Annotated in this window: 57 protein-coding genes and 1 pseudogene (1 of these 58 cut by a window edge); 19 read left to right on the plus strand and 39 right to left on the minus strand. The window is 62.6% G+C overall.

The genetic code is table 11. From position 1 onward, the window contains the following. The 3 genes from K419_RS0100005 to pstS (K419_RS0100015) all read left to right on the plus strand — a co-directional run. The coding region (locus tag K419_RS0100005) for a phosphate ABC transporter ATP-binding protein (protein ID WP_026839746.1) at positions 1-630 on the plus strand (630 nt) is incomplete at its 5' end. Between the two features lie 185 nt (positions 631-815). After that, complete coding sequence (phoU, locus tag K419_RS0100010; RefSeq protein ID WP_026839747.1) at positions 816-1,487, plus strand: phosphate signaling complex protein PhoU; 672 nt, start codon at positions 816-818, stop codon at positions 1,485-1,487. A 225-nt stretch (positions 1,488-1,712) separates the two neighbouring features. Continuing rightward, positions 1,713-2,765 carry a phosphate ABC transporter substrate-binding protein PstS gene (gene pstS, locus K419_RS0100015; protein WP_026839748.1) on the plus strand — a complete coding sequence of 351 codons (1,053 nt, stop codon included), beginning with the start codon at positions 1,713-1,715 and terminating at the stop codon, positions 2,763-2,765. 63 nt (positions 2,766-2,828) lie between these two features. On the opposite strand, the gene K419_RS0100020 is transcribed toward pstS (K419_RS0100015), so the two are convergent. The 5 genes from K419_RS0100020 to pstS (K419_RS0100040) all read right to left on the minus strand — a co-directional run bounded on the left by K419_RS0100020 (position 2,829) and on the right by pstS (K419_RS0100040) (position 7,321). Continuing rightward, positions 2,829-3,134: a DUF167 domain-containing protein gene (locus tag K419_RS0100020; protein WP_012530147.1), complete on the minus strand. Its 306-nt coding sequence runs from the start codon at positions 3,132-3,134 to the stop codon at positions 2,829-2,831. Positions 3,135-3,216: 82 nt separating this feature from the next. Then, on the minus strand, positions 3,217-3,708 hold the full coding sequence (locus tag K419_RS0100025) for a GDYXXLXY domain-containing protein (protein WP_026839749.1): 492 nt from the start codon (positions 3,706-3,708) through the stop codon (positions 3,217-3,219). Further along, positions 3,701-4,774, minus strand: coding sequence for a DUF4401 domain-containing protein (locus K419_RS0100030; RefSeq protein ID WP_026839750.1), 1,074 nt, complete (start codon positions 4,772-4,774; stop codon positions 3,701-3,703). Before K419_RS0100030 ends, K419_RS0100025 begins: the two co-directional genes overlap by 8 nt. Further along, positions 4,771-6,111 carry a DUF2157 domain-containing protein gene (locus K419_RS0100035; RefSeq protein WP_026839751.1) on the minus strand — a complete coding sequence of 447 codons (1,341 nt, stop codon included), beginning with the start codon at positions 6,109-6,111 and terminating at the stop codon, positions 4,771-4,773. Before K419_RS0100035 ends, K419_RS0100030 begins: the two co-directional genes overlap by 4 nt. A gap of 178 nt (positions 6,112-6,289) precedes the next feature. Next, on the minus strand, positions 6,290-7,321 hold the full coding sequence (gene pstS, locus K419_RS0100040; RefSeq protein ID WP_026839752.1) for a phosphate ABC transporter substrate-binding protein PstS: 1,032 nt from the start codon (positions 7,319-7,321) through the stop codon (positions 6,290-6,292). A gap of 262 nt (positions 7,322-7,583) precedes the next feature. Between pstS (K419_RS0100040) and K419_RS0100045 the strand changes: the two genes are divergently transcribed. Beyond that, entirely contained in the window at positions 7,584-8,261 is a 678-nt protein-coding gene (locus K419_RS0100045) for a response regulator (RefSeq protein WP_026839753.1), read from the plus strand. Positions 8,262-8,414: 153 nt separating this feature from the next. Continuing rightward, positions 8,415-11,024: an EAL domain-containing protein gene (locus K419_RS0100050; protein ID WP_026839754.1), complete on the plus strand. Its 2,610-nt coding sequence runs from the start codon at positions 8,415-8,417 to the stop codon at positions 11,022-11,024. 11 nt (positions 11,025-11,035) lie between these two features. Here K419_RS0100050 and K419_RS0100055 read toward each other — a convergent pair whose 3' ends face one another. Next, entirely contained in the window at positions 11,036-12,655 is a 1,620-nt protein-coding gene (locus K419_RS0100055; RefSeq protein WP_012530140.1) for an NADP-dependent glyceraldehyde-3-phosphate dehydrogenase, read from the minus strand. 535 nt (positions 12,656-13,190) lie between these two features. On the opposite strand from K419_RS0100055, the gene K419_RS0100060 reads away from it, so the two are divergent. Continuing rightward, complete coding sequence (locus K419_RS0100060; RefSeq protein WP_012530139.1) at positions 13,191-13,694, plus strand: ferritin-like domain-containing protein; 504 nt, start codon at positions 13,191-13,193, stop codon at positions 13,692-13,694. A gap of 165 nt (positions 13,695-13,859) precedes the next feature. After that, positions 13,860-14,462: a helix-turn-helix domain-containing protein gene (locus K419_RS0100065; RefSeq protein ID WP_026839755.1), complete on the plus strand. Its 603-nt coding sequence runs from the start codon at positions 13,860-13,862 to the stop codon at positions 14,460-14,462. 106 nt (positions 14,463-14,568) lie between these two features. Here K419_RS0100065 and K419_RS0100070 read toward each other — a convergent pair whose 3' ends face one another. The 17 genes and pseudogenes from K419_RS0100070 to K419_RS0100145 form a co-directional block, all read right to left on the minus strand. After that, entirely contained in the window at positions 14,569-15,135 is a 567-nt protein-coding gene (locus tag K419_RS0100070) for a manganese efflux pump MntP (protein ID WP_026839756.1), read from the minus strand. A gap of 89 nt (positions 15,136-15,224) precedes the next feature. Next, complete coding sequence (locus K419_RS0100075) at positions 15,225-16,499, minus strand: B12-binding domain-containing radical SAM protein (RefSeq protein WP_026839757.1); 1,275 nt, start codon at positions 16,497-16,499, stop codon at positions 15,225-15,227. 36 nt (positions 16,500-16,535) lie between these two features. Next, complete coding sequence (locus K419_RS0100080; RefSeq protein ID WP_026839758.1) at positions 16,536-16,874, minus strand: zinc ribbon domain-containing protein YjdM; 339 nt, start codon at positions 16,872-16,874, stop codon at positions 16,536-16,538. Between the two features lie 240 nt (positions 16,875-17,114). Continuing rightward, entirely contained in the window at positions 17,115-18,128 is a 1,014-nt protein-coding gene (locus K419_RS0100085) for an ABC transporter ATP-binding protein (RefSeq protein ID WP_264175555.1), read from the minus strand. A gap of 83 nt (positions 18,129-18,211) precedes the next feature. Next, entirely contained in the window at positions 18,212-18,910 is a 699-nt protein-coding gene (locus K419_RS0100090) for an ABC transporter permease (RefSeq protein ID WP_026839760.1), read from the minus strand. A gap of 3 nt (positions 18,911-18,913) precedes the next feature. Next, positions 18,914-19,762 (minus strand): substrate-binding domain-containing protein, encoded by an 849-nt coding sequence (locus K419_RS0100095; protein WP_026839761.1) that lies wholly within the window; start codon positions 19,760-19,762, stop codon positions 18,914-18,916. Positions 19,763-19,881: 119 nt separating this feature from the next. Next, positions 19,882-20,697 (minus strand): TOBE domain-containing protein, encoded by an 816-nt coding sequence (locus K419_RS0100100; RefSeq protein ID WP_026839762.1) that lies wholly within the window; start codon positions 20,695-20,697, stop codon positions 19,882-19,884. 237 nt (positions 20,698-20,934) lie between these two features. Further along, positions 20,935-21,708, minus strand: a complete 774-nt coding sequence (locus tag K419_RS0100105; RefSeq protein ID WP_226377598.1) for a TIGR04290 family methyltransferase — start codon at positions 21,706-21,708, stop codon at positions 20,935-20,937. Between the two features lie 115 nt (positions 21,709-21,823). Further along, entirely contained in the window at positions 21,824-22,879 is a 1,056-nt protein-coding gene (locus K419_RS0100110) for a CgeB family protein (RefSeq protein ID WP_026839764.1), read from the minus strand. Beyond that, positions 22,876-23,976: a CgeB family protein gene (locus tag K419_RS24235; protein ID WP_026839765.1), complete on the minus strand. Its 1,101-nt coding sequence runs from the start codon at positions 23,974-23,976 to the stop codon at positions 22,876-22,878. The genes K419_RS0100110 and K419_RS24235 overlap by 4 nt, the downstream gene beginning before the upstream one ends. 18 nt (positions 23,977-23,994) lie before the next feature. Next, positions 23,995-25,101, minus strand: a complete 1,107-nt coding sequence (locus K419_RS0100120; RefSeq protein ID WP_026839766.1) for a CgeB family protein — start codon at positions 25,099-25,101, stop codon at positions 23,995-23,997. Between the two features lie 26 nt (positions 25,102-25,127). Then, complete coding sequence (locus K419_RS0100125) at positions 25,128-26,255, minus strand: glycosyltransferase family 4 protein (RefSeq protein ID WP_026839767.1); 1,128 nt, start codon at positions 26,253-26,255, stop codon at positions 25,128-25,130. Positions 26,256-26,313: 58 nt separating this feature from the next. Next, on the minus strand, positions 26,314-27,315 hold the full coding sequence (locus K419_RS0100130; protein WP_026839768.1) for a Gfo/Idh/MocA family protein: 1,002 nt from the start codon (positions 27,313-27,315) through the stop codon (positions 26,314-26,316). A gap of 12 nt (positions 27,316-27,327) precedes the next feature. After that, positions 27,328-27,921, minus strand: a complete 594-nt coding sequence (locus K419_RS21385) for a zinc-binding dehydrogenase (protein ID WP_226377599.1) — start codon at positions 27,919-27,921, stop codon at positions 27,328-27,330. Positions 27,922-27,976: 55 nt separating this feature from the next. Beyond that, positions 27,977-28,147 (minus strand): annotated as a pseudogene (locus K419_RS24485) (L-iditol 2-dehydrogenase); the annotation flags it as partial. After that, complete coding sequence (locus tag K419_RS0100140; protein WP_026839769.1) at positions 28,147-30,201, minus strand: NAD-dependent epimerase/dehydratase family protein; 2,055 nt, start codon at positions 30,199-30,201, stop codon at positions 28,147-28,149. The gene K419_RS0100140 and the pseudogene K419_RS24485, both read right to left, overlap by 1 nt. Beyond that, the gene (locus tag K419_RS0100145) at positions 30,198-31,319 is read right to left on the minus strand and encodes an NAD-dependent epimerase/dehydratase family protein (protein ID WP_026839770.1); all 1,122 of its coding nucleotides are present in this window, start codon (positions 31,317-31,319) and stop codon (positions 30,198-30,200) included. The genes K419_RS0100140 and K419_RS0100145 overlap by 4 nt, the downstream gene beginning before the upstream one ends. Positions 31,320-31,643: 324 nt before the next feature. Here K419_RS0100145 and treZ point away from each other — a divergent pair, with 324 nt between their 5' ends. The 10 genes from treZ to K419_RS0100195 all read left to right on the plus strand — a co-directional run bounded on the left by treZ (position 31,644) and on the right by K419_RS0100195 (position 40,273). Next, entirely contained in the window at positions 31,644-33,524 is a 1,881-nt protein-coding gene (treZ, locus tag K419_RS0100150) for a malto-oligosyltrehalose trehalohydrolase (protein ID WP_026839771.1), read from the plus strand. Continuing rightward, on the plus strand, positions 33,521-35,557 hold the full coding sequence (locus K419_RS0100155) for an amylo-alpha-1,6-glucosidase (protein WP_026839772.1): 2,037 nt from the start codon (positions 33,521-33,523) through the stop codon (positions 35,555-35,557). Before treZ ends, K419_RS0100155 begins: the two co-directional genes overlap by 4 nt. A gap of 66 nt (positions 35,558-35,623) precedes the next feature. Then, complete coding sequence (locus K419_RS0100160; protein ID WP_026839773.1) at positions 35,624-36,112, plus strand: Na+/H+ antiporter subunit E; 489 nt, start codon at positions 35,624-35,626, stop codon at positions 36,110-36,112. Beyond that, complete coding sequence (locus K419_RS0100165) at positions 36,109-36,360, plus strand: MrpF/PhaF family protein (RefSeq protein ID WP_026839774.1); 252 nt, start codon at positions 36,109-36,111, stop codon at positions 36,358-36,360. Before K419_RS0100160 ends, K419_RS0100165 begins: the two co-directional genes overlap by 4 nt. Then, a complete protein-coding gene (locus K419_RS21390; protein WP_035496706.1) occupies positions 36,357-36,716 on the plus strand; it encodes a monovalent cation/H(+) antiporter subunit G in 360 nt (119 codons plus the stop codon). Before K419_RS0100165 ends, K419_RS21390 begins: the two co-directional genes overlap by 4 nt. Before the next feature lie 13 nt (positions 36,717-36,729). Further along, positions 36,730-36,972, plus strand: coding sequence for a hydrogenase subunit MbhD domain-containing protein (locus tag K419_RS0100175; protein ID WP_026839775.1), 243 nt, complete (start codon positions 36,730-36,732; stop codon positions 36,970-36,972). Further along, entirely contained in the window at positions 36,969-37,730 is a 762-nt protein-coding gene (locus tag K419_RS21395) for an MnhB domain-containing protein (RefSeq protein WP_035496707.1), read from the plus strand. The genes K419_RS0100175 and K419_RS21395 overlap by 4 nt, the downstream gene beginning before the upstream one ends. Next, positions 37,727-38,071, plus strand: coding sequence for an NADH-quinone oxidoreductase subunit K (locus K419_RS0100185; protein WP_026839776.1), 345 nt, complete (start codon positions 37,727-37,729; stop codon positions 38,069-38,071). The genes K419_RS21395 and K419_RS0100185 overlap by 4 nt, the downstream gene beginning before the upstream one ends. Beyond that, positions 38,068-39,882, plus strand: a complete 1,815-nt coding sequence (locus K419_RS0100190) for a complex I subunit 5 family protein (protein ID WP_026839777.1) — start codon at positions 38,068-38,070, stop codon at positions 39,880-39,882. The genes K419_RS0100185 and K419_RS0100190 overlap by 4 nt, the downstream gene beginning before the upstream one ends. 94 nt (positions 39,883-39,976) lie before the next feature. Next, positions 39,977-40,273, plus strand: a complete 297-nt coding sequence (locus tag K419_RS0100195; RefSeq protein WP_026839778.1) for a DUF2795 domain-containing protein — start codon at positions 39,977-39,979, stop codon at positions 40,271-40,273. A 95-nt stretch (positions 40,274-40,368) separates the two neighbouring features. On the opposite strand, the gene K419_RS0100200 is transcribed toward K419_RS0100195, so the two are convergent. After that, entirely contained in the window at positions 40,369-40,686 is a 318-nt protein-coding gene (locus tag K419_RS0100200; protein ID WP_026839779.1) for a BON domain-containing protein, read from the minus strand. A gap of 169 nt (positions 40,687-40,855) precedes the next feature. Here K419_RS0100200 and K419_RS0100205 point away from each other — a divergent pair, with 169 nt between their 5' ends. Continuing rightward, positions 40,856-41,272, plus strand: coding sequence for a hypothetical protein (locus K419_RS0100205; RefSeq protein ID WP_026839780.1), 417 nt, complete (start codon positions 40,856-40,858; stop codon positions 41,270-41,272). Here the strand turns inward: K419_RS0100205 and K419_RS0100210 are convergent. Then, positions 41,269-41,934: a uracil-DNA glycosylase family protein gene (locus K419_RS0100210; protein ID WP_026839781.1), complete on the minus strand. Its 666-nt coding sequence runs from the start codon at positions 41,932-41,934 to the stop codon at positions 41,269-41,271. The genes K419_RS0100205 and K419_RS0100210 overlap by 4 nt on opposite strands. Before the next feature lie 34 nt (positions 41,935-41,968). On the opposite strand from K419_RS0100210, the gene K419_RS0100215 reads away from it, so the two are divergent. After that, a complete protein-coding gene (locus tag K419_RS0100215; protein WP_026839782.1) occupies positions 41,969-42,889 on the plus strand; it encodes a zinc dependent phospholipase C family protein in 921 nt (306 codons plus the stop codon). Here K419_RS0100215 and coaBC read toward each other — a convergent pair. From coaBC to ndk, 14 genes are all read right to left on the minus strand, one after another. Next, entirely contained in the window at positions 42,878-44,113 is a 1,236-nt protein-coding gene (gene coaBC, locus K419_RS0100220) for a bifunctional phosphopantothenoylcysteine decarboxylase/phosphopantothenate--cysteine ligase CoaBC (protein ID WP_026839783.1), read from the minus strand. The two genes, K419_RS0100215 and coaBC, sit on opposite strands and share 12 nt — an antisense overlap. A 9-nt stretch (positions 44,114-44,122) precedes the next feature. Beyond that, a complete protein-coding gene (locus K419_RS0100225; RefSeq protein ID WP_026839784.1) occupies positions 44,123-44,752 on the minus strand; it encodes an MBL fold metallo-hydrolase in 630 nt (209 codons plus the stop codon). Between the two features lie 69 nt (positions 44,753-44,821). Then, positions 44,822-45,988, minus strand: a complete 1,167-nt coding sequence (locus tag K419_RS0100230; RefSeq protein WP_026839785.1) for a 3'-5' exoribonuclease YhaM family protein — start codon at positions 45,986-45,988, stop codon at positions 44,822-44,824. Between the two features lie 33 nt (positions 45,989-46,021). Then, positions 46,022-47,605 carry an NAD(P)/FAD-dependent oxidoreductase gene (locus K419_RS0100235; protein ID WP_026839786.1) on the minus strand — a complete coding sequence of 528 codons (1,584 nt, stop codon included), beginning with the start codon at positions 47,603-47,605 and terminating at the stop codon, positions 46,022-46,024. 10 nt (positions 47,606-47,615) lie between these two features. Beyond that, a complete protein-coding gene (locus K419_RS0100240; RefSeq protein ID WP_026839787.1) occupies positions 47,616-48,023 on the minus strand; it encodes a response regulator in 408 nt (135 codons plus the stop codon). Positions 48,024-48,098: 75 nt separating this feature from the next. Continuing rightward, complete coding sequence (locus K419_RS0100245; RefSeq protein WP_026839788.1) at positions 48,099-49,289, minus strand: response regulator; 1,191 nt, start codon at positions 49,287-49,289, stop codon at positions 48,099-48,101. Positions 49,290-49,377: 88 nt separating this feature from the next. Next, the gene (locus K419_RS0100250) at positions 49,378-49,821 is read right to left on the minus strand and encodes a universal stress protein (RefSeq protein WP_026839789.1); all 444 of its coding nucleotides are present in this window, start codon (positions 49,819-49,821) and stop codon (positions 49,378-49,380) included. A gap of 29 nt (positions 49,822-49,850) precedes the next feature. Further along, entirely contained in the window at positions 49,851-50,231 is a 381-nt protein-coding gene (locus K419_RS0100255; RefSeq protein ID WP_012530095.1) for a response regulator, read from the minus strand. Positions 50,232-50,470: 239 nt separating this feature from the next. Further along, positions 50,471-51,289, minus strand: coding sequence for a helix-turn-helix domain-containing protein (locus K419_RS0100260; RefSeq protein WP_026839790.1), 819 nt, complete (start codon positions 51,287-51,289; stop codon positions 50,471-50,473). Position 51,290: 1 nt separating this feature from the next. Beyond that, on the minus strand, positions 51,291-52,043 hold the full coding sequence (locus K419_RS0100265; protein WP_026839791.1) for a tetratricopeptide repeat protein: 753 nt from the start codon (positions 52,041-52,043) through the stop codon (positions 51,291-51,293). 93 nt (positions 52,044-52,136) lie between these two features. Beyond that, a complete protein-coding gene (locus K419_RS0100270) occupies positions 52,137-53,054 on the minus strand; it encodes a PfkB family carbohydrate kinase (protein WP_026839792.1) in 918 nt (305 codons plus the stop codon). Between the two features lie 79 nt (positions 53,055-53,133). After that, entirely contained in the window at positions 53,134-53,997 is an 864-nt protein-coding gene (gene mtnP, locus K419_RS0100275; RefSeq protein WP_026839793.1) for an S-methyl-5'-thioadenosine phosphorylase, read from the minus strand. A 32-nt stretch (positions 53,998-54,029) separates the two neighbouring features. Beyond that, complete coding sequence (rlmN, locus tag K419_RS0100280) at positions 54,030-55,085, minus strand: 23S rRNA (adenine(2503)-C(2))-methyltransferase RlmN (RefSeq protein ID WP_026839794.1); 1,056 nt, start codon at positions 55,083-55,085, stop codon at positions 54,030-54,032. A gap of 67 nt (positions 55,086-55,152) precedes the next feature. Next, positions 55,153-55,273: the end of a nucleoside-diphosphate kinase gene (gene ndk, locus K419_RS0100285; protein WP_026839795.1), read on the minus strand. 293 nt of this gene lie beyond the right edge of the window; 121 of the gene's 414 nt are visible here — the last part of the coding sequence; the start codon falls outside the window, past its right edge — the gene reads right to left on this strand; it ends in the stop codon at positions 55,153-55,155.

Below are 55,273 nucleotides of genomic sequence, written 5' to 3' on the forward strand. Positions count from 1 at the left end.
TCGACGCTTTTGCGCTCCATGAACAGGATGCACGACCTGGTCCCCTCGGCGCGGGTCACCGGAAAGATCCTCGTGGACGACGGCGACATCTACGACAGGGGCGTCGACCCGGTAGCCATACGCCGCCGCGTCGGCATGGTCTTCCAGAAGCCGAACCCGTTCCCGGCCATGTCCATCTACGACAACGTCATCGCCGGCTACAAGCTGAACGGCCGACTGCCGCGCGAAGAGGCCGACGAGATCGTGGAAAGCTGCCTGAAAAGGGTGGCGCTGTGGGACGAGGTGAAGGACCGGCTGAAAAGTAACGCCATGATGCTCTCCGGCGGCCAGCAGCAGCGCCTCTGCATCGCCCGCACCGTCGCGGTGAAGCCGGAGGTGATCCTGATGGACGAGCCCGCCTCCGCCCTCGACCCCATATCGACGCTGAAGATCGAGGAGCTGATCGAGGAGTTGAAGGAGCGCTACACCATCATCATCGTCACCCACAACATGCAGCAGGCAGCGCGCGTATCGGACTACACCGCGTTTTTGTACATGGGGGACCTGGTCGAGTGCGGCGAGACCAAGAAGATATTCACCACCCCCGAAGTGAAGCGCACCGAAGACTACATCACCGGCCGCTTCGGGTAGCGCGGAATGCTCCCTCTCCCTCTCGGAGAAGGTTGGGGTGAGGGAAACCGTGTTATCGTCGCGGGGAAAGATTGCAGACAACTCACCCCGACCCTCTCCCTCCGGGAGAGGGTCGGGGTGAGAGAGACTGTTTTGGTGACCGAGCAAGTTGCAGACAATTTTTTGAATAGCGGAGAGATATATCTATGGAGAGAGAACATTTCAGCAAGCAGTTCGACACCGAGCTGAACGAGATAAGGGAAAGGCTTCTTGAGATGGGGGGCAAGGTCGAGGTGATGATCGACAACGCCATGAAGTCCCTGGTGGAGAGGGACACGGAGCTTGCCGACCGGACCATCGCCTTCGACCACGAGATCAACACGCTGGAGATGGTGATCGACGAAAAATGCCTGGAGGTCCTGGCGCGCAGGCAGCCGGCGGCGCGCGACCTGCGCTTCATGACCCTGGCGCTTAAGATCGTGACCGACCTGGAACGGATCGGGGACCAGTGCGCCAACATCTGCAAGCGGGCGCGGGAGCTGAACCAGGAGCCGTCGCTCAAGCCCTACATCGACCTGCCGCGCATGGCGCAGGCCGCTTCCAGCATGGTCACCAAGGCGCTGGACGCCTTCGTGCGCGGCGACGATGCCCTGGCGATCAAGGTTTGCGAGGACGACCAGTGCGTCGACGAATTGAACGAGCAGATCCAGCGCGAGCTTCTTACTTTCATGATGGGGGATCCCACGACCATCAGCCGCGCGATGAAGATCATCCATGTCTCCAAGTGCCTGGAGCGCATCGCCGATCACGCCACCAACATCGCCGAGATGGTCATCTTCATGGTCAAGGGTAAGGACATCCGTCACACCATTGCCTGAGTTTTCATTTTCAGCTCTTCCCGCCTAAAAAAGACAGGGGCCGCTCGTTCGGCCCCTGTCTTTTTCGTACCGCGACTGTCACACAGTCACATCCACCGTCACAGTTACTCAACGTCACGGGTTTCCCCGGCGCTCTTTGTCACAAAAACAGGTCAAGCCCGTAACGAAGATGACACAGTGCACTGTTATCGTGACCACGGATTCCAACAACAAAGGAGACATGACATGTTGAGACATCTCGCGAAGACCCTGGCACTGGTTGTTGCATTATCGGTAGGCGCCGGCGCGGCATACGCCGACACAACCCTCAAGGGAGCAGGCGCTACTTTCCCCCACCCCCTCTACAGCAAATGGTTCCGGGACTACCAGGCAGAGGACCCCTCCGTAACTTTCAGCTATGAAGCCAAGGGAAGCGGGCATGGGATAAAGAGGATAATAAGCGGCGAGGTCGACTTCGGCGCCACTGACAAATTCCTCACCGACCAGGAACTGAAGGGGGCGCCCGGGAAACTGCTGCATGTACCTACTGTCATAGGCGCCGTAGCGGTGGCGTACAACATCCCCGGCATAGGCGCCGGGCTCAAACTGACACCGCAGGCCCTGGCGGGAATCTACCAAGGGGAAATCACCAAGTGGAACGCCCCTCTCCTTGCCAAGCTGAACCCGAAGCTGAAGCTTCCGGCCCAGGAGATCGTCGTCGTCCACCGCTCCGACAGCAGCGGCACCACCAGCATCTTCACCGACTACCTGAGCGCAGTGGACAAATCCTGGGCTGAGTCCGTAGGCAAAGGAACCAGCGTTACCTGGCCGGTCGGGGAAGGAGCCGAGGGAAGCAGCGCGTTGGTCAAGAAGATCGGAGAGACGCCCAACAGCATCGGGTACGTCGAGATAGCCTACGCCCTGGAAAACGACCTCAACACCGCGGCCCTCAAGAACAAAAGCGGCAAGTTCGTCAAAGCGAACGTGTTGTCCACCCGCGCCGCGGCAGTGCAGGCGATGAAAAAACAGACGGGGAAAGCACTGTCGGCTGAGCCCGATTTCCGTTTGTCACTGGTGGACCAACCGGGCAAGGAGTCCTACCCGGTCGTGGGTCTTACCTGGCTATTGGTGTACCAGGAGCAGCGGGACGCGGTACAGGGGAAAAAGCTGGTGGAGTTCCTGAGATGGCAGTTGAGAAAGGCGGAGAAGATGACCTCGACGCTGCACTACACGCCGCTCCCCGACACCTGGACGAGGCAGGTTGAGCAGACAATCGACAGCATCCGTGTACCGCAGTAGATCATAAGACTTCTGAAAGTGCAGAAGGCGACGTCACAGCAGACGTCGCCTTTTTTATTGAGTTCAAAGGGCAAGATCCTGCTGCCCGATGACCGAAGGCAACCGCTTCGGCGCCTTGATCCGCAGCTGCTTGTTGACGTTCATGCGGCCGAAGACCACCTGGATGTCGGAGACGGCCACCTCGAATTCCTCCGCCAGAAAGCGCACCATGTGGTCGGTGGCCCGCCCGGCACGGGGAACTGCGGTCACACTGATGCAGAGCTGGTGCCCCTTCGGCTTGCCGATGGCGTCGCGCTTGGCATTGGGGGTGCCCAGCACGTTGAGCACGAGCGTGTCTCCCTCCCAGTAAAAAAATGGTTTCTTCGACATTACTTCTTCCAGCCTCCATGATCTACGTTTCCGGCTTGCGCCGGACTAATGGCGGTTACCCCAAAGGCTCATCCTAGCCGGCTTACCGGACTGCTCGCCCCTGCGGTCCAAGCGTTTGCAGGTCGGCCCCGCGCAGAGCGACCAGTATCGCCTCGCCGTCCGGCGCTAACCTGAATTCCCCATATTTCGCTGCCGAATAGTAGTCCCCCTGTTTCTCCTGAAAGAAGAAGGCGTTGGTGGCGAACTTGGGCTTCCCGTTGCGGATGCGGTAACGGAAAGCGACTTCACCGGCAGCCGGCTGGGCATCGCCGGCGAAGCGGCGGAAGGTCGCGACACTGCGCGTGTCCAATGCGAGGATCATCCGGCCGTCCTTCGCTCCCGGGGGGAACTTTTCGTCACCTATCTTGAAGCGCAGAGCCATGTAGTCCCCCTGCATGAGAGAGCGGGGGTCGACGGGCGCCAACTCAAGCAGCACCGTCCGGCCGCTATGGATAAGCTCTTCCCGTTGCCAGATGTTGTAATTGACCAGCACGAGCACACATGCGGCAGTAACAAAGAGGACGATATTACGCATCTTGCCGCCCCTCCTTTGCCGGGATCAATCTCAGCAGAGCCCATCTTGCCACTAAGAGAAGTGCCCCTGTCGCTGCCAGGATCATCGACTTGATAAGCAGTGTCTCGCGCATCTGATAGTAGTAATGGGACAGAAACGACGCCACTGCCATTAAACCCAGACCGAACAACACCCTGTTACCGCCGGCGAATCCGAGAATCAGTATGAGAGCCGCGGCAGCTAGTCCGTGGGTCGGGAAAGAGACCGCCATGATCAGTGCCATGCACGAGACGATGGCGATGCCTTCCTTACCAGAGACCTCGATGTCCAGTTCCTTAAGGATCTGCACGGTCACCGCAAGGAAGATGACGGCAACCAGTGCCGTCCCCACGTCGTTCCCATGCCTTTGCAACCAATCGGCTTCGCCGTGATGCAGGCCCGACAACATCGCTTCTCCCGCGGCTGAAGAGGCCGCGAGTTGGAGTACCCCGAGGGCAAGACCGTAGCCCACCGGCTGCCACAGTTCCGCGCGCGCAACCAGCCGCATCTCCCCGCGCCAGACGACCGCGCATGCAGCCGCTGTAACCGAAAGCACGACTCCGTGCAGTCCGGCCTGCGCAGATGCATAGAAGAGTGCTGCCACTGCCGCCACGGTGGTGAAAATACGGTGCATGAAGTTGGGCATCAGTACAGTAAGGAGCGCCTCGATGCAGAAAAACATGAAGCAGCCAAGCGAAATGCTGGCGCTTCGTTCCTTGAAGATGGCAACGGCGAATAGCGCCTGTCCCGCAAGTCCCACCGCCAGACCGAACTGGCCCGCAAAGTCCCCTTTCGATGGCAACCGGAAGATCGCATAGGCACCGCCGCAGCAAAGTATCGCCGCAAAGCTCGCAGCCCCGGCGCTCCGCATCACCATGGCGAAGCCGGTGCCGACGAACCCCAGGATGAACCATGCGCCGATCCACCCGGCGAACCCCAGCATGGCCCTGATATACCAGGGGGAGGATGGTGCGGTGGGAAGATCCCCTGTTACCAGCCGGGCCTGTCGCAGCCGTCCCCACAGCTCAAAACGTGCCACCGTCTTCATGATTCCACCTCGCCTGCTACCGCCCGTAGCCACCAGCCGCCGACCGCGGAAATCCCCAACACGGTGACCCCTACGAAGAGCAACGCCCCTGCATCCCGGTCGCCGAGGTTATGGCCAAGAAAAACCGCCGCCACGCATACAATGCTCAACACCCCGAGGGCTAAGACGTAGAGGTCGCGGATCCGGTGGCGGTAAACCTGGTAGGAGCAGGCCAACCAGGTGAAGTAGCCTAGAAGTTCAGCGAACCCTGCGGAGGAGCGGCCGACGATGCCCCATGCCGCCAGCGTGGTGAAGTATCCAGCCGCGAAAGTGGCTATCAGGCGGGGGGGCCACCGCTCAGTCAGCCACTGCGTGCCCCGGGTGGCGGCCAATTCCCACACTGCCAGCGCAACCGTATTTACTGCGGTCAATGTCCACAGCAGGGTTTGCGTCCCGTACACGAAGCCGAAAAATCCCGCAAAGGCGATGTAGTAAAGAGTGAGCGCAAGGTTAACCAGTGCCAGCCACACAAGCCACAGCGCCGGGAACCGGGATATGGCGACCCACGGCAGCACGAAGAGCGCCCATGTGGCGAAGAGTTCCCAGGGGTCGGCGCCGGTCTGGTACGTTTGGCCGACGAGCGCCAAAAACGCGCCCACCAATAGCGTCGCAGCAAGAAGGGCGGCTTTCCCGCCCGTCCGTTCCAGGCCGAGACGCCAGGAGGCAAGCACCGAGGCGACAAGCAGCACTTCCGCTATTCCGAACCGGGTGAAATTTCCGAGTTCCTTCCAGTTGTAGGCGAAAAAGAAAATCACCGCTAAGGCGAGGAAGATGGCCCCGCTCCAAAGCGCCAGACCGTCCAGGAACCGGCGCCACTCCATCCGTCCCGGGAGCATCCTGGCGATACGCGACGCTTTAGGCAGGGCTTCCGCGGCCAGGTGCCCATCGGCTATCCATTTGTAGAGTTCCCCCCGGCCGTGGCCGAACCGAAAGCTGGCCGCACTCAAGGGGACAGGCACCTGCGGAGCCAGTCCCCCTGTCACGGTGTCTGGAAAAGGTGCGTCCTCCGTTGCCGGCTCATCTTTAGCGGCGGCATCGGACTGAAGCCGCCGCTCTTGTACCGCCCGGTATTTTTCGTAGAAGATTCCGCAACTGGCGCAGCTATCCGCGGCTGGTTGCTGGACGCCGCACTTGGGGCAAATGATGGATGCGGAGGTGTCTTGCGTAGCGACCGGTTCTGCCGGGCCGACGAAAAATACGTTCGAGCAACGTGGACACTTGGTGTTCGCCCCTTTGGTAGGGACCTTCGCCGGGTCGACATCGGCAGCGAATTGGCAGGAAGGGCATTCTATTCTCATGGCAGGCCGCACTATATAGACATGTCCTATTGTTGTCAAAGGTGAAGCTGCCGTTACTCTCCCCCTCCCTCGACGGGAGGGGGGGACCTGCTTCCCAAGCCCCCTCATAAAAAAATCCGGGTGCCCGGCTTAAAGCCGATGCACCCGGACGGTTCCAGATTTTTCTCTGTCTGCAGTTTTACTTAATGGTCTTGATAGTCTTCTGAACCATCTTCACCACGCTGTTCGGAAGCGGCGCGTACAGCATGGGGGACGCCATCTTCTGCCCTTTGGTCATGCTCCAGTTCAGGAACTCGACCAGCTTCTTGCCCTTGACGGCATCCTTCTGCTTCTCGTAAACGAGCAGCCAGGTGAAGCCGACCACCGGGTAGGCGTCCTTGCCGGGCTGGTTCACCAGCGAGATGCGGTAGTCGGCGGGCATCTTCTTCAGCGCTGCTGCCGCCGCGGCGCTGGTGGATTTGATGGACGGAGCCACGAAGACGCCGGCGCCGTTTTTCAGGGACGCGAAGGGAAGCTTGTTTTCGAAGGCGTAGGCGAGCTCTACGTAGCCGATGGTGTACGGGGTGGTCTTGATCTGTCCCGCAACGCCTTCGTTACCCTTGCCGCCCAGACCTACCGGCCACTTGACCGAAGCGCCCTTGCCGACCTTCTGCGCCCAGTCGGCGTTGACCCCGGTCAGGTAGTCCGTGAAGATGCTGGTGGTGCCGCTGCCGTCGGAGCGGTGGACGACGATGATCGGCTTGGCCGGGAGGTTGATCCCCTTGTTGTCGTCCGCGATCCTCTTGTCGTTCCACATGGTGATCTTACCGAGGTAGATGTTGGCCACGTCCTCGGAGTTGAGCTTAATGCCGGAGGGTACCCCAGGAAGGTTGTAGGTGACTACGACGGCACCCATGACGGTCGGGATATGAAGGAGCTTGCCCGGGGCCGCGCTCAGTTCCTGATCGGAGAGGAACTTGTCGCTGGCGCCGAAGTCGACGGTCTGAGCGGTGATCTGCTTGATGCCGCCGCCGCTGCCGATGGATTGGTAGTTGAACTTGACGCTTTTGTCCACCTTGGCGTACTCGCTGAACCACTTGGAGTAAAGGGGGTACGGGAAGGTGGCGCCTGCGCCGTTAACGAGGGTTTCCGCGGATGCCTGACCTGCGGCGGCGCCCACAGTCGCCACTAGGGCCAGAGCCAGGAATGCTTTTTTTATCTGCTGAATCATTTCTTCCTCCTTTTCGGTTTTGAAGCGACTATAGGCCCGTAATGTTGCAGTCTGGTTACAACGGCCAGAAGAATCTGTGAAAATCATCCCCCTGCGGATGTCTGCAGCCACGTGTTCCCTTCCGCTCCTCCAGCTCAGAGAGCTTCCCTGCGAGACATTTAACCCGCCTGTAACCTTTCCTTCACAAACTGTATGTAAAAGGGGACTGGCTCCGCAAGGTGCCTGTCCCCTTAGAATCCCTTAGAACTAGAAGAGAGGTACCATGCAGACCATATTGATCATCGAAGACGAAAAAGACCTCGCCGACCTCATCGCGTTCAATCTGGAGAGAGAAGGTTTCCAGGCAATAGTTGCAACGGATGGCTTCGACGGGTTGGAGCAGGCAGGAAGAATGCAGCCGGACCTGATTCTATTGGACCTCATGCTCCCGGGCATGCTGGGAACGGAGGTCTGCAAGAACATCAGGAAGTCGGACAGGACCGCGGGGATACCGGTAATCATGCTCACCGCCAAAGGGGAAGAGATCGATAAAGTGGTCGGCTTCGAGGTGGGAGCCGACGACTACGTGGTGAAACCGTTCTCAAGCATAGAGCTGATGCTGCGCCTGAAGGCAGTACTGAGGCGCTCCAAAACCCGCCCCGCCGCTGCGACGGCGATGCAGGTAGGCCCCATCGGCATAGACGTAGAGCGGCACTGCGTCATGGTCAACGGCGAAGAGATCAACTTCACCGGCACGGAATTCAAGCTCCTGCACACCCTGGCGCAGAGGCTTGGCAGGGTCCAGAGCAGGGACGTTCTGCTGCGGGACGTATGGGGGTACAACTTCGTGGACGACAGCCGGACCGTCGACACCCACATAACCCGTCTGCGCAACAAACTGGGGGAAGCGGGGGACCTGATAAAAACGGTCCGTGGTTTCGGCTATAAGCTGGAGCTATGAAGAGAAGTGCAGAACGCGACACCTGGAAAAAATCCTTTATAATAAATTTTTCTAAAAATCCGTCCCATGAGTAGAGACGTCACGTATCTCGTCCGCCTAACAGACATCTGGCAGTTGCCGTGCCAGGAGCTGCTCTAATGGAGGCCGAAGATCATGCCCGTTAACCCGGACCTGCCAGCTGCACAAGGCCAAGATCTATCCGTACGCGTCCGCAGAATACTCATAGTCGACGACAGCCACGCCCAGACCAAGTTCCTGACACAGGTACTGGCGGCGCAAGGGTACGGCGTGCTGGTCTCGCAAAGCGCGGAAGAGGCCCTGGAGCAAATAGCCGAGCTCTCCCCAGACCTGGTGATAAGCGACATCCTCATGCCCGAGATGGACGGTTTCGAGCTCTGCCGGCGCATACGCGGGCTGGACCAGATGAACTCGCTGCCGGTCATCCTGCTGACCTACCTGAACGACCCGACCCACGTGCTGCACAGCCTGGAGGCTGGCGCCAACTACTTCATCACCAAGCCCTACAAGACCGAATTGCTACTGTCCCGCGTCTGCGCGCTCTTGCACGGCGGCGAGGGGTGCTGCCAGGTCCGCGACAACGGCGAGGTGGTCTGCAACTATTACGGCAGCAACTATGAGATCAAGGCCTCGAAGGGCCACGTCATCGACCTGCTGCTCGCGACCTACGAGCTCGCTTCGGAAAAGAACCAGGAAAACGAGGCGGCGCAGGAGGCCCTGAGGAAGCTGAACGAGGAACTGGAAACACGCGTCGCCGAGCGGACCGCTGCGCTCAACGACACCATCTGCGAACTGCGCCAGGAGATCTCCGAGCGGGAAAGCGCGGAAGAGTGCGTAAAGCGCCTGAACCGGCTCCACTCGGTTCTTTCGGAGACGAGCAAGGCGGTGGCGCACACCAAAGATCGGGGCTCCCTCTTCCATGATTTCTGCAGCATCGCGGTCGACCAAGGCTGTTTCAAGCTCGCCTGGGTCGGCATCCTGGATCAACCTTCCGGAGTAATTGCAGTAGCCGCCGCCTGTGGAACCACGGACTACCTGGAGGACCTGACCGTGTCCCTCGATGTGGGGGCATCGGGTAACGGCCCTACCGGCCGGGCGATACGGGAAGGGACCCAATACATCTGCAACGACTTCCTGGGCGACGCCGTCACGCGTCCCTGGCATAAGCGCGGCGCGGCCTACGGCTTCGGCGCCTCGGCAAGCATCGCGCTCAAGCAGGAAGGGCATGTCATCGGCGCGCTCACCTTGTACGCGGACAAGAAGGACTACTTCGATCAGCCCCAGATCGAGCTTTTGCGCCAAATGGGCGCGGATATTTCCTTTGCCTTGGGGAACATGGCGCGCGAGGAACGGCGCCTGGATGTGGAGCGGGCCTTGCTGGAGGAAACGACCCAGCGGATGAACGAACAGGAGCTGCACGAGCAGCGCGTCGAATACCTGGCGCATTACGACATGGTGACGAAACTTCCTAACCGCTTCAGCCTCATGGCCCGGCTGGGCCAGGCGCTGGAGCTCGCCAAAAGGTTCTCAAGCCGGCTGGCCGTCATCTTCATCGACCTGGACCGCTTCAAGAACATCAACGATTCGCTGGGCCACCACATCGGCGACCGGCTGCTGTTCCAGGTGGCGGGACGCCTCCAGGACACCATCCGCAGCGCCGACATCGTGGCGAGGCTTGGCGGCGACGAGTTCGTGGTGGTGCTTCCGCTGATCAATTCCAACATCTCGGCCGCACATGCGGTGCGCAAGATCCAGCAGACGCTGTCGCAGGGATACACGGTCGAGTCCCACGAACTGAACATCACCCCTAGCATCGGCATCAGCGTTTATCCCACGGACGGGGAGACGGTCCAGGAGTTGATGAAACACGCGGACCTGGCCATGTACCACGCCAAGTCGGCGGGGCGCAACAGCTACCAGTTTTTTACCCAGGAGATGAACCTGACGGTGCAGGCGAGGCTGGTGCTGGAGAGCGATCTGAGGACGGCCCTGGAGCGGGACGAGTTGATGCTGCATTATCAGCCGCAGATCGATTTGAAAAGTGGAGAGGTCGTGGGGGTAGAGGCGCTCCTGCGCTGGAGGCATCCGGTGCGCGGGGCGGTGGCGCCGGACGTTTTTATTCCGGTTGCGGAGGATACCGGGCTTATCCTCTCCATCGGCGAGTTCGCCCTCAAAAGCGCCTGCGAGCAGCTTGCGCTCTGGATCTCGCAGGGGCTTCCCCAGCTGAGGATGGCGGTGAACCTCTCGGCGCGGCAGTTCAAGCAGAGTAACCTCCCCAGCCTGCTCGCCGACATCCTCGCCGCGACCGGGGTCGCCGCGCACCTTTTGGAATTGGAGATCACGGAAAGCTCGGCCATGGACGACCCGAATTCCGCCATCCTGCATCTGCGCACGCTGAGGGAGATGGGGGTGAAACTCGCCATAGACGACTTCGGGACCGGCTATTCTTCGCTGAGCTACCTGAAGCTTTTCCCGGTTAACCGGCTGAAGATCGACCGCTCCTTCGTGCGCGGCATCGACACCGACTCCGAAGACGCCGAAATCGCCGCCGCCACCATCACCCTGGCTCACAACCTGGGGAAGGAGGTGGTAGCAGAAGGGGTGGAAACGGAAGCGCAGTGCAGGTTCCTCAAGGGGCAGCAGTGCGACATCCTGCAGGGATACTTCTTCAGCGAGCCCCTCTCCGCCGCCGGCATCGCCTCCTACCTCGCCGCGAACCGGCGCCCCCCTACCCTGCTGAACTGAATCCCCTTCGCTTAAAGCATGTAATCGGTGGAGAGAAAGTGCGACTTCCTCTCCCTGACGATGCTGGTGATGATCTCGCGGTTGGCGTCGGTCTCCCGCGCCGCCACCACGATCCTGATCGAGAAGACCCTGAGCGCGTCCGCCACCGACTGCGTTCCTTCGGCCGAATTCTTACGGCCGTTGAAGGGGAAGCTGTCCGGGCTTCTCTGGCACTTGCTGTTGATGTTGATGCGGCAGACCTGGTTCACCAGCGCGTCGATCAACTGCGCCAAGAGCTCGTCGTCCTGCCCGAAGATGCTCGCCTGCTGCCCGTAGTTGGAATTGACCACGTAATCGATGGTCTCCTTGATGTCCTCGTAGACCACCACCGGTACCACGGGTCCGAACTGCTCCTCGTGGTAGACGCGCATCGCCGGCGTCACCGGGTACAAAAGCGCCGGGAAGAAGTAGGAACCGGAGCGCGCCCCTCCCCCCTCGTTCACCACCTGCGCCCCGTGCGCCTTGGCATCCGTCAGAAGCCCTTCCAGGTATTCCGGCTTTTCCGGCTCGGGGAGAGCCGTGATCGCCACCCCTTCCTGCCAGGGAACCCCGCAGGGGAGCGCGGCTATGCCGGCTGCCATCCCCTTGATGAAATCCCCCGCGATGCTCTTGTGCACGAAGATGATCTTCAGCGCGGTGCAGCGCTGGCCGTTGAAGCTCAAAGCCCCCGACAGGCATTCTTCGACCGCCAGCTTCAGGTCCGCATCGGGGAGGACGATGGCCGGGTTCTTCGCGTCCAGCCCCAGCACGCAGCGAAGCCGGTGCGGGCGCGGGTGGATGGCGCGCAGCGCGTCGGCAACCTTGTGGGTGCCGATGAAGCCGAGCACGTCGACACGCCCCGACGCCATCAAGGGGGGGAGCACTTCCTCGCCGTCGCCGTACACCGTGTTCACCACTCCCGGAGGGAAGCAGTCGCGGAAGGCCTCCAGAAGCGGCGCGAAAAGGAGGATGCCGAAGCGCGGCGGCTTCAGCAGGATGGTGTTCCCCATGACCAGCGAAGGGATGAGAGTAGTGAAGGTCTCGTAGAGCGGGAAGTTGTAGGGTCCCATGCAGAGCACCACCCCCAGGGGGGCGCGGCGGATCTGCCCGATGATCCCCTGCTGGATGACGAAGCGCGAGGAGACCCGGTCGAGTTCCTTGAGCGCCTCGACGGTGTCGCGGATATAGGCTATGGCGCGGTCGAATTCGCCCTGCGCCTCTTTGAGCGATTTGCCGATCTCCCACATCAAGAGCTTCACCACCTCGTCGCGCTTTTCCTGCACGCAGCGGCTGAAGCGGGTGATGCAGTGGATCCTCTCGCCGACCGACATGGTGGGCCAGGTACCCCGGCCGTTATGGTAGGCGCTGACCGCTACATCCAGGGCTTCTAGCGCGGCCTCGACCGAGAGAAGGGGCGCCTCCCCTACCCGCTCGTTCTCCAGTTTCCCGGCAGACTTCACCTGGACCGGCGACACGACCTCCTGCAGGGGGCCGTCCCAGCGTCTCAACTCGCCGTTGATCAGGTAGTAGTCCTGGCGGATAGGGGCATCGATGCGGTAGGGAGCGGGGATCTCTTCATGCGACGGGGAAAAGCAGGCGATCTTGTTCTTCACGTTTCTCTTCCTTACTGGGAGCGAGCCGGCGAAAGGCGCGGTTTTGCACATTAGGACGCGCAACACAGGCTTCACATGGGTGGGATAGCTTTGAAGCTATACGCCAAGACGAGCCGAGCGTCAACCTGTTAATGGGCTAATACAGCGGCAAGATATTGCTCCCAGCATCCCCCCTCCCGACCTCCCCCCTCCAGGGGGAGGAGCAGAAGCCTCAACGTCCCCCCGGAGGGGGAGGAGCAAAGAGGCCTTAGCGTTCCCGCCCCAGGAGGCGGAGAGGCTTCAACGTACCCACCCCCGGAGGGGGAGGGACAGGGAGGGGGTTGTTTTACCCGACTCTGAATTTGGACGCTGTGGCAAGAGCGAATATCTGTCATATCCGCTCGGTCAGTGATACAGAAAGCACGAGTTCCTGAATCAGCAAAAGCCTTTGTCACTGACGCCGTTTGCGCATCCAGTGGCACCTTGTATACTGCTACCATTCCCGCTTGCTATGCCTGTATTTCAGGCGAACTAAGACCATAAAAGGAGACAGAAGATGGGATCAAAGGGGCGCGAAATTGTCGGAATGGATGTGGAGGAACTGCTGGGCCTTTTGCAGCGCGCTTACAGCGACGAATGGTTCGCCTACTACCAGTACTGGCTCGGGGCCAAGGTGGTGAAGGGCCCGATGAAGGACGCGGTGGGCGCGGAACTACTGATCCATGCCACCGAAGAACTGGCGCACGCGGACCTCGTGGCGATGCGCATCATCCAACTGGGGGGAACGCCGGTGACCCGCCCGGAAGACTGGTACAAGTTCAGCAACTGCGGCTACGACGCCCCGGATGATCCGTTCGTGAAGACCCTGCTGGAGCAGAACATAAAGGGAGAGCAGTGCGCGATAGGGGTGTACAAGCGGCTCTTGGACATCACCCGGGAGAAGGATCCGGTGACCTACAACATGGTGCTCACCATACTACAGCAGGAAGTCGAGCATGAAGAGGACCTGCAGGCGCTGCTGGAGGATTACGAACTGCTGGTGAACGCGCTGAAGGGGTAGCGATGAAACGGTAACGTCGAAAGGCCCGGAAGCAGCCCCTGCGCTCCGGGCCTTTTTGCGCTCAACTCCAGCTGGATTGGCTGTCACGGCAGCGACAGTCAGGATGGCAGGATCTGCTGGTCCGTTGTCCTTGTACCTCAGCCGACCTTGTGCAATTATCCCCCCATGAAAAAACCAACCAACATACCGGCCAGTGAGAGCACCGGGCGGCGCAGGATAGCGGTAGCGGCATACCATGGTGCCGAACTGCTCGACGTCACCGGCCCCATAGAAGTCTTCAACATGCTGAACCGCTGCCTTGGGGACGAAGAGGCGCTGAAGTGCGGCTACGAGGTGCTGCTGATGGCAGAGCGACCCGGCCCCTTCGCTTCCTCGCCGGGCATAAAGCTGGTGGCGGACCTCGCCTGGCAGGAGCTTCCAGCTGGCACGGACACCATCTTCGTACCGGGGAGCCCGGACGACGCCCTGGCGGAGGCCCTGAAAAACGAGCATCTGGTGCAGTGGCTGCGCTCGACGCCAGCACTGGCCAGGCGCGGGGGAGATCGCCACTTCGGCCGGGGTCACCGCGGGGATGGACCTGGCGCTCGCGCTGGTCGAGGAGGATTTCGGCAGGAAGATGGCGCTTACCGTGGCCCGGCGCCTGGTCATGTTCCTGAAGAGGCCGGGGGGGGCAGGCGCAGTTCAGCACCCAGCTGCAGGCCCAGATGGTGGAGGGGGGACAGTCAACTCCTGCCTCATATCGCTGTCTCAGCACTCTGTCCGCTCTGACAATAACTAGTCAGGATTATCATGGTGCGGTAAGTGACGACGCCACGATAAAGAAAAGGGCACGCTCTATGAACGTGCCCTTTTCCAGTGCCTGCCGTCTAAACGCTTATTTGAGGAGTGTGTGCTCCAACAGGATCTTGAGACCTATGAGACACAGTACGAGACCTCCGCAGATCTCCACGCGCTTGCCCCATTTTTCCCCCAGACGCCGCCCCAGCAGCATCCCCGCCGCGGTGAGAACACCGGCAACCAGGCCGATTACCGTTGCGGGGAGCCAGACGCTGACCCCCAGCATGGCGATGCTCAAGCCGACCGCAAAGGCGTCGATGCTGGTCGCAACCGACAGCATCACCATGGTCATCCCCTTCGTCGGGTCGGAGGGGGTCTTTTCCTCGTCGTCCTCTTCGAACGCCTCGTGCACCATCCTGCCGCCGACATAGGCCAGAAGGCCGAAAGCGATCCAGTGGTCATAGGCGGAGATCCATTTCTGCACCGTCATGCCGAGGAGCCAGCCGCCGATGGGCATCAGCGCCTGGAACAGGCCGAAATGAAAGCCCAGGCGGAACAGGTGGCGCCCGGTGATCGGGCTGATGACGGCCCCTGCGGCCAAGGCTACGGCGAAAGCATCCATGGCCAAGGCCACGGAGATACCCAAAATGGTCAACCAATCCATTCAAGTTCCTTTTCAATCATTGCGGTAGGAAAGCCAAGCAGTATAGCCAAAGAATCGCTTCTACCCAAGTCTTTTCTACCTTAAACCCGCTAGCTGATACAGTACGGGCGGGTTTTCATCCAGTCCGCCAGCAGGGGGCCGAGCCATTCATCCAGGCCCGGAGCCTGATAGAAGCCGGGAAGGAGCAGGTCGTCGTCCCCGGCGATCACCCCTTCCCTTCTGGCCGTCTCCGCTAGAGGCGTGTCGGGATAGATGCGAATACCGGTGGAGAGCTTCAGCATGTCGAGCTGCAGGGAATCGCCGAAGTCGAGGCTTTGCTGCACCGTCTCCCTGGTTTCGCCCGGGGCGCCGAACATGAGGAACCCCATCCTGGCGATGCCGTGGCGCCGGAGCAGTTCGGAAGCCTCGCGGACCTGGTCGAGGTCGTACTTCTTGTTGAGGCTTTTCAGGATGCCGGGCGACCCGCTCTCGAACCCGAGGCTGACCTCGACGCAGCCGGCGCGGGCCATCCTGGAGACCATCTCCTCGTCCAGGAATCCGGGATAGAGGATGCAGCGCCAGCGGATGCCGAGTTCGGCAGAAAAGATGGCGTCGCAAAGCCGCTTCGCATAGTCGGGGGGGAAGTTGAAGGTGTTGTCGACGAAGTAGAAGTTATTGAACCCGGCGGCGACATGGCGGGAAAGCGCTTCCAAAACGGTATCAACCGGATGCATCCGGATCGCCGTTCCCTCGAGGGCGGGGGTGGAGCAGTAGCTGCAACGCATCGGGCAGCCGCGCCTGGTCTGCAGCGGGATCCAGAGTTCGTCCGCGCGTCCCGCCGGAACCGACCAAAGGGAAGGGTCGGGAAAAGGAAGCCCTTCCAGGCCGCCCCTCACCGCCGAGCCCATCTGCACCGGTTTTCCGGGGAGGCAGAGGCCGGCGATGGCGGAGAGGTCGTCTCCGCGCTGCAAGGAGTCCAATAGCGCCGGGAAGGCCAGTTCCCCTTCACCGCAGATCCCCATGTCGGCGCGGAGGTACTCGAGCATCGCCTCAGGGAAGATGCTGAAGGCGGCGCCGCCCACGACCGTCGGCGCGTCGGACAAGCTCCTGCAAAGAGCGACCGTTTCCCGTACCGGCTCCAGGAGGAACTTGGTGTCCGCCATGCTCTGGTTGTCGACGTTCCTGACCGAGATGCCGATCACCTCCGGACGGAAGCTCCCGATGGCGTCCCGGATGAGCGAGTCATTGTCGCCTCCCCCCATCAGGTCGAGCAGTCCCACCTCGTGCCCCGCGTTGCGGGTGGCGACGGCCACGCAGTTTAGCCCCAACGGGAGCGGCACCATGTTCATGGTTTCAGTATTCGCGGAAATCAACAGGACTCGCATATGCTGCTCCTCCAAAATCTTCGCTCTACTTTACAATCAGGCCTTCTTCACGAACTCCGATTTGAGCTGCATGGCCCCGATGCCGTCGATCTTGCAGTCGATGTCGTGGTCTCCCGAGACGATGCGGATGTTCCTCACCTTGGTGCCGACCTTCACTACCGAGGACGAGCCTTTGATCTTAAGATCCTTGATGACGGTGACGGAATCGCCGTCGTTGAGGGCGTTGCCGAACGCGTCGCGCACGACGCTGTCGGAGGCTTCACTCTCAGCGGCGGCTTGCGGCCACTCATTGCCGCACTCGGGACAGACATACAGGCTCCCGTCCTCGTAGGTGTATTTGGACTTGCAGGAAGGACATTGCGGCAGGTTAGACATTGGTATTCCTCTTTCCTTGATTGTTTTACGGACGGGCAGCAATATATAACCCCGCCACCCTTTTTGCAAACCTCAAAAACAAAGACAAAAGCTTTACCACAGAGGCCGCAGAGGTTCACGGAGGTCGCAGAGAAAGGCAAAAGACTTTGGGTTGAATCCAGTAGGCCTTTGTTTTTGGTTTCCTCAGATTTTCCTCTGTGTACCTCTGTGTCCTCTGTGGTGAGTGCCTTAGGCTTTTGTCTAAGCGACGCGCCTGCGGATGATGTGAACGGAGGTCGCCTTGAAGGAGGCGAAAACGGGTCTTCCTTCGTAAAGGGCTAGTTCGGTAAAGGATTCACGGGTCACGTAAGAGGTCAATTGGAAATCGCAGTCGAGCCGGAGTTTGAGGAAGGGCCCCATGGAGGAGATCTCGGTGATGGTCCCTGAAAACAGGTTCCTGACGCTGGTTTTTTCCTTAGGAAAACTGGTGCTGACGCTGACATTCTCGGGCCTGATGCAGCAATAAACATGATCGCCCGGTTCTGCATCCCCCACCGTGTCGACCTCCTGCCCGCACACCGCAACCGCCACCTGCTGCTCGTGGTTCCTGATGACTTCTCCTTCCAGGATGGTCTCCATGCCGACGAAGTTGGCGACGAACTCGTTGACCGGGTGGTTCATCACCGCCGCCGGCGTCCCTTCCTGCACCAGCCTTCCGCCGTTCATCACCACGATCCGGTCCGACATCCTGAGCGCCTCGGACTGGTCATGGGTGACCAGCACCGCCGAGATCCCTTTCTCCCGGATGATCCTGTCCATGTCGTCGGTGAGCGCCTGTCTCGTGGGGGGATCGAGGTTCGCGAACGGTTCGTCGAAGAAGATCAGCTCAGGCTCCACGGCGAAGGCGCGCGCGAGGCTGACGCGGCGGGCCTCGCCGCCGGAGAGCTTGCGGGCCGAGCGCTGGGCCATATCGGCGAGATTGAAGCGCTCCAGGTAGGTCATCACCCGGCTGCGAATCTCGCTCCGCCCCATCCCCCTTAGCTTCAGACCGCTCGCCACGTTGTCGTAGATGGTGCTGTCGAACAGAAGCGGTTCCTGGAGCACCATCGCCATCTTGCGGCGCAATTGGAGGAAGTCGGCTTCGGTACGGATCTCCTCGCCTTTATATCTGAGTGTGCCGCTTCTGCGCTGCATCAATCCCATCAGGGAAAGAAGCAGGGTCGATTTACCCGCGCCGTTGGGCCCGATGAGAGAGACGAACTCGTTTTCGTACAAACAAAAAGAGGGTATGTCGAGTATCTGAACGCCACCTCGATCTACCCTCAAATCTTTTTGTTCAAGCACTATTTGCCGCATTTTCATCTAGGCCTTTCCCGCTGCTGGATGTAGGTCAGTACGATGTTGATCGCGAAGCAGAATAACAGAAGGATAACGGAGAGGGCAATCGCTATGTCGAAATTGCCCCTCCCCGTTTCCATCACAGTTGCCGTGGTGAGTACGCGCGTATAGCCTCTCACGTTGCCCCCCACCATGATGGAGGCGCCGACCTCGGAGATGACGCCGCCGAAACCGGCCATGACCCCCGCCATCAGCGGGAGCCTCGCCTCCTTCACCAGCATCCAGACCATCTGGACCCGCGTCGCCCCGAGCGCAAGGATCTGCAGCCTGAGGTTCGCCGGGAGGTTCTGCATGGCGCCGATGGTTATCCCCATGACGATGGGGGTGGCGATCACCGACTGGGCGATGACGATCGCAGTCGGGGTGTACAGGAGTTCCAGGAACCCGAGCGGGCCGTTTCTCCAGAGGAGGATGGAGACGAACAGGCCGACCACGACCGGGGGGAGCCCCATGCCGGTATTGACCACGCTGACCAGGATCTTCTTCCCCGGGAAAGTATTGAGAGCGACCAGGGTGCCTACGGAGATCCCGAGCACCAGGCTGATCAGCGTGGCCAGCCCCGAAACCTTGAGCGAGAGCAGGGCGATATTCAGCACCTCGCCGTCGAGCGAGACGAGGAGCTGGAACGCCTTGATTATCCCTTCAAGAATGATGTCCATTAATTACTCTGGCTTGCCGGCATCGGCGAAGAAGAGCGGGGAACCGAACTGCTTTTTGCCGAAGGTGCTGATGACGTCCTGGGCTTTTCTGGAGACGATGAAGTCGGAGAAAGCCTTCGCCCCTGCGCTGTTCACCTTGGGCCACTTCGCGGGGTTCACTTCGATGACGTGGTAGATGTTGAGGAGCTTCGGCTCGCCCTGCACCATGATCTCGAGTCCCAGGTGCGCCTTCTTGTTGAGCGCCAGGTAGGTGCCGCGGTCGGCCAGGAGGTACCCCTTCTTCTCGGCGGCGACGTTCAGGGTTTCGCCCATGCCGAGGCCGGTCTGCTGGAACCATTTCTGCCCTTCGGGATTCATCCCCGCCGCCTTGAAAAGGCCTTTCTCTTTGGCGTGGGTTCCGGAATTGTCGCCCCTGGAGAGGAAGAGCGCATTGGAAGCAGCGATCGCCTTGAGGGCGTCGGCTGCGGTCTTGGCGCCGCGGATCTTCGCCGGGTCGCCGGCAGGTCCCAGGAGGATGAAGTCGTTGTGCATGACGAGCTTCCTGTTCACGCCGAACCCGCCAGCCATGAACGCCTTTTCAGCTTCAGGCGAGTGGACCAGCAGCACGTCGGCCTCCCCCTTCTCGCCCATCTTCATGGCCTGGCCGCTGCCGACGGAAATGGTCTTGACGAAGTGGCCGGTCTGCTTCTCGAACATGGGAAGCAGCACGTCCAGAAGCCCCGAATCCTGGGTGCTGGTGGTGGTGGCGAGAATCACCGTCTTTTCGGCGGCCCATCCGGAGGGGACCGAGGCTACGGCGGTGAGCACGAAGAGTACGGCGAACAGGGACATCATCTTGGCGAAACGCTTCATAAACTTTCTCCTTTTTGTCGACATTTCTGTTTCTGCATTTGGCTGCGCTGTAGCGCAGGTGATATAACGACGAGCCAGTAAAAAGGGAACAGACGAGGTCCGTTCCCTTCCGCCTGTTCTTAGCTGACGCCGAGGATGACGCTGGAGGCCTTGAAGAGGGTGCAGGCATGCCCCCCGACCTTGAGCCCGAGGTTGTCGGAACTGCCGTGGGTGATGACGGCGCTGATGGTGTTGCCGCCGCCCACTTCCACGTCGACCTCGCTGGACACGGGCCCTTCGATGATTTTGGCGACCGTGCCGCACATGACGTTGCGCGCGCTGATCTTGGCGCCGTGCAGGTCGCTCCCCACCAGCACCGAGCTGGCCTTGATGATGGCGTAGGCGCTTGCGCCCTCTTTAAGGGCAAGGTTCTCGACGGCTGCGTTGGTGACGACCGCGATGAGCGGCGTGCCGCCGCCGGTAAGGGAAAGGGCAACCTCCGAGTTGACGGCCCCCTTGATGATCTTCGTTACCGTTCCTGCCAGGACGTTACGGGCACTAACTTTCATGGATATTCTCCTCAAAAGCCGGTAGAGGCTTGCGGTGTCCCCGAGCCTCCCCTCTAGATTCTCCAGGAATTTCCTGTGCTCCTCCTGGAGTACGCCGTACTGTCTAACCACCTCTTTGCCATATCTGGTGAGGGTGGTTCCGCCCCCACCCTTTCCCCCGGCCACCCGCTCTACCAGCGGCTGGTCGGCGAGATTGTTGATCATGTTGACCAGGTCCCAGGCGTTCTTGTAGCTGATGCCCACCGCCTTGGCCGCCTTGGTGATGGAGCCGACCTCGTCGATGCTTTTCAAGAGGGCGATCCGGTCCCCGCCGAGGAATTTCTGCTCGTCCTTTTGAAACCAGAGGGAACCGTCGAGTTCCATGCCGCCCTGCTTCTTCCGGCTCAAATCGCACCTCGTCGTGCCTTCACGGTCAGAATAACCTGTCACTGGGGCCGGACCAATGCCCGGCTAACCGTATACAACGTCGTTATAGCATAACCTATATGGCGAAAGAAAGCACGTATACGCGCCTTTCATGGAACTTCATGCCAGTTGGATAAGGAATAAGAACGTGCATTGAGTATAACCGATAGGGAAATATGTGAAGTTGAAAACTTTAGAGACAGAGAATTGCGAGATATGTCAGAGGTCTTCCTTTTCTGCCTGTGTGGCGGAGAGGTATTCGGCCCGGTTCCAGGTGGCCATGCAGGACGGCTTTTCCGGGTCGGGCTCGCAGAGGTAGACCTCGTCGCCGGGGTGGCCGGTGATGCGCATGCCGGCCGAGCGCAGCAGAGCCTCCACGCCGGCATGATTGGCAATCCACCAGTTGGTCGGGTCGCCGGCGAAACGGTCTTCGATGAAGGCGAGCTTCGGCCACCCTTTTTCCAGCAAGGCATCCCTCTCGTTGAGCAGGAAATCAGACTGCCCCGCCACCTCGCGCCCCGGCAGGGTGACGGTCTGGAACAGCATCATCCCTGCGCTCTTTTGGGCCACGATGTCGAGCGCCAGCATGGGGTAGCGCAGATGGTAGAAGACCCCCATGAAGAGCACGAGGTCGAATTTGCCGGTGAGGCGCGCCAGGTCGTAGACCTGCATCTGGCGGAAATCCACCAGATCCTCCAGCCCGTACTGCCCGGCCGCCCAGCGCGCCTGGTCCAGGTAGTGCGGGTCGCAGTCGATACCGAGAACCCGCGCCCCCCGCCGCGCCAGCTCGAAACTGTAGAAACCGGCGTTGCAGCCGATATCGAGCGCACTCCAGCCGGTGAGGTCGTCCGGGATGCTGGAGGCGATTTCGAGCCACTTGAAGCTGGGGAAATCCCCAAGGAAGTGGTCCGGCGCGGTCTCGCTCCCGTCGGGGAGGTGCAGGTTGTGGAACCAGGGAGAAAGTTCCCTTATGTCGTCGTCGATAGATCTCATCTTGGTTTCGGGCATACCTTGGTACCATCCATTTCACTGATTGATGCAGCTGCCGACATGGTCACTTTACCTTTTCGCCTTCGCTGTTCCGCCTCCCCATCGCACATTGAAGAGGTCACCTGGCGGTCAGATACTCCTCCAGCTCTTCCGCCCTGCAGGCGGCGGAATGGGAGCGGAGCACCCTTTGACGCGCGCGCTCTCCGATGGCCCGCCGCTCGTTTTCCGGGAAGCGCTGCAGGATGCGGAGCATCTGCTGGGAATCGGAGGCGAGCAGTATCTCCTCGCCCGGCACGAAGAAATGGTCCAGGCCGGGCCACTGGTCGCTCACCACCGGCACCGCGCAGGACGCCGCCTCGAAAAGCCTGACGCTTGGGGAGTATCCGGCGAGAAGCATCTGCTTCCGGGTCAGGTTCAGGGTGAACCGCTGCGAGCTGTAAAACTCGCTGTGGCACTCCGGCGGGAGGTGCTCGATGCGGTGCGTGTTTTCGGACCAGGCCACGTCGGCGGGGTACTGCGCTCCGGCGACCACGAAGCGCCCTTTCTTCCAGGAGCGCGCCGGCCGGCTCAGAAGCTCCTCAAGGCCTGGCTGCCGGTCGGGGCTGTAGGTCCCCAGGTATCCCAGGTCCCAGCGCGGCGTGATCTGCATCGGGTAATGCACCTGCGGGTCGACCGAGCAGTAAAGGGCACGGGCCGCCGGGGAGCCGAATTGGCGCTCTATCTGGTCCAGGGTCGGTCCCCCGGTGAAGGAGAGGTAGAGGTCGTAGTGCGGGACCAGCTCCCGGTTCAGGTATTTGCACTCCCCTTTGGCCAGGGAGGCGAGCGTGACCGGGGTGTCGATGTCGTAGAATGCCGTGATCCCCTTGGCGTTTTTCGTCACCCACGTTCCGACCTCGATCCCCCGGTACACGTACGAGCCGACGATGACGCAATCGGCGTCGCAGATCTCCGGGCCGTACTCTCCCAGGAGCGTTTCCAGCGAATCGTAGAGTATGGTGTTGCAAAAGGAGGGCTCGGGGAGGTCGCGATTGGCGGCGTACCACTTGGCGTCGCGCTCGAAAAACAGCACCTCGTGGCCGCGCCGGTCCATCTCGCGCAGAAGGCCGCGGTAGGTGGTGGCGTGGCCGTTGCCCCAGGACGAGGTGATCGAAAGGCCGAAGATTACGATCTTCATGGCATCCCCCCGGCAGACGGCTTCCCGGCTGAAAAGATCTCCTGGAACTGCCGGGCGCGGTGGGCGTAGGTATGCTGCGCCCGCACCCGGGTCAGGGCCCGCGAACCGACCGCCGTGGCCAGCGCCGGAGTGAGGCGGTCCAGGATCTCCGCCACCAAGTCGCCGCTGGCGGCGACGTAGATCTCGCGCTCCGGCTCGAAGAACTGCTCCACCCCTTCCCACTGGTCGGTGATCATGCAGGCGCCGGCGCCGGCTGCCTCGAAGACGCGGGTGGCTGGCGAGAAGCCGTTTCTCGCCATGCCGTCGCGGCTCACGTTCAGTATCGCCATGGGGCTGCAGTTGAAGGCGTTATGGTCGGCGGTCCCCAGATGCCCCAGGTACTTCACGTTGCCGGACCTCTCCTTGTCGTCCCAGCCGCTTCCGGCCAGAAGGAAGCGGCGCTCCGGCAGACGCTTCGCCACGGCGAGGAAGAATTCGTCGACCCGCCGCTCCCGGTCGGGGAGCCGGTTCCCCAGAAAGGAGAGGTCCGCCTCCAGGCGCGGCTCGGGGTGCACCGGGTAGTGGGTATCCGGGTCGAGCGCGTTGTAGATGGGGATGCAGCTGCTGGCGCCGAAGCTTTTGTAGCGGCGCACGATGGGGTCGCCGCCGCCATAGGTGAGGACGAGGTCGTACTGGGGGATAAGCGCGCGGAAGGGATCGTCCGGGTTTTCGGCGATACGGTCCAGGGTGGCAGGCGCGTCGACGTCCCAGAAGACGACCTGGGTCTCCTCCCCCTTGAGCCGCAGCACCTCGCGCTCCAAGAGCTCGTCGAAGACGCCGACGCCGCTCGCCTTGATGACCAGGTCCGCCCCTTTCGCCGCCTCCAGAGAGCGCATCACCCCCGGCTTGGTAGCCGGGTAGACCACCACCGTGGCCCAGTCGGGGTCCTCCATATCCCGGTGCGACTGCCGTTCGTAGGCGTCCGGTTCGTAAAAGACGATGCGGTGCCCAAGCCCTGCCAGGGCCCTGACCATGCCGCGGTAATAGGTGGCGGCGCCGTTCCAGTAGGCGGAAACGAGACTCGATGCGAAGAAGGCGATGGATAGTGGTGCGCCCATTGTCATTCCTTTTCTAGTTCATGATTCATCTGCGGGAAGCCCCAACTCCCTGCAGATCTGCAAAAGCTCGTCTATGCGGTGGCCGCAGGTGTGCCGCGCCAGGATGGTGCCGCGGCCGTGGCAGGCCAACCGGCCGGCGCGGGCGGTATCGTCCAGCAAGGCGCGCATCTGCCGCTGCATCTCGCCGCCGCTGCCGGCGTAGACGAAATCGCGGTCGGGGGAAAAGAGCGCGTCGCAGTCGTCCCAGGGGGCCGAAATGAGCGGGATGCCGCAGGCCAGCGCCTCGAAGGGGCGGATGGTCGGGATCCCCGGGAGCGCCGTGGCGTAGGGGCGACGCGGGATGTGGACGGTGAGCCGGAAGCTGCTGAAGACCCTCGGAACCTCGAAGTTGGGGAGCCAGCCGCCATAGCCGATCCCCGCTTCCTGCAAAAGTTTCAGCGCGGACTTCGGGTAGCGGACCCCGTACACCGCCGCCTTCAGCCCGAGCCGCCGCACCGGTTCCACGAAGAACTCGCGGATTTCTTCGCTCCTCTCGTCGTCCCCCCAGTTGCCGATCCAGACCACGTCCCCCGCCTTCCGCGCTCCCTCGACAGGTCGAAAGACCCGGACGTCGGCGGCCTCGTGCCAGATCCAGACCCGTTCCGCCCACCCCTTTTGCAGGTAGATCTCCCTGATCCTGCCGCCGTAGGCCAAAACGCCGTCGAAGCCGGAGAGGTCGTAGGCGTCCATGGCGCCGGCGTCGGTGACCGAGCGGTGATGGGTGTCGTGAAAGAGCAGGCGGTAGTTCCCCTTTAATTTGCGGTGCTCTCCGATCCTTTGCACCAGCTCGTGCTCGTTCCATTCGTGCACGATGACGAGATCCGCCCCGGCAAGCGCCTTATCGAGGTCGAGCTGATCGAGCTCGTAAGGTATCCCCGAAAGGCCGGGATACACCTCCTCGAAGCGCCGCAGGGCGTTCACCCCTTTTTCGCGCAAAAGGTTGCTGTAGCTCCAACCGTTCCTGGGTTCGTAGACGCGGACCTCGTGCCCTCTCCGCCCCAATTCGGTCGCGACCCCGCGCAGGAAGTGGGCGTTGCCGTGGTTCCAGTCCGAGACCAGGGAGTGATAAAACATGACGACACGCATCGGGCAATCCTCTGGGTGGGGGAAGGTCAGCTTACCCGGCACAACTGGCGGTACAGCGACAGGTAACCCGCCACCATCTTGGCTGCGGTGAATTTGCGGCTTTGCGCCAGAGCCTTGTTCCCCAGGCTCTCCTGCCTTGCGCGGTCGGCGCAGAGCCGGCAGAGTTCCTCCTGGAGCAGGTCGGGGGAATCAGGGTCCACGAAGATCGCGGCGCTGTCCCACAGTTCGCGCAGGCTCGGGATGTCGCCAAGCACGAGGGCGCAGCCCGAAAGCGCCGCCTCCAGCACGGTGAGGCCGAAAGGCTCGTAGCGCGCCGGCAGCGCGTAGACCGAGGCCGCCGCGTACCAGGGGGCCAGCTCGTCGGGGGATAGGAAACCGAGCCGGTTCACCCCGTCCATGGTCACGCTCCCCCCGCCGGGGTGGTTGATCTCGCCTGCGACGTACACCGGCCAGGGGAGGTCGTAGGCGTTTTTTACCAGGGCGCCGATGTTCTTCGCCTCGTCCCAGACCCTCCCTACCGAGAGGATGAAATCCTGCTTATGGCCGGGGCGGAACCTGGTGCGGCTGCGGGCGTTATGAACCACCCTCCCCTCGGGAAGGGGGAGGTACAGCTTCTGGATGTTCTGAAGCATGGCGGCCGAAGGGGCCGCGACGAGGTCGGCGGCGGCGAGTCCCTGCGCCACCCGCTGCCGGTATTGCTGATACCTGGAGGGAAGATCCTCCCGCCGCACCGCCTGCCACCAGGAGAGGAGGCAGGAGTGGGCGACCACGAGGCAGGGGCTCTGCCATGGGAGCGCGGCGTGGGCGTAGCCGTTGAGGTGCACCAGGTCCGGGCGCAGGCGGTCCTCCAGTTCCAGGAGCCAGGCCCCGCTTCGCTCCACGTCGGCCCAGGGGTCGTCCATCCACTCCAGCCGGTAGCCGCTTTCATACAGGGTAACGTTCCCTTCGTCCGCCACCTCGCGCCGCTGCTCCCGGGAAAGTGGCTGCCCCATGGTGGCGAGAGCCACCTCCACCCCGAACACGGAAAGGCCGCGCGCAAGCTCCAGCACGTAGGTCCAGACGCCGCCGATGGGATCCGCGGTCATCAGGATCAGTCGGGGCGGAGCCGAGACGCCCCCCTCGTCGCACCCTTTTTTGTAATCCGTCCCGGTCATGGCAACTGCCGTCCTCCTCCTCTCTCTCCTCCCCCTCCGGGGGCGGGGACTCAAGCGGCTACCTGCCGTAGGCCGCGTCCAAAACCGCCGCCACCTGGACCAGGTTTTCCGCCTGGGGGTTGTAGCTCCCTCCCCCGGTCCTCAACTGACGCACCCAGTCCACGGCGCACCTCCCCCCCCAGTCGTCCGGCGGGGTGGCGATGGTCTCTGCGCTGGTGCCGCGGAAATGCTCGGCGACGAAGTCGTAGAAGGAGCCTTGGACGTTCCGGAAAGCGACCCCTCCCTGGGTCCCGTAGAAGCTCGACTCGATCACCGCGTCCCGCCCCGCGGAAACGTTCCAGGAGCAGGCCACCCGCACCGCGTGCCCGTTTTCCAGCACCAGCGAGACGACGGCGTAGTCCTCGACCTTGCCGGATCCCCCTTTGAGCCTCTGGCCACCCGAGAAGATGGAGCTGGAGACGCTGCGAACCTGGGGGTAGTCGAAAAACCAGAGGGCGAGATCGACCAGGTGGCTCCCGAGATCCATAAGGCACCCCCCGCCCGAAAGTTCGGCGTCGTAAAACCATGCCTTGTCCGGGCCGTAGGCGTTATGGAAGACGAGGTCGGCGGCGTAGACTTCGCCGAGTTCGCCGGAGCTGACCAGTTGGTGCATCTTTTGGACGGCATCGGTGAAACGGTAGGAGAAGTCGACGCCCAAGAGGCGGTTGGCCGCCCGGGCCGAGTTCACCACCATCTGCGCCTCGTAGGCACTCCTGCCCAGAGGCTTCTGGCAAAATACCGAGAGCCCCGCCTCCAGCGCCCTTACCGCCTGGGAGCAGTGCCCGGCGCTGGGTGTGGCTATCACCACCGCGTCGAGCCCAAGCTCAAGAAGCGCGTCCAGCGAGTCGACCACCAAGGCGCCGGGGGCGAGCTTTGCCGCGTCGCTGGCGTTTTCCCGGCAGACGTCGGCGATGCATGCTACTTCGGCTTCTCTACTTTCCAGTATCGCCTTCAGGCGATGGCGACCGATCCAGCCGGTCCCCAGGAAACCTATTCTAGGGAGTGGTTGCTTTTTCTTCATTGCTTCCCCTTTTTAATGATCGATCCGGATGATCCCTTTCAGGAAGCCGTCCGGCCGCTGGTCCAGCGCCCGGTACGCTTCCCCCAGCTGCTCCAGCGCATAGGTGTGGGTGATCAGCTCGTCGAGGGCAAAAAGGCCGGCATCGACGGCCTCGATGCCGGCCAGCATCCCCTCCAGGTACACCTTGGGGTCGCGCTCGTGGGCGTTGATCACGTCCACCCCCTTCCAGTTCCAGAGCTGGACGTTCACCTGGCGCATGCCGTCCTGGTGGAACCCGGCGATGACGATCTTCCCACGCTCGCGCACCAGTTCGCCGGCGACGTCGAGCGGCCACTGGTACCCGGTCGCCTCGATGACCCGGTCGCACCCTTTGCCCGCGGTAAGCTCCCGGACCCGGTCCAGGACCTTTTGACGATCGTCCAGCGGCACGGTCTCCGATGCGCCGCAGCGCCTGGCTGATTCCAGCGCGTACCCCCGGCGGGAGAGCGCTATCACCCTCGCGCCCCGGGCCGCGGCGAGCGAAATGAAGATGGCGCCCAAGAATCCGGCGCCGATCACCGCAACCGTCTGCCCCGGCTCGATGGCGCTGCGCCTGAAGACGTTCATGGCGCAGCCGATGCACCCTCCCCCACCCCTCGTGCCCGGGGAAGCCGGGCTGCGCGGGATAGTCGAACCAGGACCTTCCCTGCCAAAGCGGGAGATTGGAGGCGCAGACGCCGCAACCCTCCACCCGCACAACAACTTCCCCCCTGCCGGCCGCAGGGCGCGCCACCAGTTCTACCCGCGACCGCCCCGGACCGGTGATCACCGCAGCCTCCATCACATCGCTCATCAGATCGCCTCCGCACCCGTCGCCGGGTACCTTTGCTTGTCGAAGCTCCCGGCGCCGCGCGCCGGCGAGTGCATCGTTTCCAGGAGCCAGTCGTACAGCCTGCGCACCCCCTCGGCGACCGAGTGCCGCGGCGTCCATCCGGTCGCCTTGCAGAACTTCCTGGTGTCGGAGACGTAGTACCTCTGGTCCCCGGTGCGCCAGTCGTCGCGCAGTATGGTGGGAAGGGTGCCGTGCAGATCGCCCAAAAGATCCAAAAGTTCCAAGAGGCTTATGGTGCGGGCGGGGCCGCCGCCGATGTTGAAGGCCTGCCCCGCTATGCGCGGCATGATGTCCCGCGCCCGGCACATGGCGTCCACCAGGTCCTCAACGAAGAGGAGATCCCGGATCTGGCAGCCGTCCCCGTAGAGGGTGATGGGCTCCCCCTTCATGGTCTGTATGGCGAAGTGCGCCACCCACCCCTGGTCCTCGTTGCCGTACTGGTGCGGGCCGTAGATGCAGCTCATCCGGAAGACCGCGGCGTCGATGCCGAAGCTGCGGGCGTAGTCCAGGACGTATTGGTCGGCGCATCCCTTGGAGCAGCCGTAGGGGCTCAGGAAATCGAGCGGGGTCCCCTCTCCCAGCCCGTGGGAGCGGAGCTGCGGGTCGAGCGGCTCGTAGCGCACCCCGTTTTTCCGGACGCCGCACCCCTCGATGGCACCGTACACCTTGTTGGTGGAGGTGTAGAGAAGCGAGGGAGGGGTCTTCGCCTTGCGGATCGCCTCCAGGAGCGAGAAGGTCCCCTGGGCGTTGATGGCGAAGTCGTTGGCGGGGTTGTCGATACTGGTGGTGACCGCTACCTGGGCCGCGAAGTGGAAGACCTGTTTCGCCTCACTTACCGCCTGCTCCAGAAGCAGAGAGTTGCGGGTGTCCCCTATCACCACCTGCAGCCTTTCGCCGCAGTTGTCCATGAGCCAGAGGAGGTTCTTCTCGACCCCTGCGCGGGAGAGGTTGTCGTAGAGGATCACCCTCTCCCCCTGCGCCACCAGGTGCTGCACCAGGTTGGTCCCGATGAACCCGGCCCCACCGGTGACGAGCACCGCCTTATCGGTCCCGCCACTGTCTGCCCTTGCGGCGCTCCCCGCGGCTACCACCCGCTTCAGGGAGGAAAGCGTACCCTCCTGGAGCAGGCGGTAGAGGAGCTTGGGCGTTGCGTCCGCCTTCCTCAAGCCGAAATAGTACTCGCGCTCGTCCAGATGGTAGCGGTCCACCGCGCAAAGAGACGGATCGAGATCGTCCACGCCGTACCAGTAGACACGCTGCGCCGGGGCGGCTAGGAAATCGAGGAAGACCTTGGCCTGCTTGAACTCGTCGTGCTGCCAGGTGGAGAAGCCCGCCTCGGTGACCCAGATCTCGCAGGCGCACCCCCTCTCGTCGAGGATCTCCCGCACCATGGCGATGTTGCGCTGCCACCCCTTCCAGGTGTAATCGAAGATGTCCGGGAAGCCGTGGATCCCCACCACGTCGATGTAATCCATCACCCCCAGCTCGAACATCCGGCAGAGCCAGTGGCCGTCGATGGGGCTCATCCCCCCGAGGACGGTCTTCTTGCCGCGCTTTCTGGCCCAGTAGGCCGCCCCGCCGATCATCTCCCCGAAGGAGCTCCAGTGCGGGTCCAGGGTCCAGTCCCACTCGCTCAGGTTGTTAGGCTCGTTCCAGAGCTCCAGGTACTCGAAATGCTCCCCGAAGGCGGTGATGAAAAGGTCGATGAAGTCGGCGTAATCCTTGGGACGACGCGGGGGGGAAGAGCTCTTCGCCTCGATCCCGATGGAGGGGGGGGTGTAAAGCACGCAAGGGAGCAGCTCCACCTCCCGCGCCAGCCGCGGGATGAGCCAGTCGTACCAACTCTTCCCCTCGCTCGTGTACCAGTCCGCCCAGGAGATCCCGGTCCGCAGGCTCTTGGCGCCGATCGCCTTCATGTCGCAAAGGACCCGTTCCACCCGTTCCCGCTCGCCCGGCCGGAACCACTCCACTATGCCGAAGTCTCCCGGTACCGCTTCGCTGCTCGCCCTTCTCATAGCGTCAACCCCCGCTGGGTGAGTTCGGCATGCGCCTCGGAGACGCGGTCGATCGCCACCTCCCCTTCCAGCCAGCCGGCCAGTTCGGCAAGCCCATCGTCGAAGGAGACCCTCGGGGCGTATCCCAGGATGGAGCGGGCGGAGCTTATGTCGGCGAAGCAGTGCCTGATGTCGCCGGCCCGGTAGTTGCCGGTGATCTCCGGCTCGATCCCGTCGCAGTTGAGCACCCGGCGGAAGCGCTGCAGCAGCTCGAGGACGCTGACATTGGCCCCGCTGCCGATGTTGAAGAGCTGCGCCTGCTGCTGGTCCACCTGGAGCGCGAGCCGGCAGGCCGAAACCACGTCGTGCACGCTGACGAAGTCCCGCTGCTGCAGCCCGTCCTCGTAGATGCGCGGCGGGTTGCCGTTCATGAGCCTGGAGGCGAAGATGGCGAGCACCCCGGTGTAGGGGTTGGAGAGCGCCTGCCTGGTGCCGTAGACGTTGAAAAAGCGCAGGGCGATCACCGGTATGCGGTAACACTCCCCGACGATGAGCGCCATCCGCTCCTGGTCGTACTTGGATAGGGCGTAGACCGAGGCGAGCGACGGCGACTTGTCCTCAGGGGTTGCCACCGGGCGCAGCGGCTCGCTCCTGCGGTTGAACGGCTCCCAGCGCCCCCGCTGCAACTGCTCCAAGGGACGCCGGACGTCGTCGTAGCAAAGCCCGTCGGCGTCCAGGTAGCGCCCCTCGCCGTAGATGCTCATGCTTGAGGCGACGATCAGCTTGCGATGCCCCTTGGCGTGGGCCATCGCCTCCAGGAGCACCGCAGTCCCGCAGTTGTTGACGGAGGTGTACTGCTCGATCTCGTACATGCTCTGGCCGACGCCCACCATGGAGGCCAGGTGGAAGACCGCCTCGGTCCCGGCAAGCGCCCTCTGCACCGCGGACGCGTCCCGCACGTCCCCCTTGATCAGCTCGACCTCCGGATCCAGGTAGCCGGGTCGCCTCCCGTCCGGTCCATGCACCTGCGGCACGAGGCTGTCCAGAACGCGGACGCGGTAACCGTGACGAAGAAGCTCATCTGCCAGGTGAGATCCAATGAATCCGGCTCCCCCCGTGATTAGAACGCTCCCTGCCATAAGGCCCTCCTTGGCTTGACGGGATATGCTGCAGGCCATTTATCTAATTAGCACCAAGTTAATCGCTTTAAATTAATAGAAGCCAATACTAGCAGTGTGACTTTTCATGTCAAACGTTTTTTGCTGCTGTTAATGCAAAATCACCCAATAACTTGGCAGATATTGGCAGCGCCACCCTATCTTCTCGCGGTCTTCCGCTTCGAAGCCGCTTCAAAGTTCATGAAAGTCTTGGATGAACGACAAGAAACCGGCAGGTGCGGTTTTAAAATTTGCGAACTATGTTATTTTTAGAGCCTGTTAATTTTAATAAGACCGGAGGTAGCGATGGCTGCGCTGCAAAGACGGCTGCCCATGGGAGCGGAGATTGTCCCGGAAGGTGTCCACTTCCGAGTTTGGGCCCCGGCGCACAGGAAGGTGGAGGTGGTGCTGGAGGGAGGGGCAGGCCAGGGGAGTTCGGTGGAGCTGGAATCGGAGGAGGAAGGTTTTTTTGCCGGATTAAGCCGCGAGGCGCGGGCGGGGTCGTTGTACCGCTATCGGCTGGACGAGGCAGGAAACCTCCACCCCGATCCCGCCTCGCGCTTCCAGCCCGACGGTCCGCACGGCCCCTCGCGGGTGGTCGACCCTTCCAAATACAGGTGGAGCGATGGCGAATGGCCCGGGGTCGTGCGCGAGGGGCACGTGATCTACGAGATGCACCTGGGGACCTATACCCAGGAAGGGAGTTGGCGGGCGGCGGCGGACCAGCTCCAGGAACTGAAGGAGTTGGGGATCACCCTGGTAGAGGTGATGCCGGTGGCGGATTTCCCCGGCAGGTTCGGCTGGGGGTACGACGGGGTGAACCACTTCGCCCCCGCGAGGCTTTACGGCGAGCCCGACGACATGCGCAGCTTCGTGGACAAGGCCCACCGCCTGGGGCTCGGGGTGTTGCTGGACGTGGTCTACAACCACTTCGGCCCGGAAGGGAACTACCTGGCCCAGTTCTCCCAGTACTACTACGCGGAAGAGGACGGCGAATGGGGCAAGGCGATGAACTTCGACGGCAGGCGCAGCCGCCCGGTAAGGGAGTTCTTCGCCAGCAACGCCGCCTACTGGATCGACGAGTTCCACCTGGACGGCCTGCGCTTCGACGCCACCCACGCCATTCACGACGACTCCCCCATCCACGTCCTGGGGGAGATCACCGAAAAGGCGCGGATAGCCGCCGGCAAGCGCGCCATCTTACTAGTGGCCGAGAGCGAGAACCAGGACGCGCGCTGCCTGCGCGATAAGGAAGCCGGCGGCTTCGGCATGGACGCGGTCTGGAACGACGACTTCCACCACAGCGCCTACGTGGCGCTCACCGGCTACCACGACGCCTACTACTCGGAATACTTCGGCTCGCCGCAGGAGCTGGCCTCGGCTGCCAAGTGGGGCTACCTGTACCAGGGGCAGTTCTACTTCTGGCAGGGGAAAAGGCGCGGCTCCCCAACCATCGGCGTGAGCCCTGCCTGCTTCGTCAACTACATCCAAAACCACGACCAGATCGGCAACTCCGCCTGGGGGATGAGGATCGACCGGCTCACGAACCCTGCGGCGCTCCGGACCATGACGGCGTTCCTGATGCTCGCCCCGCAGACCCCGATGATCTTCCAGGGGCAGGAGTTTTCCGCAAGCTCTCCATTTATGTACTTCGCGGACCTGAGCCCGGAGATCTCGCAGGCGGTGCACGCCGGCCGCATCGAGTACCTGAAGCAGTTCACCAACATAGACGCCCCCGAGATCATCGACTCGATAGACAAGCCGTACGAGGTGGAGACCTTCAAGCAGTCGCGGCTCCACTTAAAGGAGCGCGAGCGGCACGCGAAGACCTACGCGCTCTACCGCGACCTGATCCGGCTGCGGCGCGAGGACCGGGTCTTCAGCCGCGGCTACGCCTGCCATATCGAGGGGGCGGTGCTGGGGGCGAGCGCCTTTTTGCTCCGCTATTTCCTGGAGGGGGAGCAGCGCCTGCTCCTGATCAACCTGGGGCGCGAGCTGCACCTGGTGCCGATCCCGGAGCCTATGCTGGCGCCGCCGGAGGGATGCGACTGGGAGATCCTCTGGACCAGCGAGAAGCTGGAATTCGGCGGCTCGGGAACGCCGAAGCTCGACACGGAGAAATTTTGGCGCATACAGGGGAACGCGGCGGTGGTGCTGATTCCGGTCCGCCAGGGAGAAGAGCCATGACCACAGTGACACGCGACTTCCATTTCGACCGGCATGACGAGAAGACCAAGACGCGGCAGCTCCTGGAGCAGGAGTGGCTTCTCACCAACGGCCTGGGAGGCTACGCCTCCGGCACCGTCTGCGGCGCCCTCACCCGGCGCTACCACGGGCTTCTCATCGCAGCCTTTCCCTCGCCGCTTGGGCGCATGGTGATGCTGAACCGGCTCACCGAGTCGATCCGCTTCCCCGACGGGAGCACGGTCCGCTTCGGCGGCGACCAGAGGGAGGGGGGGCTCGATTTCGAGGGGATCGAGTACCTGACCGGGTTCCGCCTGGAAGACGGGCTCCCGGTCTGGCGCTACGAGGTCATGGGTAGCGTGATCGAGAAGCAGCTCGTCATGGTGCACAAGCAGAACACGTTGCACCTGATCTACCGCCTTATCTCCGGCGAGCAGAAGCTGAGGCTCAAACTGCACCCCTATCTGCAGTTCCGCCCTCACGACGCCTCGGTGGACCAGGTGACCGACGACCCGTACATGTTCACCGCGGTGCAAAACCGCTACCAGATCTCCACCGGGAGCCATGCGCCGCAGCTAAGGCTCGTGATCAACGGGGGACGCGGCAACTTTACCCTGGAGGAAAAGCAGAGCACCGACATCTTCTACGACGTGGAAAACGCCCGGGGCTACGACGCCCTGGGAACGCTCTGGACGGCGGGCTACTTCGCGGTCGACCTGGGGATGGATCAGGAGGCGGCGCTGACCGCCTCCACGGAAACCTGGGAGACGCTCGCCGCCCTCCCTCCCGAGGCGGCGCTCGCCATGGAAAGGGAGCGGCGCCGGCTTATCCTCGCCGCGGCGGACCCCAGGGCCCGCCAGGGGCTCGCGGCAGAGCTCGTCCTTGCCACGGACCAGTTCATCATCACCCCGGCCGGCAGGCACAAGGACAGCGTGCGCGCCCACGCCATGGGGGACGAGGTCTGCACCGTGATCGCCGGCTACCACTGGTTCACCGACTGGGGGCGCGACACCATGATCTCGCTGGAGGGGCTCACCCTCGCCACCGGGCGCCACATGGAGGCGGGATGGATCCTCAGGACCTTCGCCCACTACGTGAGAAACGGGCTGATACCGAACCTCTTCCCGGAGGGGCACAACGACGGGCTCTACCACACCGCCGACGCGAGCCTCTGGTTCTTCCACGCCGTCAACAGGTATCTGCAGCACACCGGCGACGACGCGACGCTGCAGTTGATCCTGCCCCAGCTGCGGCAGATCATCGACAAGCACCTCTCCGGCACCAGCTTCGGCATCAGGGTGGACCCAAGCGACGGGCTCCTGACGCAGGGGGCCGAGGGGTACCAGCTCACCTGGATGGACGCCAAGGTCGGCGACTGGGTGGTGACCCCGCGCCGGGGGAAGGCGGTGGAACTGAACGCCCTGTGGTACAACGCGCTCAGGCTGATGCAGCAGTGGACGGGGCAAAACGACCCGGCCTACTCGCGCCAGTTGGGCTCCTTTGCCGATCAGACCTGCCGCTCCTTCAACAGCCGCTTCTGGTACCCCGATGGCGGCTACCTCTACGACCTGGTGGACGGCGAGCTGGGGGACGACGCCGCCTGCCGCCCCAACCAGCTCTTCGCCATCTCGCTCGACCACTCGGTGCTGGAGCGGGACAAGTGGTCAGCGGTGCTGGAGACGGTGAGAACAAGGCTGCTCACCCCGGTCGGGCTCCGGACGCTTGCCCCCGGCCACCCCGACTACAAGCCGACCTACCACGGCGACCTGAGGGCCCGCGACGCGGCTTACCACCAGGGGACCGTCTGGCCCTGGCTGATCGGCACCTTCGTAGACTCCTGGCTTAAGCTCTACCCCGACCAGGTCCAGACCGCCCACAGCTTCCTGGACGGGCTGGCGCGCCAGATGAACCACCAGTGCATAGGCTCCATCAGCGAGATCTTCGACGCCGAAAAGCCCTACCACCCCAAGGGGTGCATCGCCCAGGCCTGGAGCGTCGCCGAGATGCTCAGGTGCTGGCTTAAGACCTCGCCCTGAGAGCGGCGGGTCCTGGTGCAGGGGCCGACGCTCAAGTACCTGGTAAAGCGGGCCTGAGGGGGAAGCATGTTCTTTAAGGACGGCATCTTGTTCGCGCTCTGCGCCTGGCTCCTATTTCTGGGGCTCTACCTTCTCATGGCGGGAAAAACCGACGGGAGCGAATTGGCGGCAGGCGCCTTCGCGGCGACCGTCACCCTCTTTCTCGTCAGCATGCTGCGGGAGCGCTTCAAAAAGCCCCTGCGCATCAAGCCGCGCTGGCTTTGGCTTCTTTGGCGCGTGCCGGTGGCCATGCTGACCGAAACCTGGCAGCTGCTGGTAGCCCTTTGCCGGGAACTGGCCGGGAAAAACGTGGAGGGGGAGCTCATCGAGTACCCTTTCCCCGGGCCCGATGACCGCCACGAGTCGGCGCGCCGCGCCGTGATGACCTTCGGCGTCTGCATCACCCCGAACAGTTACCTGGTCTATGTCGACCGGGAGCAAAAGCGGGTGCTGATCCGGCAACTGGTGGGGAAAGAGCTGTCCAAAATCGACCGGCTCTTCGTGGAGCTCCCATGAACCTCTGGCTGATTGCGGCATTGGTCCTTCTCCTGTTGATGGCCCCCTGCGGCTGGCTCTGCTGCAAGGGGGAGATCATGGAGCGTTTCGTCGCCCTGCAGATGGCGCAGATCCTGGCCGTATTGACGCTGCTCCTTCTGGCCGAGGGATACGGCCGCGACATCTACTTCGACCTCGCCCTGGTGCTGGCGACCCTCTCCTTTGCCTCCGGGCTCGTCTACATCCGCTTCCTGGAGCGCTGGCTGTGACCCCGGACGTCTCCGCAAGCCCCGTTTCCGTAGCGCTCCTTTTGCCGGCGCTTTTCATCTGCGCCTTCTGCTGCCTGGCCCTGGCGGTGATGAAGGGGTTCTACGTGAAGCTGCACTACCTGGCTCCCCCCGCCGTCCTGGCGGGGGCGCTGGTGACGGCAGCCATAGCATTTGAGGAAGGAACGGGAGCCAACGCGGTCAAGGCGGGGCTGGTGCTCCTGGTGCTCTTGATCGGGAACCCGGTCATCACCTTCGCGGCGGCGCGCGCCTACCACCTGCGGCAGGTCTCCCGGCAGGAGGCCGAGGACGGAAAGCGGGAGGAGGAGGCGCAAAAGGACGGGGAAGATGGCCCCTAAAAAGGAGTAGCGCATGGACCCGCTATTAACGGTGGCATTCGTGATGGTGGCGTTAGCCGGAGGGGCGGTGGTGGCGGTGCGGGACCCGCTGGAGCAGTCGATCGTGGTCGGCTTCTTCGGGCTTTTGCTGAGCCTTTTGTTCACCCTGCTCCAGGCGCCGGACGTGGCGCTCTCCGAGATGGTGGTCGGCGCCGTCGCCTTTCCGCTCATGGTGCTGATAACGGTGGCGAAGACCCGCACCGGGAGGAGGCAATGAGCGAACGGTTCCGCATCATGCTCTACCTCGTTTCGGCGCTGGCCTTCGCGGCGGCGCTTCGCGCAGCCTTCGCCGGGCTCCCGGATTTCGGCGCCTATTGCGGCGCCTACGGCCCCCTGGTGCTGGAAAGCATGCAGGGGATGCGGCACGCCCAGCAGGGCGTTGCGGCGGTTACCTTCGACTACCGCGGCTTCGATACGCTGGGGGAGGAGTTCATGCTCTTCGCAGCGGTGGCAGGCGCCCTCCTTCTTTTGCGCCGGCAGGAATCGGAGCGCTTCCGGGAACCGAAAGACCAGGCCGGCGACCGCGCCGGCATAGAACCGGCGCCGGCCGTCCTCGGGCTAGGCCTGTTGATGTTTCCTTTTACGCTCCTTTTGGGGATCTACGTGGTGCTGCACGGGCACCTCACCCCGGGGGGCGGGTTCCAGGGAGGCGTTTTGCTGGCGACCGCCTTCTACTACGTCTATCTGAGCGGGGAGTACGGCGACCTCCTTGAGGTCGCGGCCGGCGACACCGTGGCACGGTTCGAGGCCGCGGGTGCGGCAGGGTTCCTCCTCGTCGGGACGGTCCCGCTCTTCACGGGGCATCGTTACCTGCAAAACGTGCTGCCGCTGGGAAACATGGGGGAACCCTTCTCCGCAGGGACCCTCCCGCTTTTGAACTGCGCCGTGGGGATCGAGGTGACCGCCGCCTTTCTCCTGGTGATCTCGGCATTTCTGAGGCAGGTACTGTTGATACGAAAGGGGAAACATTCATGAACATGCTCCCGTTCCTTGTCGCGCTCTGGCTCCTCCTGGTCGGGCTCTACGGGGTCTCCGCCACGAAAAACAGCATCCACCTGGTGAGTTCCCTCTTCGTGGCCCAGTCTTCGGGCTACCTGCTCCTCCTCTCCCTGGGGTATCTCAAGGGGGGGACCGCGCCCATACTGGACCAGGTGCGGGTCGGCTCGCGGCCGGTCGATCCGGTGGTGCAGGCGCTGACCATGACCGACATCGTCGTGGGAGCGGCCGTCTCCGCCCTGATCCTCGCCTGCGCGCTGCAGGCCTTCAAGAAGAGCGGGACGCTCGACCCCAGGCGCACCCCGCCCATGAGGGGATGAGCGTGGAACTCGCCCCCTTTCCCGTTCTGGCTCCGCTTTTTTTGGCGGCGGTTTTGGCGGCGCTGGAGCACATCACCAACCGGCACCGGATCCTCGACCTCCTCTCTTTGGCCACCGTCGCGGCCGTGCTGGTCCTGGACCTCCTCCTTTTGAAGCGCTCCTTCTCCGGCACCGTAGTCTACTGGTTCGGCGCCTGGACTCCGATGCAGGGCTTTCCCGTAGGGATCGCCTTCGTCGTCGATCCGGTCGCCGCCCTCCTCGCCCTTTTCGCGGCGTTTCTCACCGCCATGGGATTTCTCTACTCCTGGCACCGTTTCAAGGCTGTCGGCACCTACTATCACACGCTCATGCTCCTTTTCCTCGCCTCCATGCAGGGGTTCTGCCTCACCGGCGACCTCTTCAACATGTTCGTCTTCTTCGAGCTGATGGGGGTCACCGCCTACGCGCTCACCGGGTACAAGATCGAGGACAGCGGCCCCTTGGAAGGAGCGCTCAACTTCGCCGTGATGAACAGCATCGGCGGCTTGATGGTCCTTTTCGGGATCGGTCTCCTTTACGGCATCACCGGCGGGCTCAACCTCGCCTGGGCCGGCGCGTTCCTTGAGGGAAAAGCGGGAGGGGCAACTGTCGCTGCGGCCTTCGTCCTGTTAAGCCTGGGGTTCCTGGTGAAGGGGGCCATCGTCCCCTTTCATTTCTGGCTTCCCGACGCCCATGCCGTCGCCCCTACCCCCGCCTCCGTCCTCTTCTCCGGCATCATGGTGCAGCTGGGGCTCTACGCGGTGGCGCGCATCTACTGGGTCGTCTTCAGCGACGCGCTCGACCCAGCCCCCTTGCGGCTCCTGTTGCTGTCGGCTGGTGCGGCTACGGCCCTTTTGGGAGCCGTCATGGCACTCCTGCAACGGCACCTGAAACGGATGCTCGCCTTCTCCACGGTAAGCCACAGCGGGATGATGCTCTCCGGTATCGCCCTCATGGACCCGTCCGCCCTCGCCGGGACCCTCCTCTACCTGGTCGGGCACGGGGCGGTCAAGGGGGCCCTCTTCGTCTGCACCGGGATCATCCTTTACCACTACAATTCGGTGGACGAGGAAACCCTGCGCGGCAAGTGCCTCCCCCTGAAGGCGACCGGCGCCCTCTTCTGCCTCTGCGGCGTAGCGCTCGCCGGGCTCCCCCCCTTCGGGACCTGGGCCGGGAAGGGAGTGCTGGAGCAGAGCGCCGGGAGCCTCGGCTACGGGTGGCTCCCCCCCCTGTTCCTGATCTGTTCCGGCATAACGGGCGGGGTGGTGCTGCGAGCAGGGGGAAGCCTCTTCTACGGCGTCGGCTCTGCCAACTTCCTCTCCAGTTCGGCCCCGTCCTCGGGTAAATACGAAGAGCCTGAGGCTTTCGAGGAGAAAGGGGGGACACCGAGGATGATGCTCCTCCCCCTGGTCCTATTGGTTGTGGTCGCAGTCGGGGCCGGAGCCTTGCCGCAGCTGCAGAGTTCGCTTGCAGAAGGAGCTGCGAGGCTCGCGGATGGGAAAGGGTACCGCGCTACGGTGCTAAAGGGCGGGGCTTACGCTGCGGCAGCGCTGCCGCAACCCGACCGACCGGGTTTGGCAATGGGAGTGGCTGCTGCCCTGGCGGCTGTCGCCGTGGCGGGATTCTTTTTCATCCCTCCGGACGCGGTGAGGCCGCTGCGGGGCCTGCGGCGCGCACTCGAAGGACCGGTAGCGCTCTTAAGATCGCTCCATAGCGGTTACATCGGGGACTACACCGCCTGGTTCCTGGCAGGGGCCGCAGTCATGACGCTTTTCGCCATAATGTCGCAATGAGCTATCAGAGGCTTTTTGCGTTGATTAAAAAAAACCAACTCAATATAATCAACTTGTAACAAGGGTGTTAAAAGTGGCTTTAAAAGGAGGAGTTATGGCAACGCGTGGTACTGGTCACTCACCGGCAAACGTGACGAAAAATCTCAAAGGCATAGACTTCCCGGCAGATAAAAAGGATCTGGTAAAACACGCCCAGCATATGAAAGCCGAGAAAGTCGTCATCGACGAAATCCAGAAAATGGAAGACCGGGAATACGGCAACATGGCCGACGTCATGAAGGCGTTCGGCGGGAAAGGGTCCGAAGAGGGTTCATCCAAATCGAGCAGCAAGCAGCAACAACCAGGCAGCCAGGCGGGGCAGAGCAAGACCCACAGCAAGTCGCACCACTAACGATGCTGAGCCCCCTCCCCAAAGGGAGGGGGCTTTTCCCGGAAAAGAAAAAACCCGCCGCAGCGGGTTTTTTTTGTGGGGACGAAAGTAATGCGTCACTTGGCGATCAGGTCGTTTCTCACCTCTTTTACCCCTTTGACGCCGCGGGCGATCTCGCCGGCGCGCTTGGCGTTGTCGGCGGAGTCCACGAAGCCGCTCAACTGCACCACCCCCTGGAAGGTGGTGACGTTGATCTGGAAGGTCTTCAGCGCCATCTCGTCGAAGATGGCCGCTTTCACGCGCGTCGTGATCATCGAGTCGTCGACGAACTCGCCCGCGCTGTCATGCTTGGGTGTGGTCCTGCAACCGGTGGTGACAGAGGCTGCCATGCAGGCACAGAGGATGATAAATACGATGCGCCGAAACTTTGCCATAACCATCTCCTTTTGTTAGAGGATATAGCTGCCAGAAAGCACATTAAGAATATCCAACGCAAATTGTGTGTCAAGACGGACTGGAGAGTATAAAAATTTGAAAGGGTTCATTTTGCCACTATACTTGGCGGGTGTTTGCAGCCAGCAACCAGTGCAGCGGGGAGGGATCATGAAGCTCATACTGCTCGCATTAAGTCTGCTTCTGACAGTGGACAGCGGCAAAGCTCTCGGAGTCGACGAAAGTATCTGCAATCCGGGCGGGACCGTGATCTATTATCCCAACGGCGAGTTGAAGTCCTGTCCGCTCAAAGACATCACCCTGTTAAGCGGCGTGAGATGCAACCTGTATGCTGAGGCTGAATTCTACGAACTGGGGACCTTGAAGAGCTGCATCACCAGGGACTTCTTCTACTACGAGAGCCTTACCTGCAACGAGTACAGCACCATCAGCTTCTATACCTCCGGCAAACTGGAGGGGTGCGTCCTCGCCACCCGGGTCGAGGTGGACGGCAAGATCTGCGTCGACCTGCAGCCGATCGTGCTCTTCGAGAACGGCAGACTGAAGACCTGCACCGCTCCGCGCTAGCGCCCCTTCCCCAGGCGCCCCATCACCTGCTGCATGTCGTTCCAGGCGTCCCGTTTGAGCCCCTGGTTCTCCAGCATCGCCTCGGGATGGTGGGTCGGCATGAGCGCTATCCCGGACAGATCGTGGAACCTGCCGCGCAGCCGCTGCAGTGGGGCCTCGCTTTGGAAAAGCAGGGCGGCCGCCTCCTCGCCCATGCTCACCACCACCTCGGGAGCGAGCGCTGCGATCCGGCCGGCGACGGCGGCGCGGGAAGCCTCACCGCTGGCAAAGCTTAAAAGGGAAACCTGCTCCTTGCCGAATCCCATGGCAATGACGATCTTCTCCAGAAGCTCCCCCGCCTCCCCGGCGAATCCCGATCCGTGCATGACGAAGAGAAGCCGGGCCCGAGGGTCCCCGTCCAGTCGCAATGAATCTTCCGGCGCGGCAGGCCGGGAGCTCGCCTCCGCGTGAACCGGGGCCGCCGGCTCCGGCGCGGCAGGGGGGGCGGGCGCCTGCGGCACTCCCCCTGCGGGCGCGGTCGGTGCCTGGACCGCGGCACGCTTCTCCCGCTCTCCGGCAACCGGCTGCCCAAAGGGGAGCTCGTCCACGCCGCTCTCCAGAAGCTCCGCCAGGTACCCTTTCAGCGAGCCCAGCACGGTTTCCCGCTCGTCCATCTCGACCATCCCAAACCCCTTTACTTTTTCAGGCTCATTAACTATGCTCGACCACATGTTGATACTAGCTGCAGCAACCCTCTTCCTGGTCATAGCGGTGCCGGAGCAGGCCTACGCCTGGGGCGCCGGCATCCACCTCCAGCTCGGCATGAACGTCCTCGCCAACCTGGACGCGCTCAAGCCCGCCGTCGCGGCCGTCATCGGCGCCCATCCCTACGACTTTCTCTACGGCACCATCGCGGCCGACATCACGCTCGGCAAGAAGTTCACCCACTACCTGCAGCACTGCCACCGCTGGCGCATCGGCCACCGCGTGCTGGACAAGGCGGGGGACGACGCACAAAAGGCCTGCGCCTACGGCTACCTGAGCCATCTCGCCGCGGACTGCATCGCCCACAACTACTACGTCCCCTACAAGGTGATGAGGAGCTTCTCCTCCCTCACCTTGAAGCACGCCTACTGGGAGATGCGCTTCGAAAACTTCGTGGAAAAGGAGATCTGGGAGACGGCGAAGAAGGTGTCCCTGGAACATTTCAGCTCCAACGACGCGCTTTTGCGCAAGGTCCTTTCCGACACAATCTTCTCCTTCGGCACCAACAAGCGGATCTTCAACTCGATCCTGCTGGTGAGCCGCCTGGAGAAATGGCAAGGGCTCTTGCAGACCCTTTCGGAAACCTCCCGCTACGCCCTGGAGGAGGATGACCGGGAGGAGTACATGCAGCTCGCCCAGGAAGCGGTCTTCGACTTCCTCAACAACGACGAGGATTCGCGCTACTACTTTGCCGACCCGACCGGCGAGCGCGCCCTCGCCGCAGCCGAAGCGGTCAGGAAGAACCTGCGCCTTTTGTACCGGACCGGAAAGATCACCAAGCCCCAGGCCATAGCCGAGCTGGAGGAGCTGAAGCCGAAGCTGAAGCAGGCGATCTGCCGCCCCGAGCTCCTCTTGGAGATCCTATCGGGCTGACGGGCTCCCCGGCTTTTCCGCCTTCCCTGCTCTCTCCCCGCGCAGCAGTTCCACGCGCTCCAGTATCTCCCCCGCCAGCTCCTCTTTCCCCATCATGGGGAGCGCCTCCACCCGGCCGTCCCGGTACAAGAGCTTCGCGATGTTGGTGTCGACGTTGAAGCCGGCCCCCTCCTGGGAGACGTCGTTCGCCACGACGAGGTCCAGGTTCTTCGCGTTCAGCTTGGCGGTGGCGTTTTTCACCAGTTCCTGGGTTTCGGCCGCGAATCCGACCAGGAGCCTTTCCCCCTTCATCCCCCCTATCTCGGCCAGGATGTCCGGGTTTTTCTCCAGCTCAATGGAAAGGAGAGCCGCGCTCTTCTTCATCTTCTCGCCGCTGCGGGACTTCGGGCGGTAGTCCGCCACCGCCGCCGCCTTGATCACGATGTCGGTCCGCTCCAAAAGCCCCATGACGGCGTCCCGCATCTCGGCGGCGCTCTGCACCCGGATCACCTTCACCCCGTGCGGCGCAGCGAGCGCCGTGGGCCCGGTCACCAGGGTGACCTCCGCTCCCCTTAGCTGCGCCTGCCTCGCTATGGCATACCCCATCTTCCCCGAGGAGTGGTTGCTGACGAAGCGCACCGGATCGATCTCTTCCAGGGTGGGCCCAGCCGTCACCAGTATCCGCTCCCCCGCGAGCCTTTTGGGGGTGAGCGCCGCCACCGCCTCGGCCAGGATCACCTCGGGGGCCTGCAGTTTCCCCTCCCCCTCGTAGCCGCAGGCGAGCATGCCGCAGACCGGCGCGACGAAGAGGTAGCCGTGCCTTTTCAGGCGCTCTTCGTTCTCGCGGTAGATGGGGTTCTGGTACATGTTGACGTTCATGGCCGGGGCGATCAGGACCGGCGCCTTGGTGGCCATGACGGTAGTGGTCAAAAGGTCGTCGGCGATGCCGCAGGCGAGCTTCCCGATGCAGTTTGCCGTGGCGGGGGCGACGATGAAGAGGTCGGCCCTCTCCGCGAGCGATATGTGCCCTATCTCCTGCTCCGAGATCAGGTTGAAGAGCTCGCTGTGCACGGGGTTACCCGAAAGGGTCTGGAAGGTGAGCGGCGTGACGAACTGTTTCGCGGCCTGCGTCATCACCACGTGTACCGTCGCACCCGCCTTGACCAAAAGGCGCAAAAGTTCGACGGCCTTGTACACCGCAATCCCGCCGGTTACCCCGAGAACGATCTCCTTCCCTTTCAGCATCGCCTCCTCCTATTCGTTGATGTAGGGATTGCTGCGCCTCTCGCGGCCGATGGTGCTGGAGGGGCCGTGTCCGGGCCAGACGGTGGTGTCGTCGGGAAGCGGCATCAGCTTCGCCTTGATCGAGGCCATCAGCTGCTCGTGCGACCCGCCGGGGAGGTCGGTGCGCCCGACCGAGTCGGCGAAAAGGGTGTCGCCGGTGATCACCAGCTTCTCGTGGGCGAGAAGGAGGCAGCACCCCCCCTGGGTGTGCCCGGGCGTGTGCAGCACCTCGATGGTGCGCTTGCCGAATTCGAGCTTCATGCCGTCCTCAAGAAACCGTGTCGGGGCAGGAGAAGCCTCGGCCTTCAACCCGTACTTCTGCGCGCTTTTCGCGGCCAGCTCCAGAAGCGTTTGGTCCCCCTGGTGGATCAAAAGCTCCGCTCCGGTCTTCTCTTGGACGCTACGGTTGCAGCCGACGTGGTCGAAGTGGCCGTGGGTGTTGACGATGTACTTGACCTTGATCCCGAAGCGCGCGATGGCGTCGGCGATCAGCTCGAAGTCCGCACCCGGGTCCACCACCACCCCTTCGTTGCTCTGCTTGTCTCCCAGTATGAAGCAGTTGACCCCGAGGGCGCCAACCACTATGGTCTCAAATAACATGGCATTTCCTCCTTGCGCGGCCGGGGCTTTTTGGCTGCGCCCCGAACCCGCTTCAAACTCAACGGATGCTTATTCCTTGCCGTTTTTCAGCGCGGCGAAAGGGTTGTTGCTGAAGCTCTTGCGCTCCTGGCCGCCGCGGGGGGCCTCCGGGCGCTCCCGGCGCGGCGCTCCCTGCTCCGGCGCGCTAGAGGGGGACAGTACCGGCACCGACGCCTCCACCGTCTGCGGCATGAGCTCGGACGGCTCCAGGCCTGCCGCCGGGGAGAGTTCCAGCTCCTCCTCCGGCAGGGAGTTCTCCTTGAAGAAGTAGCGGTCGTAGAGGCGGTGGTACGAGGTCCAGCGCGAGGGGTTGTCGGGTTCCTTGCGGATGTGGGTCCGGATGCCGTTGATCTTGGAGTCGAGATCGTCCAGGTAGTTGAGGATGGTCGCCTCCAGCGTCTTCGGGCGCTTCGGGGAGCCGTACTCGTACTGGCCGTGATGCGACAGGATCATGTGCTTCAAGAGCATGGCGAGCTCGGCCGGAAACCCCGGCAGCGCCGTGATCCGCTCGTGCAGCATCTCTGCCCCGATGGTGATGTGGCCGATCAGCTTCCCCTCGTCCGAGTAGTCGAAGCAGCGCAGGTAGGTCATCTCCCGCACCTTCCCCACGTCGTGCAAAAGCGCCCCGGCGACGAGGAGGTCCCGGTTCAGCCCCGGGTAGAGCGGGACCATGGCGTCCACCAGCTTCGCCACGGCGAGCGAGTGCTCCAAAAGCCCCCCGAGATAGACGTGGTGCATCCCCTTGGCCGCGGGGGCGACGCGGTACTGGGCCAAAAGCTCGGGGTCGTGGAAGAAGGAGGACAAAAGCCGCGCCAGGTCCGGGTCCTTCACGCCGGCGACCAGGGCGTGCAGCTCCTCGACCATCGCCTCGATGTCCCGGTCGGTTTCGGGAAGAAAATCCGCCAGATCGACCGAGTCATCGGGAACCTTCTTCAGCTCCGAGACGATCAGCTGCATCTTTCCCAGGTAGACGCTCGCCTTGGCGCGCACCGCCAGGAAGTCGTTGCGGTCGAAGAGCGCCCCCACCTGGTCCGCGTTGTCCCAGACCTTGGCGTCGACCTCGCCGCTTTTGTCCATAAGCTTCAGGGTGAGGTACGGCTTGCCGTTCTTGGCCATGGCCACGATCTTCTCCTTGACCAGGAAGACCGCTTCCACGAGGTCGCGGTCCTTTATCTCGGCAACGCATTTCTTTTGCACATGAAGCTCCTTGTAGGCTTGAAACTGGTGCTACTACGGCTTTTGGCTCTCGGCGCGAAGCCTCGCCGCGATGGCGTCGGCCACGCGGATCCCGTCGAGGGCGGCGCTCATGATGCCGCCGGCGTAACCCGCTCCCTCGCCTGTGGGGTAGAGGCCCGGATGGGAGACAGACTGCAGGTCGGGAGCCCGCGGGATGCGCAAGGGGGCCGAGGTCCGGGTCTCGACCGCGGTAAGCGTAGCCTCGGCGCTCATGAAGCCGCGCATCTTCCGGTCGAAGTGGCGAATCCCCTCCTTGAGCGTGGCGGCGACGGCAGCGGGGAGAAGCGGCGTCAGCTCGCATTCGACTACGCCGGGGCGGTAGCTGGAAGCGACCCTCCCCTTCCCCTCGCCCAGAAAGGACATAAGGCTCTGCGCCGGCGCCAGGTACCCCCCTCCCCCGGCCGCAAAAGCGCGCCGTTCCAGGTCGCGCTGGAACGCGATCCCGGAAAGCGGGGAGGCGCCGGGGAAATCCGCCGGCCCCACGGTGACCACCAAGGCGCTGTTGGCGCCGGGGCCGTTGCGGCGGTAGCCGCTCATGCCGTTCACCACCACCCCGCCCGCCTCGGAGGCGGCGGCGACCACCACCCCTCCCGGGCACATGCAGAAGGAGTAGGCGGAGCGCCCCGTCTTCTCGTTGTTGTAGGCCTGCGCGTACTCGGCCGGGGGGAGTTGGGGATGCGGGTTCCTGCCGTACTGGATCTCGTCGATCAGGGCCTGCGGGTGCTCTACCCTAAGCCCCACCGCGAACGGCTTTGCCTCAAGCTTCACCCCGGCCCGGTGCAGCATGGCGTAGGTGTCGCGCGCGCTGTGGCCCGGCGCCAGCAGCAGCGTGTCGCAGGGATGCTCCGAGGTCTCGTTCACCGTCACCGCGCTCACCCGGTTGCCGGAAAGCCCGATCCCGCTCACCCTGCTCTCGAAGCGGATCTCGAAACCGGACGAAATCAGCCTCTGCCTGATCCCCTTCACCACGGCGCGCAGCCGGTCCGTCCCTATGTGCGGCTTCGCAGCGTAGAGGATCTCCGGCGGCGCTCCGAAATGGACCAGCTGCCTCAGCACCCAGCCGCAGTTCTCGTCCTTCACCCGCGTGGTGAGCTTGCCGTCCGAAAAGGTCCCCGCCCCCCCCTCGCCGAACTGCACGTTGCTCTCGGGGAGGAGCTCCCCCGCGCGCCAGAAGCGGGAAACGTCGGCGGCTCTTTTTTCCACCTCCCGTCCGCGCTCGAGGACCAGGGCGCAAAGCCCGTATTCCGCGAGCCTAAGCGCGGCGAAAAGGCCTGCCGGCCCCATGCCGACGATGACGATGCGCTCCTTCGAGGCGAGCTTCGGGAACTCTTCCCTTGCGGCCGGCTCCACCCGGGAGACGTCCCCCCCCTCCTTGACCCGCGACTCGTCCTTAACGGTCACCTGCACCGTGTAGACCAGCTTGATCTTCCCCTTCTTGCGGGCGTCGACCCCTTTTCTGACCAGCGACAGGGATGTGACGGCGCTCTCGGGCACGCCCAGCTTCGCCGCGGCCAAAGCAAGCAATAGGCGCTCCTCCTCTCCGGGGGAGAGTGTGAGGTTTCGTAGCAGAAATGGCATGGGGTTTCCGTCAGGCGGCGCTAAAGCCGCGCCTCTTTCTTTCCAGGAGCTGCTCGACGATGATGACGATGTCCAAAGGTGGGGTGGATTTAGGGATGTGCACCTTGGCGCCCATCTCCGGAATCGGGTGCTCGTGCGGGGCGCCCTGGAACATGGAGGTCAAGAGGATGAGGACGGGATCCGGATCTTGCGACAGCCTGGCGATCTCGAGGGAGGCGCTCACCCCGCCCATCCTGGGCATGACGAGGTCCAAAACGACGGCGTCGAACCGGCCTTGGGCGTAAGCCTCCACCCCGGCCTGGCCGTCGCCGGCGGTGACCACCGTGAAGCCGGCGCCCTCGAAGGCGTCCGACATCACCTTTTGAAAGAACTTGTCGTCGTCCACCAGGAGGATCTTTCTCCCGTTTTCTGCTGTCATTTCAACCTCAAAGCGCTTTGGAATGCGCCATCATACAAAAATGCGTGGCAAAAGGGAAGGGAGAATCCTCCCCCGCTACCTCGGGGGGGCAAGCGGCAGGCGGACCAGAAAGGTGGTCCCGGAGCTGTCGCTTTTCTCCACCTCGATCTTCCCCTTGTAGGTCTTTACTATGCGCAGGACCACCGAGAGCCCGAGCCCGGTGCCGCGGCTGTTGGTGGTGAAGAAGGGGTCGAAGATGTTGGGGAGGTTTTCAGGCGGGATGCCGGGGCCGGTATCGGAGACCCTCACCGTGATCCACTGCTCGTCCCCTTCCAGCTCCACCGCGAGGGTCCCCTCCTCGGGCATCACGTAGATGGAGTTCAAAAAGAGGTTGGTGAAGATCTGCTCTATCTCCATCGGGTCGGCCTTGATGGCCGGGGGGATGCTCTTGAAGTCGGTGACCGCCCGGATCCTTTTCTGCCTAAGCTGCGGGGTGAAGGCGTCGAGCGTGTGCTCCAGGACCCGGTCCACCCTCACCTCGCTGATCTCGAACTTCGGCCGCTTGGAGGCGTCGAGGAGCTTGGCCAGGATGTTGTCGATCCGGTCGACCTCCTTGAGGATCTTTTCCACGTAGTCCAGGCGCTCGTGCTCGTCCAGCCCGCTTTTGATCAGCTGCACGAAAAGCGCTATGGAGTTCAAGGGGTTCCTGATCTCGTGCGCCATTCCCGCGGAGAGGTAGCCAAGGGAAGCAAGCTTCTCGGACTGCACCACCTCTGCCTGGGCCCGGCGCAGCGCCTCGCTCTTTTCCTGCACCCTGCGCTCCAGCTCGCGGTTCCAGTCCGCGATCTCGGCCAGAAGCCTTTCCCGCTCGCTCAAAAGGGCGCGGTTTTGCAGCTCGATGCCCCTAAGCTTCAGGACGCTCTCGATCCTCTCGACCAGGTCCTGGTTGTTGAACGGCTTCAGGATGTAGTCGGAGGCCCCCGCCTTCATCAGCTCGACGGCGATCTCCTCGCTCCCCTTGCCGGTGAACATGATCACGTAGGTATCGGAGTAGCTGCGCCTGATCTCCTTGAGCGCCGTGAGGCCGTCCATGTTCGGCATCATGTAATCGAGCAGCACGAGTTCGGGGCGTTCCTTCTCGATGGCCTCCAGCCCCTCCAGCGCCGAAAGGGCGGTGTAGACCTGGTAGCCGCGGTTTTTGAGGATGATGGCGGTAAGGTCGAGGATGACCTTCTCGTCGTCGACTATCAGCACGCGGCCGCGCGGCTCTTTATCCTGTTGGGACATGACGGGTTTTCCTGTTCTTTAGTGATTTCGGTCCATCAAAAAAAAGGGGCAGCAAACGCTGCCCCGCAGAAGTCTTATGGCGCCGGAGTCAGGCGAGCCGGACGGTTACCACCGGGCAAAGCGCCTTTCTCACCACGCGTTCAGCGGTGCTGCCGAACAAAAGGTGGTCTATCCCGCTTCTCCCCTGGGTGCCCATGACGATGCAGGAGGAATGGTCGCTCTCGGCCCGCTTCAGGATCTCCTCCCAGGGAACGCCGGTGACGATGGCGCACTGGTAGTTGGTGAAGCCTGAAAGGCGGCTGGCGCAGAACTTGCCCATCATCTTCTCGGCGCCTTCTTCGATCTCCTTTTCCAGGTTCTCGAAGGAGATGTGCGGCACGTAGAAGCCGCGCAGATCCACCGGCTCGTTGATGACGTGCAGTATGGTCAGCTGGCTGTCGAACTGCTTGGCCATGGTGAGCGCATACTCGAAAGCATGGTCCGAGCTCTCGGAAAAATCGGTGGCAAACAGAATCTTGTCGAAGCTTCTCATCCCGCCCCCTTTCGAACCGGTGTCCAGAGTCAGTGGCTGGTTTCCTTGAAGATCTTCTTCAGGATCGACTTCAGCTCGTCTATCTTCACCGGCTTGTTGATATATTCGAAAGCCCCGAGGTTCATGGCTTCGATATAAGACTCGACACCGCCGTAAGCGGTGATCATGATCACGTTGCTGGAAGGGTAGCTCCGGTTGAGTTCCTTGAGGAAGGTGATGCCGTTCATCTCGGGCATGTTGATGTCGGTCACGATCAGGTTAACCTCCTGCTCGCGCAGGTAGTTAAGCGCTTCGAAACCGTTGGCCACGCTGTCAACCAGGAACCCTTCCTTGGCCAGCAAGCGGGAGAGACCGATGCGCGCGTTCTCCTCGTCATCCACCACCAGTATTCGCTTGGGCTGCTTTGGCAAGATAGGCTCCGATTCGTTTATTAGAAAAGCAGCTTTGATTCTAGCACCGCCCCCCCGGGTGTCAACGGGGGTTTTCCCCCAAGAGCGAATCTTTTACGTAATTTACCGGCATGGGATGAGAGGGTGCCGATGCTGGAATCGAACCAGTTTTCATTGCGGCAAAATGTCTTCATTGGAATTTGTCCGCTTTAATGATCGACGGAGAGCTGGGAGTGGGTTGCAGTGGTGGACTTATGGATCTATTGTCCCGCTTTCAGATCGACGTGCGCCGGCTGTCCGGCCTGCCCGAGCGCCTTCAAAGGCCTGCCGTTGAATTCCCCTTCGACGGCGCCGCCGTCGCCCAGTTCCAGGGAGAAGGAACGCTGTCCCTTCCACTCGATGAGGTCGCCGGCCTTCAGGTCGTAGCGCTGGGAGATGCTGTCGTCGATGGTGATGCTGAGCCAGCTGTCCCGGTTGAAGCGCAGCTTCAGGACCACGCCTTGCTGCCTGCCGGCAGGAGCCGCGCTTTGCGGACCCTCGGCCGCCGGCTCGGCCAGAGGCTCCCGGCGCGACGAACTGACCTGCTTTTGCACCGGGGCGGTCATGGGGGCCATGACCGGTGCGGGGACCGGCGCCGGGGGAGCCGGACGCGGCGGGGGGGGAGGTTGTTCGCCGTCGGGGTAAAAGAGCGCGGCGAGCACCACGAGGACCAGCAGCAGCGCCGGTATCAGCCAGCGCCCGTGGTTGGCGAGCTTCGCCTTTTCCACGTTCTCCATCCCCGGGTGCGGCTGGGAGGGCTCAGCCTGCGGCTTCGCTGCCGGGACCAGCTCGCGCTCGTACCTTGCGACCACCTCGTCGCCGGAAAGGGAGAGAAAACCTGCGTAAAGCCTGAGGAATCCCTTGATGTAGGCGACGTTGGGGAGTTTCTCGAACTGCCCTTGCTCGATCGCCGCCAGATAGTTCCTGCCGATCTTGGTTACCTGCGAGGCCTCTTCCAGCTTGAGTCCGCGCGATTCGCGCACGCCCTTCAGGTACTGGCCGACGGGCATCTCAGCGCCCATGTTCTCTGGCTCAGACACGTTACCTCACCTTGAGCAGTTCCAGGTACTCCCTGGAGAGCTGCCCGATTTCCGAATCCGGGGCCAAACGGACCACATCCTGAAAGGCGCTCTTGGCCGCGTCGGCGTCTTTGAGCTTCATCTGTGCCAGCCCCAGGTGGTAATAGGCGGAGGCATAGGAGCGGTTCAGCTGCAGGGCCTTTTGGTACTCTTCGACAGCCAGTTCGTTTTTTTGGAGGGCGAAATAGACCCGGCCCAGGTTGAGCCGGATGCGGGGGTCGCTGCCGTTTTTGGCGACCTCGTTGCGCAGCACGGTCAGGGCCTGCTGATACTCCCCCTTGCCCAGATAGGCAAGACCCAGGTTTATGGCGACGCCGTCCTGCCCCTGGTAGAAGATGTCGTCCTGCACCAGCTTGAACTGCTCGATGGCGTCGTCCCAGCGCTTCATCTCCAGGTAGTTGACCCCCAGGTTGTTCCGGGCGTCGGAGAAGCGCTCCTTGCGGTCGATCGCCTTCAGGTACTTCGCCTCGGCAAGATCGTAGCGCCCCTTGCGGTAGTAGGTAAGACCCAGAAGGTTCAAAAGGTCCGGGTCCCTCGGGGTGAGCTTCTCGGCCTCGCTCAGCTCCAAGAGGGCGCCGGTGTAGTTGTTCTCGGCGTAAAAGGACTGCCCCATCTGGTAGTGATAGATGGACCGGTTCTTGTCCCCCTGGCTCAGGGCGCATCCCGCGGCGAAAAGCAGGACGAAGGACAGCATGATCGGTATCGGACGGAGCATAAGCCTCACATGGTGGCTGCCGGTAGGTACCGGGGAAAATTAGCAGATTAGCAGGTCGTTGTCAATGAGGAGGCGTTCAGCAAGCGAGGCCGATCAGAGCTCCCCCACCCCCTGGAAATGCGTCATCTTCTTGAAGCTGCGGTAGCGCGACTCGATCTCGGGGTAGGAGAGCGTCTTCAGGCGGTCCAGGCTGAAAGCCTCGACGTTGAAGGAGGCCATTACGGAACCGAAGATGATGGCCTGCCGCACCCCCTGCTCCGAGACGTCGCCGGTGTTGGCCAGGTACCCCATGAAGCCGCCGGCGAAGGTGTCGCCCGCGCCGGTGGGATCGAAGACCTCCTCCAGCGGGAAGGCGGGGGCCGCGAACACCGAGTGCCCGTTGAACATGAGCACGCCGTACTCCCCGCGCTTCACGATCAGGTTCTTCACCCCCATCGCTATGATCGCACGCGCCGCCCGCACCAGGTTCGCCTCCCCGGAGAGCTGGCGCGCCTCCCCCTCGTTGATGATGAGGAAGTCGACGCGGCTGATCACCTTCTTGAGCGCCTCGGGCTTGGAGGAGATCCAGAAGTTCATGGTGTCCAAAGCCACCACCTTGGGGTTGGGCACCTGGTTCAGCACCTCCATCTGCAGTTCGGGGTCTATGTTGGCGAGGATCAGGTATTCGGCGCCGGCGTAGGATGCCGGTATCACCGGCTTGAAGCTCTCGAAGACGTTCAGGTGCGTCTCGAGAGTCTGCGCCTCGTTCAGGTCGTAGCCGTAGCGCCCTTTCCAGTGGAAGGTCTTGCCCGGGACCCTGGAGAGGCCGGTGAGATCGATGTTCCGGGAAGAGAGGAACTTGGTGTGCTCCTCGGGGAAGTCCTCCCCGACCACGGCCACGAGGTTCACGTCGGTGAAAAAGCTGGCCGAGGTGGAAAAGTAGGTGGCGGAACCGCCGAGTACGCGCTCCCTTTCGCCGAACGGGGTCTCTACCGAATCAAGGGCGACGGAACCAACGACAAGTATGCTCATGAAACCTCCTGGAAGTGTTGCGGGATGAGGTACGGCAAATCGATGCCCAGTGGCATCTATCGGCAAAGGCTGCAGGTTTCTAGAGGTATTTCCCCATGATCAGCTCCAGGTTCTCGCGGGTCTCCACCGGGATCACGGAGGTGTCGCTGATGATGGCGTATTTGAGGGCCTCGCCGCAGCCGCAGGCGCGCCCTGCCGCGACCTTCGCCGCAGCTTGGCGGATGATCTTCTTGGCGGTGGCGACGTTATTTTTGATGATGGCGATGATCGCCTCCACCGAGACGTCCTCGTGAGCGTCGTGCCAGCAGTCGTAGTCGGTGGAGAGCGCGATGACGCCGTAGCAGATCTCAGCCTCCCGCGCGAGCTTCGCCTCGGTGAGGTTGGTCATGCCGATGATGGAGGCCCCGAAGGAGCGGTACAGTTGGCTCTCGGCGCGGGTGGAGAAGGCCGGCCCTTCCATGCAGACGTAGCAACCTCCCCGGTGCACCACCGCGCCGACCTCGACGGCGGCTTTGTGCAAGAGGTCGGAAAGATCCGCGCAGACCGGGTCGGCGAACTGGACGTGCCCCACCACGCCGTTTCCGAAGAAGGTGTCCTTTCTGAAGCCGCGGGTGCGGTCGATGAACTGGTCCGGTATCACGATGTGCCCCGGAACGATCTCCTCCCTGAGGCTACCCACGGCCGACACCGAGATGATGCGGGTGACGCCCAGCTTCTTCATGCCGTAGACGTTGGCGCGGTAGTTCACCTCGCTGGGGGTGAAGCGGTGACCCTTGCCGTGCCGCGGCAGGAATACCATGCGGACCCCGTCCAGCGTACCGGTCACGTACTCGTCGCTGGGCCTGCCGAAGGGGGTGTCGACCGTCACCTGGGCGACGCCGGTCATCCCCTCCATCTCGTAGAGCCCGCTGCCGCCGATAACGCCGATTACCTCGTTTGCCATCTCTACCTCCAGGGATTTCATTTAGGTTCTCTCTAGCCTTCGCAGCCGCAGTTGCGGCGTTCGCCGTCCTCCTGGTCCAGCCGTCCCTTGAGCTGGCCGCAGGCGGCGGAGATGTCGCTGCCGCGGCTGGAACGGGTGATCACGGTGACGTTTTTGTCCAACAGATACTTGTGGAAGCGGTCGATCGACTCCTGGGTGGGGCATTTGAAGTCGCACCCTTCGTGCTCGTTGAAAGGGATCAGGTTCACCTTGGAGGGGATGTTGCTGATCAGCCGCACCAGTCTCTTCGCGTCTTCGAGCGAGTCGTTCAGGTCCCGGATCATCACGTACTCCATGGTGATCCAGCGCCGGGAGGGAAGCGGGAACGCCTTGCAGGCGGCGAGCAACTGGGCCAGAGGATAAGTGCGGTTCACCGGCATGATCCGGCTCCTCACCTCGTCGGTGGTGGCGTTCAGCGAGACGGCGAGGTTCACCGTGCAGCCGCGCCCGAGTTCCGCCATCTCGGGGACGAGCCCGGAGGTGGAGACGGTGACCTTCCTGGTGGAGAACTGGAAGCCGTCCGGGTCGGTCAGGATCTGCACCGCCGGGATCACCCCTTTGAGGTTCGCCAGCGGCTCCCCCATCCCCATGAAGACGATGTTATTCACCGGCTGGTCGCGCTTCACCGCGCAGACCTGGTTCACGATCTCGGCCGTGGTGAGGTTGCGGGAGAGCCCGAAGCTGCCGGTGAGGCAGAAGGCGCAACCCATGGCGCAGCCGACCTGGCTCGAGATGCAAAGCGTGTTGCGCCCCTCGTCGGGGATGAGGACGCTCTCCACCGCGCTGCCGTCGGACAGGCGGAAGAGGTACTTCCTGGTCCCGTCCTCCGACGCCTCGACCACCTCGGGCGTCAGGTTGCTGATCTGGGCGATCTCGCCCAGCATGGACCGGAACTCCTTGGAGACGTTGGTCATCTCCTCGAAACTTCCGGCGTCCATCTGGTAGAGCCACTTGAAGATCTGCTTGGCGCGGAAGCGCTCCTTGCCCAGCCCTGAGATGTACGACTCGAGACCCTGCAGGGTCAAATTCTTTATGTCTGTTTTCTGCATCGCCTTTTTCGGATATAAAAAAGCCCTTCTAGCGAAGGGCTTTCGATCTGCCTAGACCAGTTGCGAATTACACCAGTTCGAGCTGGTTGAAGAAGTAGGGAATCTCGTAGCAAGCGGATTCCGGGGAGTCGGAGCCGTGCACCGTGTTTTCCTCGATGCTGACGCCCAAAGCCTTGCGGATGGTGCCT

Origin of the sequence: Citrifermentans bremense R1, assembly GCF_000426865.1 — a bacterium.
Classification (GTDB): Bacteria; Desulfobacterota; Desulfuromonadia; order Geobacterales; family Geobacteraceae; genus Geomonas; species Geomonas bremensis.

What these genes read in the sequence shown, in the direction of transcription:
- K419_RS0100130 (WP_026839768.1), bottom strand. Translation starts at nt 27,315, where the DNA reads ATGAAGAAAAAGCAACCACTCCCTAGAATAGGTTTCCTGGGGACCGGC.
- K419_RS21395 (WP_035496707.1), top strand. Translation starts at nt 36,969, where the DNA reads ATGAGCGAACGGTTCCGCATCATGCTCTACCTCGTTTCGGCGCTGGCC.
- K419_RS0100155 (WP_026839772.1), top strand. Translation starts at nt 33,521, where the DNA reads ATGACCACAGTGACACGCGACTTCCATTTCGACCGGCATGACGAGAAG.
- K419_RS0100110 (WP_026839764.1), bottom strand. Translation starts at nt 22,879, where the DNA reads ATGAAGATCGTAATCTTCGGCCTTTCGATCACCTCGTCCTGGGGCAAC.
- K419_RS0100065 (WP_026839755.1), top strand. Translation starts at nt 13,860, where the DNA reads ATGAAAAAACCAACCAACATACCGGCCAGTGAGAGCACCGGGCGGCGC.
- mtnP (WP_026839793.1), bottom strand. Translation starts at nt 53,997, where the DNA reads ATGGCAAACGAGGTAATCGGCGTTATCGGCGGCAGCGGGCTCTACGAG.
- K419_RS0100250 (WP_026839789.1), bottom strand. Translation starts at nt 49,821, where the DNA reads ATGAGAAGCTTCGACAAGATTCTGTTTGCCACCGATTTTTCCGAGAGC.
- K419_RS0100025 (WP_026839749.1), bottom strand. Translation starts at nt 3,708, where the DNA reads ATGCGTAATATCGTCCTCTTTGTTACTGCCGCATGTGTGCTCGTGCTG.
- K419_RS24235 (WP_026839765.1), bottom strand. Translation starts at nt 23,976, where the DNA reads ATGGGCGCACCACTATCCATCGCCTTCTTCGCATCGAGTCTCGTTTCC.
- pstS (WP_026839748.1), top strand. Translation starts at nt 1,713, where the DNA reads ATGTTGAGACATCTCGCGAAGACCCTGGCACTGGTTGTTGCATTATCG.
- K419_RS0100265 (WP_026839791.1), bottom strand. Translation starts at nt 52,043, where the DNA reads ATGCTCCGTCCGATACCGATCATGCTGTCCTTCGTCCTGCTTTTCGCC.
- K419_RS0100235 (WP_026839786.1), bottom strand. Translation starts at nt 47,605, where the DNA reads ATGCCATTTCTGCTACGAAACCTCACACTCTCCCCCGGAGAGGAGGAG.
- K419_RS0100240 (WP_026839787.1), bottom strand. Translation starts at nt 48,023, where the DNA reads ATGACAGCAGAAAACGGGAGAAAGATCCTCCTGGTGGACGACGACAAG.
- K419_RS0100185 (WP_026839776.1), top strand. Translation starts at nt 37,727, where the DNA reads ATGAACATGCTCCCGTTCCTTGTCGCGCTCTGGCTCCTCCTGGTCGGG.
- K419_RS0100215 (WP_026839782.1), top strand. Translation starts at nt 41,969, where the DNA reads ATGCTCGACCACATGTTGATACTAGCTGCAGCAACCCTCTTCCTGGTC.
- K419_RS0100095 (WP_026839761.1), bottom strand. Translation starts at nt 19,762, where the DNA reads ATGAAGCGTTTCGCCAAGATGATGTCCCTGTTCGCCGTACTCTTCGTG.
- K419_RS0100030 (WP_026839750.1), bottom strand. Translation starts at nt 4,774, where the DNA reads ATGAAGACGGTGGCACGTTTTGAGCTGTGGGGACGGCTGCGACAGGCC.
- K419_RS0100165 (WP_026839774.1), top strand. Translation starts at nt 36,109, where the DNA reads ATGAACCTCTGGCTGATTGCGGCATTGGTCCTTCTCCTGTTGATGGCC.
- K419_RS0100050 (WP_026839754.1), top strand. Translation starts at nt 8,415, where the DNA reads ATGCCCGTTAACCCGGACCTGCCAGCTGCACAAGGCCAAGATCTATCC.
- K419_RS0100080 (WP_026839758.1), bottom strand. Translation starts at nt 16,874, where the DNA reads ATGTCTAACCTGCCGCAATGTCCTTCCTGCAAGTCCAAATACACCTAC.
- K419_RS0100195 (WP_026839778.1), top strand. Translation starts at nt 39,977, where the DNA reads ATGGCAACGCGTGGTACTGGTCACTCACCGGCAAACGTGACGAAAAAT.
- K419_RS0100120 (WP_026839766.1), bottom strand. Translation starts at nt 25,101, where the DNA reads ATGCGTGTCGTCATGTTTTATCACTCCCTGGTCTCGGACTGGAACCAC.
- coaBC (WP_026839783.1), bottom strand. Translation starts at nt 44,113, where the DNA reads ATGCTGAAAGGGAAGGAGATCGTTCTCGGGGTAACCGGCGGGATTGCG.
- rlmN (WP_026839794.1), bottom strand. Translation starts at nt 55,085, where the DNA reads ATGCAGAAAACAGACATAAAGAATTTGACCCTGCAGGGTCTCGAGTCG.
- K419_RS0100075 (WP_026839757.1), bottom strand. Translation starts at nt 16,499, where the DNA reads ATGCGAGTCCTGTTGATTTCCGCGAATACTGAAACCATGAACATGGTG.
- K419_RS0100175 (WP_026839775.1), top strand. Translation starts at nt 36,730, where the DNA reads ATGGACCCGCTATTAACGGTGGCATTCGTGATGGTGGCGTTAGCCGGA.
- K419_RS0100020 (WP_012530147.1), bottom strand. Translation starts at nt 3,134, where the DNA reads ATGTCGAAGAAACCATTTTTTTACTGGGAGGGAGACACGCTCGTGCTC.
- K419_RS21385 (WP_226377599.1), bottom strand. Translation starts at nt 27,921, where the DNA reads ATGAACGTCTTCAGGCGCAGCGCCATCGAGCCGGGGCAGACGGTTGCG.
- phoU (WP_026839747.1), top strand. Translation starts at nt 816, where the DNA reads ATGGAGAGAGAACATTTCAGCAAGCAGTTCGACACCGAGCTGAACGAG.
- K419_RS0100035 (WP_026839751.1), bottom strand. Translation starts at nt 6,111, where the DNA reads ATGAGAATAGAATGCCCTTCCTGCCAATTCGCTGCCGATGTCGACCCG.
- K419_RS0100160 (WP_026839773.1), top strand. Translation starts at nt 35,624, where the DNA reads ATGTTCTTTAAGGACGGCATCTTGTTCGCGCTCTGCGCCTGGCTCCTA.
- K419_RS0100270 (WP_026839792.1), bottom strand. Translation starts at nt 53,054, where the DNA reads ATGAGCATACTTGTCGTTGGTTCCGTCGCCCTTGATTCGGTAGAGACC.
- pstS (WP_026839752.1), bottom strand. Translation starts at nt 7,321, where the DNA reads ATGATTCAGCAGATAAAAAAAGCATTCCTGGCTCTGGCCCTAGTGGCG.
- K419_RS0100140 (WP_026839769.1), bottom strand. Translation starts at nt 30,201, where the DNA reads ATGAGAAGGGCGAGCAGCGAAGCGGTACCGGGAGACTTCGGCATAGTG.
- K419_RS0100200 (WP_026839779.1), bottom strand. Translation starts at nt 40,686, where the DNA reads ATGGCAAAGTTTCGGCGCATCGTATTTATCATCCTCTGTGCCTGCATG.
- K419_RS0100205 (WP_026839780.1), top strand. Translation starts at nt 40,856, where the DNA reads ATGAAGCTCATACTGCTCGCATTAAGTCTGCTTCTGACAGTGGACAGC.
- K419_RS0100245 (WP_026839788.1), bottom strand. Translation starts at nt 49,289, where the DNA reads ATGTCCCAACAGGATAAAGAGCCGCGCGGCCGCGTGCTGATAGTCGAC.
- K419_RS0100045 (WP_026839753.1), top strand. Translation starts at nt 7,584, where the DNA reads ATGCAGACCATATTGATCATCGAAGACGAAAAAGACCTCGCCGACCTC.
- K419_RS0100125 (WP_026839767.1), bottom strand. Translation starts at nt 26,255, where the DNA reads ATGACCGGGACGGATTACAAAAAAGGGTGCGACGAGGGGGGCGTCTCG.
- treZ (WP_026839771.1), top strand. Translation starts at nt 31,644, where the DNA reads ATGGCTGCGCTGCAAAGACGGCTGCCCATGGGAGCGGAGATTGTCCCG.
- K419_RS0100105 (WP_226377598.1), bottom strand. Translation starts at nt 21,708, where the DNA reads ATGAGATCTATCGACGACGACATAAGGGAACTTTCTCCCTGGTTCCAC.
- K419_RS0100060 (WP_012530139.1), top strand. Translation starts at nt 13,191, where the DNA reads ATGGGATCAAAGGGGCGCGAAATTGTCGGAATGGATGTGGAGGAACTG.
- K419_RS0100190 (WP_026839777.1), top strand. Translation starts at nt 38,068, where the DNA reads ATGAGCGTGGAACTCGCCCCCTTTCCCGTTCTGGCTCCGCTTTTTTTG.
- K419_RS0100090 (WP_026839760.1), bottom strand. Translation starts at nt 18,910, where the DNA reads ATGGACATCATTCTTGAAGGGATAATCAAGGCGTTCCAGCTCCTCGTC.
- K419_RS0100145 (WP_026839770.1), bottom strand. Translation starts at nt 31,319, where the DNA reads ATGGCAGGGAGCGTTCTAATCACGGGGGGAGCCGGATTCATTGGATCT.
- K419_RS0100225 (WP_026839784.1), bottom strand. Translation starts at nt 44,752, where the DNA reads ATGTTATTTGAGACCATAGTGGTTGGCGCCCTCGGGGTCAACTGCTTC.
- K419_RS0100070 (WP_026839756.1), bottom strand. Translation starts at nt 15,135, where the DNA reads ATGGATTGGTTGACCATTTTGGGTATCTCCGTGGCCTTGGCCATGGAT.
- K419_RS0100210 (WP_026839781.1), bottom strand. Translation starts at nt 41,934, where the DNA reads ATGGTCGAGATGGACGAGCGGGAAACCGTGCTGGGCTCGCTGAAAGGG.